Below are 57,671 nucleotides of genomic sequence, written 5' to 3'. Positions count from 1 at the left end.
GAACTGGTCCCTGAGCGCGTCCGGACCCTTGTCGGCCTGCCCGGCGGGGCGGTTGGGCATCGCGTCGTCGGCGGGCCGGCCGGCTGCGTCGTGCCCCTGGCCGATGCGCTCCCCGTGCCCCTTCAGCATCTGCTTGAGCTTGTCCATCATGGACATCGTGGGCCTCCTTGCCGATCTTCCCCCTCCCTGTCCCTCCAGCATCGGCGCACTTCGCCGAGGGTGCATCCGCTGCGGCGCGGGCGGGGTGGCGGCCGGTCATCGCCGCCGGCGGGCCCCAGGGGCCCGATCGGCGGTGTGGGGATGCGGCGGTCGTGGACGCGAGGTGGGATGAGCAGGACACCCCACCACGAGGACGCGGGCATGATGGCCGTGCAGGAGATCGTCGAGCAAGCGTCGTGGAGGCACATATGGCCACTGCACGGGACCTGTTGACCGTCGCGCTGGACGCCGCGCCGGGCCGTCGTGCCGAATCGGGTGACCTGTCGCTCGCGCTCGCGGGCGCCGAGCTGCTGGACCTCATCGATCTGCGGGCCCTCACCCTGGACGGCGTCCTCATCGCGCCGAGCGACCCGCCGGTGACGGACGACCGCCTGCTGCGGGAGGCCGCGGCGGCGCTCACGCGGCAACCGCCCTACGAGTCGGTCGAGGACTGGCTGTGGCGCCGGGGCCAGGGTCTGTCCTCGCTCTATCTCGCCGCGTTCGAGGAGGAAGGGCTGCTCGCCCGGCAGCGCCGCCGCTGGCTGCCCGCCTGGACCGGCGACGCCGCGCCGGTCGACTCCCCGGCCCGCCGGCAGGCGGCGGACCGCTGGGCCGCCGGGGAGCCCGTGCTCGCCACGCTAGCGGCGACCATCGGCATCCGTGAGGCGCCGGCGGAGGAGGCTCCGGAGGTCACCGAGGGCCCGACGGGGACCGTACTGGCCGCCGTCGACGACGCGGTGACGGAACTGACCGCCGTACGGCAGCGGCGGGCCATCGAGAAGGCGGCCTTCGACAACATCTGGCGAGGCCCGTGACCGGGGGCCCGGCGCGGCGTCCCCGGTGTTCCTGCCGGGCCTCGCCATCACCTGTCAGCCTGGTGACGTGAAGCGGAGCCATGTCCCGGGCTGCTGGCAACAGGCCGGGGTGCCCGTCGCCGGGTGACACACCCCTCCGCTCTTCTCTTCCGCCGCCGGGAGACCCAGCCGCCAGGTGTGCGCGAACCACCGGGCGCTGCGACCCGCGCATTGTCACGTCACTGTCTTGACCGGTGATGTGCGGCGGTGCAGCATCACTGTCAGCAGACGAAGAGGAGAGCGGGATGACCCAGGAACAACAGCGCCCTTCGCCGGCCGTGGACGCCGCAGACGCCGCAGACGCTGCTGAGGCCGTGCGCCGTGCCCGGTTCGGCACCCTGCCGGAGCGCGTCCGCCCCCAGGACATGGTGGCGGAGAGGCCGGCCACGCTTCCGGACCCGGCGCGGGACGCGTACAACCCCGACGAGTGGCTCGTCCGCACCTGTCTGTGAAAGGAGCCCCGCCCGGGCCCCCGGCACCCGGCATGCCCGGGGCGTACGGCGACCGATCGCCGTACGCCCCAAGCCTCACGGTGTCCTACCGGTCGATGCCTCCCGGGCTCAGCCCTCGTCCCCCTCGACGGTGACCTTCTCCGGCCGCGGCGGAGCGAACCCGTTGACTCCGGCGGGCGTCTGCGCCGGAGAGCCGTTCGCGGACACCCCGTCGCCGTTCATCGACGACAGCAGCCGGCGTGCGAGGCCCAGGCCGGTGCCGCCCATCGTCAGGGCCTTGGCGAACACGTCGGACATGCCGTCGGCGCCGTTGAGCAGCACCATGTTGTCGACATTGCCGAAGGCGGACGCACCCGCCTGGACGATCTCCGGCCACTTCTCGGCGAGCTGCTGCGCGACCACGGCCTCCTGGTTCTCGGCGAGGGCCGCGGCCCGTGCCTTGATGGCCTCCGCCTCCGCCAGACCCTGGGCACGGGTCGCCTCGGCCTCGGCGAGACCCTTCGCCTGGGCCGCGGCCGCCTCCGCCTCACCGGTGGCGCGGGTCGCCTGGGCCGCGGCGGCGCCACGCGTCTTGGTCGCCTCCGCCTCGGCGCCCGCGGCCGTCTTCACCCGGGTCGCCTCGGCCGCCGCCGCCAGCTCGGTCTCCTTCGCCTTGGCCTGCGCGGCCGAGATCCGCGCGTCCCGCTCGGCCTCGGCCAGCGTGCGCTTCTCGTACGCCTTCGCGTCCGCCGGCTTGCGGACGTCCGCCTGGAGCTGCTGTTCGCGCCGGTGCGCCTCCAGCTCCGCGACCCGGGTCTCCTGCACCACGACCTCCTGGCGCGCCGCCGCCTCGGCGAGCGGACCGGCCTGACGGGCCTTCGCGGCCGCCTTGTCGCGCTCGGCCTGGTAGCCGGCCTGCAGGATCTCGCTGTCCCGGGTGGCCTCCGCCATCCGCGCGAACGACTGCTGCTCCGCCTCGGTGGCGAGACGATTCGCCTCCGCCTGCGCGATACGCGCGTCCCGCTGCACCGCCGCCGCGTGCGGCATGGCGAGGTTCTGGATGTAGCCCGTCGGGTCCTCGATCTCGTGGATCTGCAGCGAGTCCACGATCAGGCCCAGTTTCTCCATCTCCGTGCCGCACGCGGCGCGGGTCTGGCCGGTGAGCTTCTCCCGGTCGCGGATCATGTCCTCGACCGTCAGTCCGCCGACGATCGAGCGCAGATGACCGGCGAACACGTTGTGCACGCGCTCCGACATCAGCCTCTGCTGGTCGAGGAAGCGGCGGGCCGCGTTGGCGATCGACACGAAGTCGTCGCCCACCTTGAAGATGACCACGCCCCGCACCTTCAGCGGAATGCCCTGCTGGGTCACGCAGTCCACGTGCAGTTCGGTCTCGTTGAGGTCGAGCGAGAGCTTGCGCACCGCCTGCACACCCGGCAGCACCAGCGTGCCGCGCCCCGTGACGATGCGGAAGCCCATGCCTTCCTCAAGACCCTCGGTCCGATGCTTCGAACCGGAGATGATCAGTGCTTCGTTGGGCTCCGCGACGCGCCACATGAGCTTGAAGACCACAACGATGAAAACCAGCGCGAGGACGGCGGCCCCCGCGACGACGCCGATGACCATCGGCAAACGCCCCCTTTGCATGGTGCCGGGTCGGCACCGAACGAAGGGAGTGTGCGCCCGCGCAAGGCCCGGGTGAAGACGCTGACGGATCCTTGTTGCAATCTTGACGCGCGCGCCTCACCTGCGTGGTGACGAGCTCAACTGTCGTACACCGACTCGACGTACACGGTCCGCGGCGGCAGGTGCTCCACCACCATCACCACCGTGCCCCGCTCCATCCGGCTCCTCCCGTCCGCCGGATACGCGAGGAAGTGCTCGGCGCCGCCGCGCACACGAACGATCACTTCGCCGACCAGCCCGGGTCCGACGGTGCCGGTGACACGTCCCATCAAGCCCACCATCGACGCATCGTCCATGGTCACAGCCTACGGCCCGAAACCGCCTACGCGGCCCGCGCATCGGCGGCCGACGGGTGCGCGGGCCACTGCTCGTACCACCTCTGGTCCGCCTCCAACTGGGCCGCCAGCGACACCAGAAGCGGTTCGCTGTGTGCCGGCCCCAGCAACTGGGCGCCCACCGGGAGCCCGTCACCCACGAAACCCGCGGGCACATTGACCCCGGGCCAGCCCAGCACGTTCCACGGCCAGGCGTAGGGGCAGGCGGCGATCATCGCGCGATCGGTGTTCCAGCCGTTCATGTGCACGAGCGTCCCGATGCGCGGCGGGGGAGCGGCCGTCGTCGGGGCGAGAACGACGTCGTACGACGCGAAGAGCGCACCCACCCGCCGGTGCAGCAGGGCCTCCGCCCGGCGCGCCACGCGCAGCGGCGCCCCGCCGAGGAGCCGGCCGAGCCGCGCGGCGTCACGGGTGCGCCGGTCGAGCAGGTCGGGGAAGGGCGCCTCGCGCACCCACTCGGCCAGTCCCGCGGTCGCGCGCGGCAGGAAGGCCAGCCCGATCTGTCCGTAGCGCGGGTCCGCCTCCTCCACCGTGTGCCCGAGCGCGGCCAGCCGCTCCGCGAGTGCGAGGACACGCGCCCGGACCCGGGGGTCGAGCCGGGCGGGCACCGCGGTGAACGGCGGCTTCAGCGAGAGCGCGATCCGCAGCCGGCCGGGGTCCCGCCCCACCGCCGCCGAGACGTCGAGTGCGGGCGGGCGGTGCAGATCGCCCGCGTGGTTGCCGCTCGACGCGTCCAGGAGCAGTGCCGCGTCCGCGACCGTCCGGGCGAGCGTGCCGTTGACCGTGATGCCCTGGAAGGACTCCGGGCGCGGCCAGGTCGAGATCCGGCCCCGCTGCGGCTTGATGCCGACCAGATGGGTCCAGCCGGCCGGGATGCGGATGGAACCCGCGCCGTCCGAGCCCAGTGCGGCCGGTACCAGGCCCGCGGCGACCGCCGCCGCGGACCCGCCGGACGAGCCGCCCGGAGTGTGGTCCGGGTGCCAGGGGTTGCGGGTGGCGCCGAAGGCGGGCCCCTCGGTGAACGGCCACTGCCCCAGCTCGCAGGTGTTGGTCTTGCCGACGATCACGGCCCCGGCCGCCCGCAGCCGCCGTACCGCCTCACCGTCCTCGGCCACCCGGGGGAACGCGCCCGGGCAGCCGAACGCGGTGGGCTCGCCCGCCACGTCCATGTCGTCCTTGACGGCCACCGGCACCCCGAGCAGTGGCCCTCGCCCCCCGGCCGCGAGTTCCCGGTCGGCGGCCTCCGCCTCGGCGAGCGCGGCCTCGGCGCGCACCACCCGGAACGCGTTCAGCAAGGGCTGGGCCGCCTCGATCCGGGCCAGGGAGCGCTCTACGAGCGCACGGGAGGTCACCTCCCCGGCGGCGAGCGCGCGGGCGCACTCGGCCGCCCCGGCGATACGTTCCGAAGCCATGGGAACACCTCCGCGGGCACGTCCTGTACCGCACGGTAACCGGTGATCCGCCCGTCGGGTACTCGAAGCCCAACTCCCGCCGAAAGGCGGCTGGTTGTCGCCTCGGTCGCACCCTGGACGGCGGCTCGGGAAGCCGTTCTGGGAAGATGCGGTACGTCATGGCGCAGATACGGAAACAGCCCGTCCCTTCGTCGCCCGCACCCTCCGCCGTGCCGACGAGTGCCGATGTGGCACGTCTGGCCGGTGTCTCGCGCGCGACCGTCTCCTACGTCCTCAACAACACCAGCGCGGTACGCATCAGCGAACCCACGCGCCGCCGTGTCCAGGAGGCCGCCGAGGAACTCGGCTACGTCCCGCACGCAGCCGCCCGCAGCCTGCGCGCCGGGCACAGCCGCATGGTGCTGATGCCCGCCCCGAACGTGCCGGTGGGGCCGCTCTACAGCCAGTTCATGAACGAACTGCAGTGGGCGCTCAGCCGGTTGGACTACACCGTCGTGCAGTACGGCAGCATCGGCCTGAAGGGCGACGCCGCCGCCCGTGCCTGGGCGGAGTTGCGGCCGGTGGCGGTCCTGGTGCCCGGCGGCGGCCTGGGCCCGCAGGGCGTGCACGTTCTCAAACGCTCCGGCGCGCGCGCCGTCCTCACCCTGGGCCCCGAACGGGTCGAGGGCGCCCACGCGCTGCTCCTGGACCACGACGGAGTGGGACACAGCGCCGGAGCGCACCTGCTGGCCCGGGGCCGCCGCAGCGTCGGTGTCGTCGTGCCGCGGGAGCCCGGCCTGGCGTTCTACTCCAGGCCCCGGCTGGACGGCGTGCGGCGCGCCCTGCGCGGCACCGGCGCCACCGTCTCGGAGCTGCCGCTCGCCTACGAGGAGGAGGCCGCCGCCCGGCTCGCGGCGGGCTGGCGCTCACTCGGCCTGGACGCCGTCTTCGCGTACAACGACGAGTACGCGATGCTGCTGATGCGCGCCCTTCAGGACGAGGGCGTGGACATTCCGGGGGAGACGGCCGTGGTCGGCGCCGACGACCTGATGCTCGGCCGGCTGCTGCGGCCGAGGCTGAGCACCGTCCATATCGAACTGCCGTCCGGACGTGAGCTGGCGGAACTGGTCGACCGCGTGGTGCGCGATCCCGACGACGTACCGGAGGTGAGCCAGGTCCTCGGGGCGCGGATCGTGCACCGCGAATCGAGCTGAGCCCCCGCCGGGCGTCGAGCTGGGCCCCTGCGGCGCGTCGAGGCGAGCCCCGCCGCGCATGGAGCGCGCCCCCACCGCGCCCCGACGGCGTCGTGCCGCGCGGGAGGGGCCCGAAGCGCGGTGGAGCGGCTCCGGTGTCACTCGCCGTTCTGCTGGCCCTTCTCCTGCTGCTCGGCGACGGCCTTGCGGACCTCGTCCATGTCCAGCTTGCGGGCCTGGCCGATGACGTCGTCGAGGGCGGACTGCGGCAGGGCGCCCGGCTGCGCGAAGACGGCGACCTGGTCCCGGACGATCATCAGCGTCGGGATCGACTGGATGCCGAAGGCCGCGGCCAGCTCGGGCTGCGCCTCGGTGTCCACCTTGCCGAACACCAGGTCCGGGTTCTCCTCCGCGGCCTTCTCGTAGACCGGGGCGAACTGACGGCACGGCCCGCACCAGGACGCCCAGAAATCGATCAGGATGAAGTCGTTGTCCGTGACCGTCTGGTCGAAGTTCTCCTTGGTGAGCTCCACGGTGCTGCTCATGTTGCTTCCCTCTTCCTGGTGTAGGGGGTGGCCGCTGTCGACAACGGCTCGTCGGGGTCATGTATTCCGCGCGCGTACCCGTGTGGCGGAGCGAGCACACCAACAACCAGACTGGGCCCATGACGGAAACGGAATCCATCGCGTACGACGTCGTGGTGCTCGGAGCGGGCCCCGTGGGCGAGAACGTCGCCGACCGCACCCGCGCCGCCGGACTGTCCACCGCGGTCGTCGAGAGCGAGCTGGTAGGCGGCGAGTGCTCGTACTGGGCGTGCATTCCCAGCAAGGCGCTGCTGCGCCCGGTGATCGCCCGCGCCGACGGCCGCCGGGTCCCCGGACTCGCCCATCTGGCACAGGGCCGGCTCGACGTGCCCGCGGTCCTGGCCCATCGTGACTACGAGGTGTCGGACTGGAAGGACGACGGGCAGGTCGCCTGGCTGGGCGGCATCGGCGCCGACCTCTACCGGGGGCAGGGGCGGCTGGCCGGACCCCGCAGGGTCACGGTGAACGGCCCCGACGGCGAGCGGGTGCTCACCGCCCGGCACGCGGTGGCCGTGTGCACCGGCAGCCGGGCCCTGCTGCCCGACCTGCCGGGGATCGCCGAGGTGCGCCCCTGGACCAGCCGGGAGGCGACGAGCGCGAAGGCCGCGCCCGCACGGCTGGTCGTGGTGGGCGGCGGCGTGGTGGCCAGCGAGATGGCCACGGCCTGGGCGGGCCTGGGGTCGCAGGTCACCGTCCTGGTGCGGGGCAAGGGCCTGCTGCCGCGCATGGAGCCCTTCGCCGGGGAACTGGTCGCCGAGGCCCTCGTGGAGGCGGGCGTGGATGTGCGCACCGGCACGTCGGTCGAGTCGGTGCGGCGCGAGGGCGACACCGTCGTGGTCGTGACGGACGCGGGCGACCGCATCGAGGCGGACGAGATCCTCTTCGCCACCGGCCGGGCGCCCCGCACCGACGACATCGGCCTGGACACCGTCGGTCTGGAGCCCGGCTCCTGGCTGTCGGTCGACGACAGCCTGCGGGTGACGGGCAGCGAATGGCTGTACGCGGTGGGCGACGTCAACCACCGTGCGCTCCTCACCCACCAGGGCAAGTACCAGGCGCGGATCGCGGGCGCGGCGATCGCGGCCCGCGCGGCGGGCGTCCCGCTCCTGGAGACGGATGCCTGGGGCGCCCATGCCGCCACGGCCGACCACGCGGCCGTTCCGCAGGTGGTGTTCACCGACCCGGAGGCGGCGGCCGTGGGCCTGTCCCTGGCGGAGGCGGAGCAGGCGGGCCGCCGGGTCCGCGGCGTGGACGTCGACCTGTCGTCGGCCGCGGGGGCGGGCCTGTACGCCAAGGGCTACCGGGGCCGCGCCCGCATGGTGGTGGACCTGGACAGCGAGACGCTGCTGGGCGTCACGTTCGTCGGCCCCGGCGTCGGGGAACTGATCCACTCCGCCACCATCGCCGTCGCGGGCGAGGTCCCGATCGACCGCCTGTGGCACGCGGTGCCCTCGTTCCCGACCATCAGCGAGGTCTGGCTGCGCCTGCTGGAGGCCTACCGGGGCTGACCCCGGCACACACCGTGCCCGGGGACACAGGGTTCCCCGCGCACTCGTGCGCGGGGCCCGGCGCCCCTCGCCCTCCCGCACCGCACCCACGGGCGGCGCCGCCCTCAGTCCGGCAGCGCGAACCCCAGCTCCACCGCGGCCCGTTCCGGCGTCGGCTGGGTCCACCGGCCGGTCATCGCCTCGTTGGACGAGAGCGAGCGCGGCTCCGCCCGGTCCAGATAGAGTACGCCGTCCAGATGGTCCGTCTCATGCTGGACGATCCGCGCCGGCCAGCCCGCGAACTCCTCGTCCACCGGGGCTCCGTGCTCGTCCAGCGCGCGCAACCGCACCCGGGCGTGCCGGGCCACCACGGCCTGCCAGCCCGGCACGCTCAGGCAGCCCTCGAAGAAGGCGGCCCGTTCGCCGCCGAGCGCCTCGTACGACGGATTGACAAGCACCCGGAAGGGCTGCGGCGTCCGCTCGCGCGCCACCCGGATCTCCTCGGGGACCGGCGCGGGGTCCTCGATGACCGCGATCCGCAACGCCACCCCGACCTGCGGCGCCGCGAGCCCCACTCCCGGCGCCGCGCGCATCGTCTCGCGCAGGGCGGCGACGAAGCGCGCGAGGAGCGCCTGATCCAGCTGGCCGTCGAAGGGCTCGGTGCCACGGCGCAGCACCGGATCACCGGCCGCGACGATCGGCAACGGGCCTCCGGCAGCAAGAAGTTGGTCGACCAGCTCGGCGAGAGGACGGTCGTTCGGGCCGGTGCGGGCGACATCGGATGCCATCTCGCCAGCATGACAGGCCGATCGGGCGGCCCACACGGCGGCGGGGCCGGCCTGTGGCACATGTCACCGGTGCCCGGGCGCGGTTGCCGGCCCGGTCACCGGGCCCCGGGCGTGTGGCCCACGTCACCGAATCGGCCGGGAACTCACCCGTACGGCCTCCGACTACTGGACCGTCACGACAACTCCCCGGCTCGTGGCCGCAGTCCGCCCCCGAACTTCCGGAGCAGCCCGCCGATGACCACCACGTCCCCGACCACGACGGACCACACCCCAGGGGCCGCAGCCAAGCCCTCCGGATGGGCGCCGCTGCGTCCCCTGGTGCTGCGCCTGCACTTCTACGCCGGCGTTCTCGTCGCCCCGTTCCTGCTGGTCACAGCAGTCACCGGCTTTCTGTACGCGGCCTCGTTCCAGGCCGAGAGGATCGTCTACGGGCATGAACTGACCGTCCCGGTCGGGGACACCAGGCTGCCGATCGGCGCACAGGTCGCGGCCGCCCGCGAGGCCCACCCCGAGGGCACACTGTCGGCCGTACGCCCCTCCCCGAAGAAGGACGCCACCACACGGGTGCTGCTGTCCGGCGTCCCCGGCGTCGGCAAGGACCACACCCTGGCCGTGTTCGTCGACCCGTACACCGGCACGGTGCGCGGCGCCCTGGAGCAGTACGGCTCCACCGGCGCCCTTCCGCTGCGGACCTGGATCGACGAGTTCCACCGCGACCTCCACCTCGGTGAGAACGGCCGCCTCTACAGCGAACTCGCCGCCAGCTGGCTGTGGGTGATCGCGGGGGGAGGGATCGTCCTGTGGTTCGCGCGCCGGCGCACCCGGCGCAAGCTGCGCGGCACGAGCGGCCGCCGTCGCACCCTCGGCCTGCACGGAACGGTCGGCGTCTGGACCGCGGCCGGGTTCTTCTTCCTCTCCGCGACCGGGCTGACCTGGTCCACGTACGCCGGTGCCCACATCGACGCGTTGCGCACCTCGCTCCACCAGGCCACTCCCTCGGTCTCGGCCGTCGCGGGCGGCGAACATGCCGGCCATGGTTCCGCGGCCGCCGGCGGCGGCGAACACGGTGTGGGCCTCGACAAGGTCCTCGCGGCCGCCCGGGCCAAGGGCCTGACCGATCCCGTGGAGATCGTGCCGCCCGCCGACGCCTCCTCCGCCTATGTGGTCAAGCAGATCCAGCGCGGCTGGCCCGAGAAGCAGGACTCCGTCGCCGTCGACCCGGCCACCGGCAAGGTCACCGGCGTCCTGCGCTTCGCCGACTATCCGGTCCTCGCCAAACTCACCCGCTGGGGCATCGATCTGCACACCGGCGTCCTCTTCGGGATCGCCAACCAGTTCGCCCTGATGCTCCTGGCCCTGTCCCTGGTGCTGCTGATCGTGTGGGGCTACCGCATGTGGTGGCAGCGCGGGCGGGCGGGCACGTTCGGGCGGCCGGTGCCGCGCGGCGCCTGGCAGCAGGTCCCGCCGCAGATCCTCGTCCCCGGCATGGCGGCCGTCGCGGTCCTCGGCTACTTCGTGCCGCTGCTCGGCATCCCGCTCGCGGCCTTCATCGCCGTGGACGTCGTCCTCGGCGAGATCGACCACCGTCGCGGCAGGCGCGCCTACGGCGGCCGGGTAGCGTAGTCCGATACGCGGACGCCGGAGGGAGCCGAGACGGACATGGCAGGGCGCGAGCAGTCGCGGCGCGGTTCCCGGCGGCGCGGACAGGGCGAGCTGGAGGGCCAGGTGCTCGGCGCGCTGCGCCAGGCCGAGGGCCCGGTGGCCGCGGCCTGGGTGCAGGAGCGTCTCGGTGGTGACCTCGCGTACACCACCGTCGTCACCATCCTGACCCGGCTGCTCGCCAAGGACGCCGTCACCCGCGAACGGCAGGGACGTTCCTTCGTCTGGACGCCCACCGCGGACGCGGCGGGTCTCGCGGCGCTGAAGATGCGCCGGCTGCTCGACGGCGAACCCGACCGCGAGGCCGTCCTCGCCAGCTTCGTCACCGCGCTGCCACCCGACGACGAGCAGCTCCTGCGCGCCCTCCTCGACGCGGCGGACCCGGCGGACGGCGGCACGGAGCGCTGACGTCTCACCGTTCCTGGCCCCGCTGCGCACTGCCGTCGTCTACACGGCGCGGCGGTGGGCCGAGGAGGAGGCGGCCCGGGCGGTCGGCAGCCGCCGGGTGGCCGCGGGCGACCGGCCGGGGCGCGCTGCTGTCCCGCGCCCCGGCGCCGACGCCGGCGGGGCCGGGGCGCCGCTGGGCCGGTGCCGCGCCGGGTGGCGGCCCTGCCCGCGCCCGCGGCCCGCTCGTGGCCGCCGATGGGCACGGCGGTGGGACTCGCGGCGTGGGGCGCCGCCGTCGGCACCGTGCTGTCGGCGATGTCGTCGGCGAACTCGGCCCTGACGATATTCCTGATCCTGCACGCGGCGACGAGCCCGGGAGGGAGCGGGACCATGCAGGACGGCCCGTGCCCGGTGGGACCGGTCACGGGCCGTCAGTCCCCGGCGGACCGGGGATCACACCTCGAAGAAGTCACCCGAGAGCGCCGCGGCGATCCGCAGATGCGGTGCGGCCTCGGCCTCGCGCCCCTGGCGCTGGAGGGTGCGCCCGAGCATCAGCCGGGCGTAGTGCTCCACCGGGTCGCGCTCCACGATGCCGCGCAACTCGTCCTCGGCGCGCCGCAGTTGGGCGGAGTGGTAGTAGGCGCGAGCCAGCAGCAGCCGCGGTCCCGTCTGCTCCGGCACCTCCTCGACCAGAGCCTTGAGCACCTGCGCGGCCGCGGTGTAGTCCTTGGCCTCGAAGAACATCCGGGCCCGCTCCCAGCGCTCCACGGGTGTTCCGTGGTCGTAGTACGTCGTTTCCACTCCGACCTCCTTACGGCGCCGACAACGAGCCATGGTTGTTGAATATTCCACGACTCGGTTGGGGGGGCGGCTACGCGGCCCTCAGCTCGGCGTTCGCGCGCTCGAGGACCAGGGCGAGCACGCGCCCGGCGGTCTCCAGGTCTTCCCGGGGGATGTCCGCGTAGAGCCGGGAGGCGATCTCCCTGCCGCCGCCCTGGATGCCTTCGAGCAGCTCCCGGCCGGGGTCCGTCAGCGACACGCGGCCGTCGGCGGTGGCGTCGAGGAACCGGTCGGCTACGAGCCCGTCGACGGCCGTATCGACCGCCGTCTCGTCGACGATCTTGAGAGCGCCGATCACCTCGGCCGCGAGCCAGGCGCGGTCGAGCCGGCCGCCGTGGTCCGCGAGCGTGCGCAGCGCCGACGACTGGACGAAGGTGGTGCCGGTGCGGGCGAGCACCCGCTCCAGCAGGGCTCGGCTCGCGTAGTGCGTGAGGCCTACGAGCTGACCGTTGGCGACAGGAGTGGGCTGGGTCATGGCTGCTCCTTCTGGTTGCCGATGCCTTCGGCGCCGACGTCCTGTGGGTCGGCGCCGTCGGTGCCGCCGCCTGCGGCGGACGGGTCGAGCGGTGCGTCGAGCGGTGCGTCGAGCAGGGTGCGCAGCGCGTGCGTGAACTCCCGGGTGCGCGTGCTGTCGGGGCCGCCCAGGGGCTGGAGGAACTGTTCGTGCAGCCGCTGGACCACCTGCACGGCCCGCCCTGCGACCTCCCGCCCGTCTGCCGTGAGCGAGAGCCGCACGGCACGGGGATCCGCCGGGTCGCGCTCCCGGTCCACCAGCCCGGCGGTCTCCAGCGTGCGGGCGAGTTTGGACACGTAGAGCGCCTCCAGTCCGGTGTGGTCGGCAAGCTGCCGCTGGCTGGGGCGCCGGCCGGTGCGATGCATGCCGAACAGCGTGGCGACCAGCGCGTACTGGGCATGCGTCAGGCCCAGGGGGGCCATGGCGCGGTCGACGGCCACCCGCCACTTCGTCGAAAGCCGCCAGACGAGGAATCCGGGCGTCGCGCCCTCGTGTGCTGCGCTCATGGCTCCATACTGTACATGGCTATTATGTCCATGGCTACTATTGACGGCGACGGAGCCCGCGGCCCCTCGGGGTGAAGGGCGCTGCCACGTTCGATTCAAGACCGCCTCGACGGGCGAGCGGGTGGCCTGACGCGGGCGCCCGCGCGGGGCTAGGTTGGGCGGCATGAGCAATCTTGATCGCGAGGCGGTGCCCGCCCCGTGCGGCGGCCGCGGGTTCGTGGTGGCGGAACCGGTGCGCGAACTCCTCAGCCCGCGCCGGGTCCCGCTCGGTGAGTCGACGGAGGTCCGACGACTGCTGCCGAACCTGGGCCGCCGCATGGTGGGCGCCTGGTGCTTCGTCGATCACTACGGTTTGGACGACATCGCGGACGAGCCGGGCATGCAGGTTCCCCCGCATCCGCACATGGGCCTGCAGACGGTGAGCTGGCTGCACGAGGGCGAGGTCCTGCACCGCGACTCGACGGGCAGCCTCCAGACCATCCGCCCGCGCCAGTTGGGCCTGATGACCTCGGGACGGGCGATCAGCCACTCCGAGGAGAGCCCACGGACCCATGCGCGCTTCCTGCACGGCGCCCAGCTGTGGGTGGCCCTGCCCGACACCCACCGGCACACCGACCCGCGCTTCGAGTACCACCCCGAACTGCCCCTGGTCGCGGCCCCGGGCCTCAGGGCCACCCTGATCCTGGGCGAGATCGACGGCGCACGGTCCCCCGGCACGGCGTTCACACCGATCGTCGGCGCCGATCTGGCCCTGGCGCGCGGCGCGGAGGTACGACTGCCCTTGGAGGCGGACTTCGAGTACGCGGTGCTGTCGATGTCCGGCGAGGCCCATGTCGACGGAGTCCCGGTGCTGCCGGGCTCGATGCTCTACCTCGGCTGCGGCCGCACCGAACTCCCGCTGCGCGCGGAGTCGGACGCGGGTCTGATGCTCCTGGGCGGCGAGCCGTTCGAGGAGGAGCTGATCATGTGGTGGAACTTCATCGGCCGCACCCAGGAGGACATCGCGCAGGCCCGTACCGACTGGATGGCGGGCTCTCGCTTCGGTGAGGTGAAGGGGTACGACGGTGCCCCACTACGGGCGCCCGAACTGCCACCGGTGCCGCTCAGGCCGCGGGGCAGGGTGCGCTGACCTGGACCTCTCCAGGGACCCGGTGGCCCGGCGCGCCTACGACGTGCCGACCTCGTGGTGGCCGGCGGGGAAGCGGCGGACGGGGGCTTCCTGTCCCGGCCGCGCACCTTGGGCGCAGCGCGCCGCACATGGACCAAGGGCCCGACCACGGTTCGTGAGGATGAAGGACCGGTGGAAGCCGCCGCCGGGCATGAGGTGGGGTGCCCGGCCCGCCATCGCCGGTGCCTTCCTGCAGGTGCCGCCGCCTTGCCCTGTCGGGACCAGGGGCGCGTGATGCAGCAGGGCCGAACGCTTGGCACCGTTTCAGCCATCAATTTCCCTGGGCGGGGCCGAGGCTTCGCTCCCGGCGTGCCCGGCCACCTTCATGGATCCGGCCAAACGCGCGTACCCGCCAAGCGCGACCGTCGATTCGGCGGGCCAGGACACGCGTGACCACGGGGAACCGGGCTGGGTGAAATCGCGCCACCAGGGAGCTGCGACTTTTACCTCACCGATTTATGGTTCGCCGTGTCTTTCCGCCACACCGACCGGAGGGACACGACGGGGACATGGGGGAAACAGTGATCCGCTTCTCGGCGACCGCCGACGACATCGCCAGGGTGCGCTTCTCGCTCTCTGCGCTGGGGGAGACCGTCTGCAGCATCCGCATGCTGGCCTCACCGGAACGAAGGAAACGGCACCAGCCATGGGCCGACGACGTCCGCGCAAGGCTGAGGACCGTCGATCTGCTGCCTCTACGCGCGGTGATTCCGCCCACCGGATACGTTCCGGACTTCCTCACCCCGCCGCCGGACGGCTCCCGGTGCCGGAGCATCACCGAAGAGCTGGAGATGGTGCGCTCGACGCCGAGCGAGCACTTCGTCGCCGAGGTGTCCTGGATGGCCGCCGACCCGGGCACGCCCGCGGCCTGGCGGCAGGAGGCGGCGCCCTTGCACCGGCAGATGCTGGCCCGGCCGGGGCAGGCCATCGCCCGGATCACCGAACAGCTCCACACCTACTGGAGCCTCGCGCTGGAGCCGCACTGGCGGCGGCTGCATTCCGGGCTGCAGTCGGACATCCGCTCCCGTATGCAGGTGGTCGAGAGTTCCGGGGCGGCCCCCGTGTTCTCCTCCCTCCACCCGCGCATCGCCTGGAGTGACCAGAAACTCACCGTGCGCAGCGCCTACGACTACCAGGAGAGCCTGGGCGGCCAGGGCATCGTGCTGGTACCGAGCGTGTTCTGCTGGCCGGAGGTGCTCAGCATGGTGCCGCCGCAGCAGTCGATGATCGTGTACCCGAGGCCGGGCGTCGCGGAGCTGTGGAGTCGCCAGACCCCGGACCAGCCGAGCCCGCTGGCGGCGCTTCTCGGCGGCGTCCGCGCCGCGGTGCTCGAGGCTCTGCTGGTGCCGGCCTCCACCGGCGACCTCGCCGCGGCGATCGATGTCACTCCCGGCGCGATCAGCCAGCACATCGCCGTGCTGCGCGACTGCGACCTGGTGATGAGCAGGCGCCACGGCCGCCGCGTCATCCACTCGCTCACCGAGACGGGCGAGGCGCTCCTACGGGGCGCCGTGGCTCCCTGGGGCGGACGCCGCGCGGTCTGACCGGCGCTCGGCGCGACCTGCCCGACACAGCGCCGAGGGGCGTGCCCCGTGCCGGTTTTAGCGTGGGCTAAAAGCGTTGGGGCGCCTTTCACGTGTGTGTTTGGCTGACGGTGCGACGTTGACAGAACACGCACTCGATGCCCCTGGCCGTCCGTAGACGGGGGACGGACGGCCAGGGGCCCGGCCGGCGGGCACGCGACCGCCGGGAACGTGCCTCCCCCACGACTGCCACGCCTTCATCCACGTCACCCGCCCGGACCGATGCGAAGGGAACATCCTGATGCCCGCAACCATGTCGGAGGACAAGCGCGTCTACGGCGTCTTCGTGGCCGGCGACGGCTCTCTCGGCCTGTCCCTGCCGGAGTTCGTCCCCCGGGACGACGTCGAGCGGCCCGATCTGCTGTGAGCGTACCGATGGAGTCCAGGCGTCAGCCGGCACCGCACGGCACCCACGGGCCCCCGGTCGTGCCGGCGCACCCGGCGGCGGACCGAGCGGCGCGCGCGGCTGGGTGCGAACGAGCGGGCGCGGCTGGGTGCGAACGAGCGGGCGCGGCTGGGTGCGAACGAGCGGGCGCGGCTGGGTGCGAACGAGCGGGCGCTGGGGGCGAGGCGCGCGCACCGCTGGAGAACCTCGACGGGCAGATTGCCACGATCGTGCTGCGGCGGGCCGAACTCGCCTGGCACTACCAGGCATTGCGGCGCACGGCCTGGCCGCCGCAGCCGGAGCCGGCATGGGAGAGCCAGGTGCCGCGCCGGTACGCCGCACTGCTCGGCACCAAGGACGTCGACATCGGTCGGGCCGTGCCGGCGTTGTCCCAGGCGGCCCGGGGCGTGGGGAGGAATGACAGGAACGGAGGGACGACAGGGAAAGAGAAGCCGTCCGTACGGACAACGGAAAGCGCCCGCGGAGACCCGCCGCGATGAGCGGCTGAAGTCTCCTGACGGGCGCCCGTGCCGCGGTGTGCCGCAGTGGTCAGAACCCCATGAATTGGGGGCGCTCGGCCAGCTTGTGGAAATGATCGGCCGGATTGTCGATCAGCTTTCTCCGGTCCAGATCGATGAGACCGGCGACGCTGGACAGCTCAGCCACGAGTACGCCGTCGGTCCGGAGAATTTGCTGCTCGACATGGAAAATCTTTCCGTCACCCCACACCCACTTGCAGGTAACGTCGACTTCATCACCGCCGCGCAGTTCGCGATGGAACCGCATCGTGTTCTCCAGCACGGCCGGGCCAATTCGGGTGGAGATCAACTTGTCCTGTGAAATACCCGCGGCGCGCAGGCTCTCCCAGCGTGCGTGCTCGCAATACTGCAGGTAGACGGCCTGGTTCAGGTGCCCCTGCGTGTCGAGCTCGTACCCGCGTACGACGATTCGTACCTGAAACGGCTCTGTCATACTCGACGGCCCTCCCTTGTTGACTTCTCCCATTTCATACCCCACTCGCGATCTCTGGGCAACCCTGCCCCGGTGATCGGGCACGCTGTCGAAATCGCCCGGATGAATGAAGTATTCCGCTCATGAGAATCGTCAGCCCCCGGTGCAACTTTTGTTGCGTGACCCGGATCACAGGGATTTTTTGGTTGACTCCGAGGGGTGCGGCAGTGATAGCTTCGGTATCGCACCTCACTGAGAGTTAATTCATGGATTTATTAATCCTCTCGAATAGCCGCCGTGGCGCCTAATGGAAAGCGATTCTGATGGCGGACTTAATCGGCATCCTGACAGGGGTGTCCCGTCAATTTCCCGACGAGTCGGCGATCTCCCACAACGGGCATGAACTGAGTTACGCGGAGCTGCTGCGCCGGGTGCGTAGGACAGCGGCGCGGCTCGGCCCGTCGCCCGGGGTCGTCGGAGTGCTGACCGACCGGTCGCCGGCGACCGTCACGGCCCTGCTGGCCGTGCTCGCCGCCGGCGGCACCTACTGCCCCGTCGACCCGGCGTTCCCCGCTGCCCGGCAGCGGGCCCTGCTGGAGGCCGCCGGGTGCACGACCGTGATCGCGGCCCGGCCCGGGGCCACGGTGCCCGAGGGAACCGAGGGCGTCCGGCGCGTTCTGGCCGCCGACCCGGGCCCGGGGTCCGACGACGGTCCCCCCGCCGACACCGAACCGGCGGATTCCGAGCGGCCGGCGTACACGCTCTTCACCTCCGGCTCCACCGGCGCGCCCAAGCCGGTCCTCACCCCGCGGCGCGCCATCGACTCCGCGGTCGCCTCGCTGCGCGGCCTCTTCGGCCTCGCGCCCACCGACCGCGTCCTTCAGTTCGCGTCACTCAACTGGGACACCTGCTTCGAGGAGATCCTCCCCGCCCTCACCGCCGGCGCGACGCTGGTCTTCCACGACGAGGCCTACACCGGCTCCCTTTCCCGGCTGCTCAAGGCGGTCGCCGCCGAGCGCGTCACCCTGCTGGACCTGCCCACCGCCTTCTGGCACGAACTCGTGCTGCACCTCGCGGAGGAGGGGACGGCACTGCCCGGCTCCGTCCGGACCGTCGTCATCGGCGGGGAGGCCGCCAGTCCGGCCCGCCTCGCGGACTGGCGTGCCCTGGGCACCGGGCACATCCGGCTGATCAACACCTACGGCTGCACCGAGACCACCCTCATCACCCACGCCGTCGACCTGCACGGCCCCCTGGCGCCGGGCGACGGCGCCTGGTGGGGCGAGAGCGGCCGGGTGCCCATCGGCGCCCCGCTGCCGCATGTGCGCGACGGCATCGGCGACGACGGCGAACTCCTCATCTCGGGGCCCTCGGTGGCCCTCGGCTACCGGAACCTGCCGGAGGTCACCGCCGAGCGCTTCGTCACCCGCGACGGCCCGGACGGGCCCGAGCGCTGGTTCCGCACGGGCGACCGCGTCGGCCGACGGCCCGACGGCCTGCTCGTCCACGAGGGGCGGCTCGACGCCGAGATCAAGGTACGCGGTATCCGGGTGGACCCCGGAGAGGTCGAGGCGCACCTGACCGCCCACCCGTCGGTCGGCGCCGCGGCCGTCGTGGGTACGCAGACCGCGGGCCGCACCACCATGGCCGCCTATCTCGTCGCCCAGCACGACAGCGCGGCCGGCACCCTCGCCCGGGACGTCCTCGCGTATCTGCGCGAGACCGTGCCCGGCCATCTCGTCCCGCACCGGGTCACCGTCGTTCCCGAACTCGCCTACACCGCCAGCGGCAAGGTCGACCGCGCCACGACCCACCGCCGGCACGCCCCCGCGGCCACGCCGCCGCACTCCGGGGACTGAACCACGCACGGCACCGTACGCCGGCCGGGGCGGCCGCCCCCGTGCGACGCACGGCTCGGCGCCGGCCCGCATCACGGCATCAACGGCACTTACGCATCAACGGCATTCACAGAAGAGGACAGTTGATGAGCGCTGACGACATAGTCGAGATCTTCCAACGCGTGCTGGAGACGGACAGTGTCTCCGCGGACTCCGACTTCTTCCTGCTGGGCGGGGACTCCCTGCTCGGGACGCGCGTCCTGAGCGCCGTCGCCCGGGCGCACGGCGTGGAGCTGTCGTTCGAGGACCTCCTCGACGCGCCCACTCCGGGCGCGCTGGCCAAGAAGATCGCGGGCGCGGCCCGATGAGGGCCCTCGTCGTCGGCGCGGGCCTGGCCGGCCTCACCGCGGCCACGGATCTCGCCGCACGCGGTGTCGACGTCCGGGTGCTGGAGGCGCGCGACCGCGTGGGTGGTCGGATGCACGGCATCGAGGTGGCGGAGGGCAACTGGGCCGACGCGGGCGCCGCCTACCTGGGTGAGCGGCACACGGAACTGCTGGCGCTGATGGCCGAGACGGACCTGAAGGCCGTGCCGACCACCATGGACGGCGCCAGCCGGTTCGCCCTCACCACCGGCGATACGCGCACCCCGGACGCGCAGAGCGTGCCGGGCCGCTTCCCACCGCTGAGCGGGGTCGCGCTGGGCGAGTTGTTCGACCTGCTCGACGAGGTGACGCGGGCGGTGCGCGTCGACGCACCCTGGCTGACCCCGGACGCGGAGCGACTGGACACGACCACGGCCGCAGAGTGGGCCGAGGACAACCTCCGCCACCCCGACGCCCGGCTGTTCTTCCCGCTGTTCCTCGGCGAGATGATGGCGGCCGCCCCCGCCGACGTCTCCGTCCTGCACATGGCGTTCTATCTGCGCTCCGGAGGCGGCCTGCGCTACCTCAACGCCTTCGCCGGAGGCGCCCAGGAGTCGCGGATCGACGGCGGCGCCCACCGGTTGTGCGAGGCGCTGGCCGCCCGGCTCGGCGACCGGGTCCGGCTCGCCGAACCGGTGCTGGGGGTGGAGCAGGACGACGACGGCTTCACGGTACGCTCCGCGAGCGACGCGCACCGCGCCGATGTGGTGATCATCGCCGTACCGCCGGTCCTCGCCGACCGGATCGACTTCCGGCCGGGCCTGCCCGCGCCGCGCTCCAGCGACCGCACGGCACCCGGCTGCGCGGTGAAGGTCCACCTCGTCCACCCCTCGCCCCTGTGGCGGGACATGGGCCTGTCCGGGTGGTCGGTCAGCTCGGACGGACCGCTGCTGTCCACGGTCGACGACTCGCCCGCCGGCGGCGTCGGCGTCCTCACCGGCTTCGTCACCGGTGAGGAGGCCAAGCGGTACGCGGCGCTGCCCCTGGCCGAGCAGCGCGCCGCCGCCGTCGCCCAGGCCGCCCGCCTCTTCCCCGGGCTGCCCGAGCCCATCGGCTTCCACGTCACCAACTGGCTGGACGAGCCCTACAGCCGTGGTTGCTACGCCGCCCTGTTCGGTCCCGGCGACTGGATCGCCCAGGGGCCCCGTCTGACCCGCCCGCACGGTCGCGTCCACTGGGCCGGCACGGAGACGAGCACCGAGTTCTTCGGGCTCATGGAAGGCGCCATCCGCTCCGGCCACCGGGCTGCCGCCGAGGCCGCCGCCGACCACCCAACCTCAGGGAGTGCACTGTGACCGACCTCAGCCCCGTCGCCCCCCTGTCCATACGACAGCAGTTCATGACCGACCCCACCCTGGGCGCCGGCAACTTCCTCCAGAAGGCCCTCGAGGCCAACCCCCACCACACCGTCCCCTTCGCCTACAGCCATTCCACGGACCATCGGGGCCAGGTCGTCCTGCGCGGCCACAGCCTCACCGACCTCGCCGCCCTGCGCGACCGGTACGCCCGCTGGTACTGGGCCAACGGCGTCAAGCCGGGCGATCCCGTGGCGGTGTTCGTCGCCGAGGGCCTCGAACCGCTGCTTCACTACCTGGCGTTGACCGCCCTCGGCGCGATCCCGGCAATGATCAACGACGCCATGCCGGAGCGCACCGCCATCCGCTACATGGACCACGTCGGCACGGTCGGCCTGGTCGCCGACGACCCCACCCGGCTGGTCTCGGCCTACCGCGCCGACGGCAACCGGCGCCGGCCGCGCTTCATCGTGCCGGCCGCCGAGATCCGCGCCTACGATCCGCAGGACGGCGCGCTGCCGGACGTGTACCCGTACCAGCACGCCGCGGACGAGGTGGTCGCGCTGATCCACTCCTCCGGCACGACCGGCACCCCGAAGTCGACGATGCTCGCCCACCGGCAGTTCTGGGAGGGCAAGGAGCCGCGCATGGAGCGGTTCCCGGCCGGGCCCCAGGACCGGCTGATGTCCCTCATGCCCCACACCCACGCCGGCGGGCTCAGCTACTTCCTGACCGCCACGCTTCTCGGGCTGCCCACCGTCGTCATGGGCGACTGGCGAAGGGCGGTCGTGGAACCGGTCATGGAGGCCTTCCAGCCGACCATGGTCGCCTCGTTCCCGCGCACCTTCGTCGAGTTGGCGACGGGTGAGCTGCCGGTGAAGGGCGCGGCCAAGGTGCACAGCTGGTTCAACACCGGCGACGGTGCCCACTACGGCCACATCAGGCGGCTGGTGCAGCTCGGGGAGCGCCCCGCGGGCCTGATCAAGCCGTGGCTGCTGCCCCGCGACCACAGCTCCGAAGAGCCCCTGCCCGGCTCGCAGTTCATCGACGGACTGGGCTCGTCCGAGATGGGCATGGCCCTGTTCGGGCAGGTCACCACGCCGGAGTCGGAGCGCAACGACCGCTGCGTCGGCAAGCCCACCGAGGTCGTCACCGCGGCCGCGGTCCTGGACACCGAGGGACACGAGGTGCCCGTCGGCACGGTCGGCCTGCTGGCCGTCAAGACCCCCTCGCTCACCCCCGGTTACTGGAACGACCCCGCACTGACCCGCAGCTTCCAGCTCGACGGCTACTGGCTGACCGGCGATGTCGCCCGCAAGGACGAGGACGGCAACTTCTACCACCTCGACCGGACCGTGGATGTCATCGACACCGAGGAGGGCCCGGTCTACAGCCTGCCCATCGAGGAGGTGCTGCTCGCCGACTGCGGCGACGTGATCCAGGACTGCGCCGTCGTCGGAGTGCCCGCGGCGGACGGCCTGGGACACCGCCCGATCGCCGTGGTGCGGCTCCAGCCGGGGGTGGCGGAGCCCTCCGCCGACGAACTGCGCGAGCAGGCCGGAAAGCAGCTCGCCGCGGCCGGACTGCCGCCGCTCGCCGCCGTGATCATCGCGCGCGACCTCGCCGACTTCCCCACCGGGGTCACCGGCAAGGCCCTCAAGCGTGAGCTGCGAACCCGCTGGGCCACCTTCCTCACCGGCCCGGGCAGCGCGGTGGCCCAAGGCTGAGGTCCCCGTCCCCGGTCCGGCCCCGATCCGTCCCAAGACGTCACATCGAGCGAAGGATGAACTTCCGCATGCTGGAGAGCGATGGAACGACCCTGTGCGTGATCGGGGCCGGGCCGCGAGGCCTGTCCGTCGTGGAGCGCGTCTGCGCCAACGCCGCGGCCACCGGACAGCGGGCGGTGGTGCACTTCGTCGATCCGTATCTGCGTCTGGGCAGCCGCGTCTGGCGGGTGAGCCAGCCCTCGGTGCTGCTGATGAACACCGTCGCCTCACAGGTGACGATGTTCACCGACGAGAGCGTGACCTGCGAGGGCCCCATCTCCCGGGGCCCGAGCCTGTACGAGTGGGCGAAGCTGCTCGAGCGGCTGGAGCCGTTCGTGCCCTACCCGCCGCACGTGTACGAGGAGGCCAGACGCCTCGGCCCGGACTCCTACCCGACCCGGGCCCTGTACGGGCGCTATCTCGGCTGGGTGTTCGACCGGCTGGTGCGCACGGTCCCCGAGCACATCGCGATCGAACCGCACGGCGCGCGTGCCCTCACGATCCGCGACGAGCCCGGCGGAACGCAGACCGTCGCGCTGGACAACGGCACCCGGCTGACCGGCCTGGACGCCGTCGTTTTGGCCCTGGGCCACGTCGACATGCCGCTGACCGAGCAGGAGCGGGAACTGGACGCCTTCGCCGCGGAGCACGGCCTCGGCTACATCCCGCCCGGCAATCCGGCCGAGGCCGCGCTGGACGGGATCGCCCCGGGGGAGCGGGTCGCCCTGCGGGGTATGGGGCTGAACTTCTTCGACCACATGGCCCTCCTCACCACCGGGCGCGGCGGCTCCTTCGTCCGCGAGCACGGCACGCTGCGCTACCAGCGCTCCGGCGGCGAGCCCGTACTGGTCGCCGGCTCCCGGCGGGGTGTGCCGTACCACGCCCGTGGCGAGAACCAGAAGGGAGCCACCGGGAGGCACCATCCGCTGTTCCTGACCGAGCAGGTCATCGGCCGGCTGCGGGCGCGGCGCGGTGCGGGCGAGCCGGTCGGGTTCAGCCGGGATGTGTGGCCGTTGGTCGACCTGGAGGTCCGGGCCGTCTATTACCACGCGCTGATCGCACAGACGCGTGGCCGGTACGACGCGGACGTCTTCCTCGGTGAGTACGGTGCGGCCGTAGGCACCGACACGGGCGGCGGCGGGGCCGGGCCGGCGAAGGCCGAGCGGCTGCTGCTGCGGCGGTTCGGCGTCGCCGACGCCCAGCGCTGGGACTGGGACCGCATCGCCCGTCCCTACGGTGACCGGGAGTTCGCGGACGTGTCCGAGTTCCGCGACTGGCTCCTCGGCTACCTGCGCCGGGATGTCGAGGAGGCGCGCCAGGGCAATGTCCGGGGTCCCCTGAAGGCCGCCCTGGACGTGATGCGCGACCTGCGCAACGAGGTGCGGCTCGTCGTCGACCACTCCGGCATCACCGGCGACTCCTACCGCGACGACATGGAGTCCTGGTACACGCCGCTGAACGCGTACGTCTCCATCGGGCCGCCGCTCGGCCGCATCGAGGAGATGGCCGCGCTCATCGAGGCCGGCGTCCTGCACGTCGTCGGCCCCGGCATGACGGTGAGCACCTCACCCGAGGGCAAGGCGTTCCTCGTGCGCTCGCCCCGTGTTCCCGGCTCCGAGCAGGAGGTGTCGACGCTCATCGAGGCACGCCTGCCGCAGGTCGACGTGCGCACGACGAGGGATCCGCTGCTGCGGGACCTCATGGCGCAGGGCGCCGCGCGTGCCTACACGATCCCCGGCCCCGCGCGGCGGAGCCACCGCACCGGCGGGCTGACGGTCACGCAGAAGCCGTACCGACTGGTGGAGGCATCGGGGGCGGTACACCCGCGCCGCTTCGCGTTCGGCGTCCCCACCGAGTCCATCCACTGGGCCACCGCGGCCGGCATCAGACCCGGCTCCGACTCGGTCATCCTCGGCGACGCCGACGCCATCGCCCGGGCCTGCCTGGCAGCGGACGCAGGGCCCCAGCGGATCGCCGAGCCCCTCGCCACCGTCGAAGGAGACTGACGATGGACCCAGCCCACCGCACCGACTCCCGGCACGCTCTCGAAGAGCGCCCCGCGTACGAGGAGACCCCCCGGCACACGGCCGGCCCCCGACCGGAAGAACACCCGCCCGGCGAAGACGCACCCGGTCCCGACGCCGGTGTGCTGTCCCCGGTCTGGGCGGGCTGCGGGGAGGCGTTGTCGGACGAGGCGTGGGTCGCGGCCATGCTCGAGGTGGAGGTGGCGCTCGCGCGGGCTCAGGCCCGGCTCGGGGTGGTGCCCGAGTGGGCCGTGGTTCCGATCGAGGCCGCCGTACGGTCCCGGCCCGTCGATGTCGTCCGGCTCGCCCGCCGTGCCCGGGGCTCGGCCAATCCGGTCGTCGAACTCGTCCGGACCCTCATGGACGCCGTCGCCCAACGGGACCCGGGGGCCGCCGAGTTCGTGCACCGGGGCGGCACCAGCCAGGACATCCTGGACTCCGCCGCCATGCTGCTCGCCGCCCGGGCCCTGACCCGGATCGACGCCGACCTGGGCCGGACGGCCGACGCGCTGGCGCGGCTGGCCGCCGAGCATGCCGCCACGCCCCTGGCCGGCCGTACGCTCACCCAGCACGCCGTCCCGGTCACCTTCGGGCTCAAGGCCGCAGGCTGGCTCACCCTGGTACTGGACGCGAGTGACCGGGTCCGCCAGGTGCGCGCCGCGCTGCCCGCCCAACTCGGCGGCGCAGCCGGGACACTCGCCGCCTACTCGGAGTACGCGCGCCTGGCCGACGTCGACCCGGCAGGTCACGCGGCCGCACTGACCACAGCGTTCGCCGCGGAGCTGGGCCTGCGCGCACCGGAGGCGCCCTGGCACACCGCCCGTACTCCGCTCGCCGACCTGGGGTGGGCCGTGGTCGCCGTCACCGGCGGCCTGGGCAAGTTCGCCACCGATGTCCTGGGGATGACCCGCACCGAGGTGGACGAGGCAGCGGAACCGGGACCCGAAGGCAGCGGCGCGTCCTCCGCGATGCCGCAGAAGCGCAACCCCGTACTCGCCACGATGATCGTGTCCGCGGCCCGGCAGGCACCCGCTCACGCCCTCGTTCTCGGGCAGAGCCTGCTCGCCGAGGACGAACGCTCCCCGGGCGGCTGGCAGTCGGAGTGGCAGCCCCTGCGTGAGGCGCTGCGGCTGGCCACGGGCGCCGCCCGCACGGCGGCCGAACTCGCCGAGGGGCTCACCGTCTTTCCCGACCGCATGCTCCGCAACCTGCACCTGACCGGCGGCGCCGTCGTCTCCGAGCGGCTGAACGCCGTCCTCGCGCCACTGCTCGGCAAGGCCGCCGCGAAACGGCTGCTGGCCGACGTCGCGCGCGAAGCCGTCGCCACCCGCCGCTCCTTCGAGGAGGTACTGGCGGCGGCGCCCGACCTGCCCGCCGAACTCCGCGACGGCACCAAGCTGTCCGACCTGCTCGACCCCGCCAACTACCTGGGGGCGGCCGAGGAACTGGTGGAGCGCGTGCTCCACCGCCACCGAGCCCGGTCCACGTCGAACGCTGAGGATTGAGATGGAAGCCCTGACGGAAACGGCGCCGGGCATACTGGCGGCCCAGCAGCCGTACGAGTACGAGCGCACGATCCCCGTGGAGCCCGACTGGCGGCGCCTGCCGGGCTGGCGCGACATCACCCCGGAGCAGTGGCGCGACGCCCAGTGGCAGCGTGCCCACTGTGTGAAGACTCCCCGGCAACTGCGGGCCGTGATGGGCTCGTTACTCCAGGACCGCTTCTACGAGGACCTGGAGGAGGACCGCAGGCGCTTCGCGACGATGTCCATGCTGCTCACGCCGCAGATGCTCAACACCATGGCGCCGTACGCACCGGCCGAACCGGTGGCGTTCACCGAGACCCTCCTCGCCGACCCGGTCCGCCGCTACATGCTGCCGGTGGCGAGCGACCGCGACCCGGAGTGGCCCAGTCACCCCTACGCCGAGCGGGACTCGCTGCACGAGGCCGAGATGTGGGTGGTGGAGGGCCTGACCCACCGCTATCCGACCAAGGTCCTCGCCGAGCTGGTCTCCACCTGCCCCCAGTACTGCGGCCACTGCACCCGCATGGACCTGGTGGGCGGCTCCACCCCGCAGGTGGAAAAGCTCAAGCTCACCCTGAAGCCGGTCGACCGGCAGGACCAGATGATCGACTACCTCAAGCGCACGCCGGGGGTGCGCGACGTCGTCGTCTCGGGTGGAGACGTTGCCAACGTCCCCTGGCCGCGCCTGGAGTCCTTCCTGATGCGGCTGCTGGACCTGGAGAGCGTCCGGGACATCCGGCTGGCCACGAAGGCCCTGGCCGGCCTGCCCCAGCACTGGCTTCAGCGGCAGGTGCTCGAGGGCCTGGAGCGGGTCGCCCGCACGGCCGCCCGGCGGTCGGTCAACCTCGCCCTGCACACCCACGTCAACCATGTCCAGTCGGTCACCCCGCTGGTGGCCGAGGCGGCGCGGGCGGCCCTGGACGTCGGCGTCCGGGACATTCGCAACCAGGGCGTACTGATGCGCGGCGTCAACACCACTCCCAGGGCGCTGCTCGACCTGTGCATGGTGCTGCAGGGCGAAGCGCACATCCTGCCGTACTACTTCTACATGTGCGACATGATCCCCAACGCCGAGCACTGGCGGGTCGCGGTCTGGGAGGCGCAGGAGCTGCAGCACCGGATCATGGGCTACCTGCCGGGCTACGCCACCCCGCGGATCGTCTGCGACGTGCCGTACGTCGGCAAGCGCTGGGTACACCAACTCGCCGACTACGACCGGGAGATGGGTATCTCGTACTGGACCAAGAACTACCGCACCGGGATCGAGCTGGACGACCCGGACGCGCTCACACGCCGCTACCCGTTCTACGACCCGATCTCCACCCTGCCCGAAGCGGGCCGGCGCCGGTGGCGCGAGAACGCAGACACGAAGGAAGGCTGACGATGACCATCCAGGAGAACATCCGGGACCTCAACCGCCGCGCGGTGCTGCGCAGCGCCGAGATCGTCGCGGAGGTCCGGGACGACCAGTGGGACGCGCCCACGCCCTGCGCGGGCTGGACGCTGCGCCGGCTGATGGCCCATATGACGGCGCAGCATCTGGGGTTCGCCGCGGCCGCCGCGGGGGAGACCTCCGACACGTCGGTGTGGGAGGAGATGCCGCTGGAGGACCCGGGGCGCGCCTACGCCGACGCCGTCGGCAGGGTCCTGGACGCGTTCGCCGCCGACGGCGTGCTGGAGCGGGACTTCTGGCTGCCGGAGATCCACCCGAAGATGCGGTTTGCCGCTGCCCGCGCCATCAGCTTCCACTTCCTCGACTATGTGGTGCACGGCTGGGACGTGGCGGCGTCCCTCGGGATCCCGGCGGCGTACGACGCGGACCTCGTCGACGCCGCGGCCGAGGTGGCCCGCACGGAGGTGCCCGAGGGGCCCGCGCGGGAGCGCCCCGGCGCGGCGTTCCGGCCGCCGCTCGCCCTGACCGGGCGGGAGAGCGCCGAGGACCGTCTGCTCGCGGTCCTCGGCCGTGACCCGGAGTGGTCGCCGAAGTGACGTGCTCAGCCCGTTTGCCGGACCGGCCTGCCCAGCATGTGGCTCTGGCCCCGGAACTCCGCGATGACCGTCCCGTCCGACCGGCGCACGGTGACGTCGTACACACCGCTGCGGCCGAACCGGCTCCGCTCGACCGCCTCGGCGATCAGCTCGTCGCCGGGCTCGGCCGGGCGCAGGAAGGTGACCTGAGCGCCCTGCGCGACGGTCGCCGGTCCGTGGGTGTTGCAGGCGAAGGCGAAGGCCGCGTCGGCCAGCAGGAACAGAAAGCCCCCGTGGGCCGTCCCGTGGCCGTTGACCATCGTCTCGGCGACCCGCATCCACACGGTCGCCCGGCCCGGACCGGCGTCCTTCAGGGCGATGCCCAGCATCGCGCACGTCCGGTCCGTGGCGTACAGGTCCTCCGCCCGCTGCCGCGCGGCGAGTTCCGCGTCGTCCGCCCCGGCCGCTTCCATCCCGTCCGCTTCCGTCCCCGTCATCGAAATCCCCTTATCCGCTGGCTTCGAGGAGCAGCATGACATCGTCCGCACCATGGCTGCAGGAATTGAGCGAAATCCCGCCGTCCGAGCGCAGGGCGCTGCTCGAGTCGCTCGTCGTGGCGGAGTTCAAGCGTGAACTCATGATGGACGAGGCGGACGTACTGCCCCATGACCAGAGCTATTTCGAGCTCGGTCTGACCTCGCTGGGCGCCACGGACGTCAGGCAGCGCCTGGAAAAGGAAATCGGCCGCCCGCTCGACTCCGCTCATCTCTTCAACCACCCGACGGTGGGGCACCTGGTCGACTTTCTGGTCGCCGAGGTCATCCCCGAGTTCTTCCCCTCGGCCACGGCCGCCGAGCCGGCCCCCCAGGCAGCCGCCGAGCAGGCGGGGCCGTCCACGAAGGACCTGGTCGACGACATGCTCAAGGAGCTGTACCGGTGACCGACACCCGCACTGACACCCTGGTCAAAGAGCTGCTTCTGGAGAAGTACGAGCCCATCGCCGTCGTCGGCATGGGCATCCGTTTCCCGGGCGACAACGAAACCCTCGACCATTTCTCCGAGTTCCTCCGCGACGGGCGCTCGGGGACCGGACCCGTGCCACCCGACCGATGGGATCTTGCAGCCCTCCAGGCCGCTGAGGAATCGGCCGGAAAACGACCTCTCGCGGTCGGTGGGGGATTCGTCTCCGGATTCGACGAATTCGACCCGAAGTTCTTCAATATTTCCCCCAAGGAAGCCGAGTTCATCGATCCGCAGCACCGCTGGGCGCTGGAATCGGCATGGCGTGCGCTGGAGTCCGCGCACATCGACCCCGACACACTGCGCGGTGGCAACGGCGGGGTGTATCTGGGTGTCGGCCAGATGGACTTCGCGATCGAAGTCGAGGCGCTGGACACCGCGGATCTCGACCCGCACGTCGCCGCCGGCACGGCGCACAGCGCCGCGGCCGGACGCCTGTCGTACTTCCTGGGGTGGCGCGGCCCCTGCATGAGCGTCGACACGGCCTGCTCGTCGTCGCTGGTGGCCCTGCACCTGGCGGTGCAGGGGCTGCGCCGCCGCGAGTGCGACATCGCCCTGGCCGGCGGTGTGAACGTCAACCACCATCCGCGCAACCACGTCGTCTACTCGCGCGCCAACATGCTGTCGCCCGACGGCCGGTGCAAGACCTTCGACGACTCGGCCGACGGCTACGCCCGCAGCGAGGGCTCCGGCATGCTCGTCCTCAAGCGCCTGACGGACGCGCGCCGCGACGGTGACACCATCCTGGCGCTGGTACGCGGCTCCGCCGTCCGGCAGGACGGCGAGAGCGGCGGCCTGACCGTCCCGAACGGCACGGCGCAGATCGCGCTGATGAGGGCCGCGCTGGAGAGCGCAGCGCTCGAACCGGGCGACATCCAGTACGTGGAGGCACACGGCACCGGCACCTCCCTCGGCGACCCCATCGAACTGGGCTCCATCAACAGTGTGTTCGCCGGCTCGCGGGAAGGGGGCTCCCCGCTCGTCGTCGGCTCGGTGAAGACGAACATCGGCCACATGGAGGCCGCGGCGGGCGTCGGCGGTGTCGCCAAGGTCGTGTGCCAGTTGCGGGAGGGGGCGATCTACCCGCACATCAACCTGGAGACGCCGTCCCGTCACATCCCCTGGGACCGCTACCGGGTGACCGTGCCGACCGGCACACCGCGCCCCTGGGAGGCGGACGGCCCCCGCCGGGCCCTGGTCAACTCCTTCGGCTTCGCGGGCACGATCGCGTCGGTCGTCCTGGAACAGGCGCCGCCCACGCCCGAGCGACCCACCGCACCGGCCGGCGGCCCCGACGTCTTCACCCTCTCCGCCAAGGACCGCCCCGCGCTGCGGGCGCAGGCCGAGAGCCACCGTGCGTTCCTCGCCGCCCACCCGGACCTCGCGGTCACGGACCTGTGCCACAGCGCCAACGTCGGCCGCACCCACCTCGGCGCCCGGCTCGCGGCCCCGGTCTCCTCCCGCGACGACCTGGACGCGCTGCTCGCCGGCTACCTGGAGCGCGGCGACGAGGAATCCACCGCGGACAGCGGATTCCGGGACGCGCCCGTGGCGTTCCTGTTCACCGGCCAGGGCTCGCAGTACGTCGGCATGGGGCGCGCCCTGTACGACCGCTACCCGGTCTTCCGCCGCCACCTCGACGAGTGCGACCGCCTCTTCGCCGACCGGCTCGGCCGCTCGGTCAAGGAGATCATGTTCGGTCAGGCGCCGGACAGCGCGGAGACGATCGACCAGACCCTCTACACCCAGCCCGCGCTGTTCAGCCTGGAGTACGCGACCGCCAGGCTGTGGATGTCCTGGGGCGTGCGGCCCTCGGTGCTCCTCGGCCACAGCGTCGGCGAGATCACCGCGGCCGCGCTCGCGGGCCTGTTCACGCTTCAGGACGCGGTCCGGCTGGTCGCCGCACGCGCCCGGCTGATGCAGTCCGTCCGGGCCCCCGGCGGCATGACCGCCGTGCTCGCCGCGGCGGAGGAGGTGGCGCCCCTGCTGGAGGACTACGCCGACGTCAGCTTCGGAGCGGTCAACTCCCCGCGGCAGTGCGTCGTCTCCGGCGGCAGGGACTCCCTCGCCGAGATCACCGAGAGGCTGGCGGAGCGGGGCGTGCGCACCAAGGCCCTGCCGGTCTCGCACGCCTTCCACTCCCCGCTCATGGGCGAGGTCTTCGACGCCTTCCGGGAGGCGATCGCCGACATCGCCTTCCACGAGCCGCGGCTGAGCTTCGTCTCCAACCTCACGGGCCAGGTCGCCACCCTCGACGAGGCCGGCACCCCGGACTACTGGGTACGGCACATCGCCGAACCCGTCGACTTCGCCGCCGGAATGGCCTGCGTACAGGCCCGCGGGCGGCACGTCTTCATCGAGGTCGGGCCCTCCGCCGCACTCACCGGCATGGGCCGGCAGACCGGCGACCCGTCCGCGCACCTCTGGCTGACCAGCACCGCCCGCTCCGACACCGACACGGGCGCGATCCGCACCGCCCTCGCCCGGGCCTACCAGGCGGGGCTGGACATCTCCTGGACCGGCTACCACCAGGAGCGCCGCGGCCGCCTCGTACCGCTGCCGGGCTATGTGTTCGCCAAGAAGCGCTACCGTCTGCCCGGAGCACGCCCCCGTGCGGCCCTGACCGCCCCGGGCACGGGCCCCGTGCACCACCCGCTGCTGGGCCGGGAGGTGTCCACCCCCGCCCAGCGCATGGCCGGCGAGCGCGAGTTCGTCACGCACCTGGACCCGGGCGCCCCGGCCTATCTGGCCGACCACATCGTCATGGACCAGGTCGTCTTCCCGGGCGCGGGCTATGTCGAGATCGTCCTCGCCCTGCAGGACGCGGTCCACGGCGAGACCGCCCGGCCCGTACGGGACGTACGCATTCTCGAGCCGCTGTTCCTCAAGCAGGACGAGCCGGTCGAGGTCCGCACCCGGCTGCGCCCCGAGCCCGGCCGGGACCCCGCCGACGGCCCGGCCGCGGTCGAGATCGTCAGCCGCGTCGACGGCCGGGACGGTGTCATCGAACGCGTCCACGCCACCGCGATCCTGGCCCCCGTACCCGACGGCCGGCCCGGCACCGCGCCGGACGCCGTGATCCAGCGGCTGCGCGCCGCGGCGGAGCAGCCCGGCACCCGCCAGGTACGGCACGAGGGCGAGGACCTGTACGAGCGCTACGCGGACCTGGGCCTGCCCTACGGGCCCGAGTTCCGGCGCGTCCTCGGGGTCGACCGCTACCCGGACGGCTTCGCGGTCGGCGAGCTGCGCGGCCTGGACACCCCGTCCCCCGAGCAGCTGCGGGCCTCGCTGCTGGACTGCGCGATGCAGACCCTCGGCGCGGCCGTGGACCTCGACGGCACCTATCTGCCCGTCGGCTTCGACCGCGTCGAACTCCTCAAGCGGCCCAAGGCCGACCTGCGCATCCTCATCCAGGTGACACCGGACCGGACGGCGGGCGAACTCACCGCCGACATCGCGGCCCTGGAGGGCGGCCGCCCGGTCTTCGCCGTGGAGGGGGTGCGACTGAAGCGGGTCGCCGGCGCGCCCGCCGACCCCGTCGAGCGGATGCTCCTGCGGCCCCGCTGGCTCAAGCGCTCGCTGCCCCCGGCCGCCGATGCCGCGCCGGGCCGCGAGGTCCTGGCCGTCCACCACGACCGGGCCGCGCTCTCGGCGGTGACGGAGCGGCTGGCGGAGGCGGGCGTGACCCTGCTGCACGCCCCGGACGCGGCCACCGCGGTCCGGATGCTCGACCAGCACCCCGCGGTCACCGACCTGTGCTGGTTCTGGACCCCTGAGCCCGGTGCCGGCGGCGAGCAACGGCTGCGTGCCGAGACCGAGCACAACTACCGCGACCTGCTCACCCTGACCGACGCCGCCGAACGTCTCGGCGCCGGCCGTGACCTGCGCGTGACGCTCGTGACCGAGGGGGCGCAGTGGCTGCCGGGCGACCGCACCGGCTCCCCGGAGTCGGACATCCTGGCCGCCGCGTCGCTGTGGGGCTTCGGGGCGGTACTCCTCAACGAGTACCCGGCGCTGCGCACCACCCTGCTCGACCTCTCCGGCCCGGACCCGCAGTCGCTGGTCGACGAACTGCTGGCCGGCGACGGCGTCGGCGGCGACTTCCAGATCGCGTACCGGGGCGGCATCCGCCACGTCAAGCGCCTGCTGCCCGCGGCCGCCGCGGCGGACGCGGACGGCAACTTCGAGCTGTCCGTCACCGAGTACGGGCAGTTCTCCGCGGTCCGTCCGGTGCCGGTCGAGGACCGGGAGCCGGCCGGCGACGAGGTCACCGTCCAGGTCCACGCCGCGGGCCTGAACTTCAAGGACGTCCTCAACGCCCTCGGGATGCTGCGCCAGTACGCCCTCGACAACGGACTGCCGCACGAGCCGCTGCCCCTCGGCTTCGAGGCCGCCGGCACGGTCGTCGCGGCAGGGCCCGACGCGGAGTTCCGGCCCGGCGACGAGGTCGTGATCAGCCGGATCGGCTGTATGCGGCGCCGGGTCACGGTGCCGTCCACCGTCGTGGTGCGCAAGCCCGCGAGCCTCACCTTCACCGAGGCGGCCGGGCTGCCCGCCGCGTACGTCACCGCGTACCACGCCCTGCACCACCTGGCGAAGATCAAGGCCGGGGACCGGGTGCTGATCCACGCCGCCGCGGGCGGTGTCGGACAGGCGGCCGTACAGCTCGCACGGCTCGCGGGCGCGGAGGTGTACGCCACCGCGAGCCCCCGCAAGTGGCCGCTGCTGCGCTCCCAGGGCGTGCGCCACATCATGAACTCGCGCACCCTCGACTTCGCCGACGAGATACTCGAGGCCACCGGCGGCGAGGGCGTCGACATCGTCCTCAACAGCCTCAACAAGGACTACATCCCGGCCGGTCTGCGCACTCTCGCGCACGGCGGCAGGTTCGTCGAACTCGGCAAGATCGGAATCTGGTCCGCCGCGGAGATGCGCGCCGAACGGCCCGACGTCGACTACCACAACTTCGATCTCAGCGAGCTGCCGCCGCAGGAACTCGACCTGCTGAACAAGGACATCCTGGGCACGGTGGCCGACCACGTCGAGGCCGGCCGGCTCGGCGCGCTGCCGACGGTCGGGTACGCGCTCGACGAGGTCGAAGAGGCGTTCGGGGTGCTCAGCCGGGGCGCCAACCTCGGCAAGGTCGTCATCGCCTTCCGCGACGAGCACGAGCGGCAGACCGAGCCGGCCCGCATCAGCGACGGGGAGACCTACCTGATCACCGGCGGTCTCGGCGCGCTCGGCCTCGCCACCGCCCGCAAGCTGGTGCAGCAGGGTGCCCGCCGGCTGGCGCTCGTCAGCCGCAGGCAGCTGACCGCGCTGGAACTGGCCGACTTCTCCGCCGAACTCGGCGACGGCGTCGAGGTCAGCGTCCACCGGGGCGACATCGCCGACTCCGCCGACGTCGAGCGGATCATCGGCGCGCTCACCGACGGGCCCGCCCCGCTCGGCGGCGTCGTGCACGCCGCGGGCGTCCTCGCCGACGCACCGCTGGCGGGCCAGACCTGGGACAGCATGGAGACCGTCCTGCGGGCCAAGGTGTACGGGACATGGCTGCTGCACCGGGCGGTCGCGTCCGTGCCCTCGGTGCGCTTCTTCGTCGGCTACTCCTCGATCGCCTCGGTCCTCGGCGCGGCCGGGCAGGCCAACTACGCGGCGGGCAACGCCTACCTGGACGTCCTCATGCAGTGGCGGTCCGCCGCCGGACTACCGGGCCTGAGTGTCAACTGGGGTCCCTGGGCGCAGATCGGCATGGCCGCCTCGCTCACCGCCCAGCAGATCAAGGGCATCGAGGAGCGGGGACTGAAGTTCGTGAAGCCCGGCACCGCGCTGCGCGCCCTGTTCACGGCGCTCGACCGCCCGCACGCCCAGACGGTCGTCGGCACGTTCGACTGGGACGCGTACAGCGCCGCCCAGCCGTTCACCAACGCGCTGTTCAAGGACCTGCTGTCGGGCGACAGGGGGAGGACGCGCGCGCCCGAGGTCGACCTGGACACCGTACTGTCCCGGCCGAAGCCGGAGCGCGAGGCCGCGCTGCGGGAGCTGCTGCGCGCCAAGGTCGCGGAGGTGCTGCGGTACGAAAGCGCGGAGGACGTCGATCCCGACACCCCGTTCGTGAGCCTCGGCCTGGACTCCCTCGCCTCGGTCGAGTTGAAGAACGCTCTGGAGGCGGTGTTCCGCATCCCGCTGCCCGCCTCCACGCTCTTCGACCACCCGGCCGTACGTCCCCTGGCCGCCTTCGTCGACGGCCGGCTCGTTCCGGACGCGCCGGAGCCGGCGGACGAGCAGGCGCCGAGCGGACCCGGCGACGTACGGGATCTGACCGAGGCCGAGGCGGACGAGGAACTGGCCGCGCTGCGCGAGAGCATGCTGTAGGGCGGTGCTGGGTAACGTGACGAGCTACATCGACTATCTGGAATCGCTGTCCAGGAAGCAGCTCATGGTGATGCTGGCCCGGCAGCACCAGGAGCAGACCCAGGGGATCGCGGTCGTCGGCATGGGCTGCCGGCTCCCCGGCGGCATCGACGAGCCCCGGTCCCTGTGGACCGCCCTGCGCGAGGGGCACGTCCTGGCGACCGAGTCCGCCGGTGTGCCGAGCGACAGTCTCGGCCGCCCGCGCTGGAACCTCGACGCGCCCGACCTGGTGCCGCTGGCCGACCGGCTGCGCCAGGGCGCGTACCTGCGCGACGTGGACCTGTTCGACGCCGCCTACTTCGGCATCCCCGAGCAGGAGGCGCTGCACATGGACCCGCAGCAGCGGCTGCTGCTGGAGGTCACCGTGCAGGCCCTCGCGGACGCGGGCGTCACCCGGGAGCGGCTGCGCCGCTCGCGCGTCGGCGTCTTCGCCGGCGCCGGGCCGGTGGAGTACCCGCACGCCTGGCTGCGCGGCGGGCTTCCGGACGGCGCGCTGTCCCCGCACATGAGCACCGGCAGTTCCCCGAGCGCCTTCTCCGGACGGATCGCCCTGGCGCTGGGGGTGGCCGGGCCGGCGATCAGCGTCGACACGGCCTCCTCGTCGATGCTCACCGCCGTGCACCTGGCCACGCAGGCCCTGCGGCGGCGGGAGTGCGACATCGCGCTGGTGGGCACCGCCAACCTGCTGCTGTCGCCGTTCAGCACGGGCATCCTCGACCGCGCCGGGATGCTGTCCCCCAGCGGCCGCAGCCGGCCCTTCACCCGCCGAGCCGACGGGCATGTGCGCGGCGAGGGATGCGGCGTCGTCGTCCTCGAGCGGTACGCGGACGCCGTCACCGCGGGCCGCCCGGCGTACGCGCTGGTGCGGGGCAGCGCGGTGCACGCGCAGGGCGACCGGCCGAGCATGTCCGTCGCCTCGGCCCGCGGGCAGAAGGCGGTGATCGAACGAGCGCTGCGTGACGCCGGGGTGTCACCCGCCGACGTGCAGTACGTCGAGGCCCAGGCGAACGGCTCCCGCCTCGGCGGTCAGATCGAGGCCGAGTCGATCGCCGAGGCCTACGAGCGGCTCTCCCCGGACGCGCCGCCGCTGTACATCGGGTCGGTCAAGGCGAACATCGGATATCTCGAGACCGCCTCCGGCGGCCCCGGGCTGATGAAGACCGCGCTCGCGCTCGACCACGCCGAACTGCCGCCGCAGCCCGGCGAGGACGACCTCGACCCGGACGTCCCCTGGCAGCGCACCGCGCTGAGGCTCGCCGCCAAACCCCTGCCCTGGCCGGCGGGGGACGTGCGGCGCGCCGGGGTGAGCGGCTTCGGCTTCTGCGGGACCAACGCGCACGTCGTCCTGGAGAGCGCCCCCGAGCGCACCACCGGGGAGCCGGCGCTCCCCGGGCCGTGGCTGCTGCTGCTGTCCGGGCACAACGAACCGGCCCTCGCCGGCACGGCCCGGCGGCTGCACCACCGGCTGCGCGAGAGCACCGACTGGAGTCCGGCCGCGGTGTGCCGCACCCTCGCCGAGGCACGGGACCATCTGGCGGTCCGCTACGCGGCGGTGGTGCACGACCGGGCCGGCCTGCTGCGGGAGCTGGCCGTGGTGGCGGAGGGGGCCCGCGCCGCCGCCCCGCCGCCCCCGGACGGATCGGAGCGCACCCTCCTGCTGGCCCGGCTCGCGCGGCGCCACATTGCCGGAGAGCCGCCCGACCTTCCGGCGCTGTGGCCCGAGGACGGCCCGCGGCCCCCGCTGCTGAGGCTGCCCGGCCCCGCGCTGACCGGCCGGCGCTTCTGGCCCGACCACCACGACTGGACCTGACCGTCGAGAAAGGGGACTGCCCGTATGACTGCCCGTACGCACTATCCGAATCTGCGGACCGCCGTGGACACCGTGGCGTTCCACGCGGCGCGGCAGCCGCAGCAGGTGGCCCTGGTGTGCGAGGGCCGGGATGTCACCTACGAGCGGCTGCACCGCGACAGCAACCGCTCGGCCCGCGCCCTCGCCGCCGCCGGGATCGGCCGCGGCTCGCGCGTCGCCTACCTCGGCAAGGAGTCGGAGCGCTACTACGAGATCTTCTTCGCCTGCGCCAAGACCGGCGCCGTCCTCGTTCCGATCAACTGGCGCCTCACCCCGGGCGAGGTCGACCACATCCTGGGCGACTCCCAGGCGGAACTGGTCTTCGTGGAGCGCGAGTACGCCGACATGGCCGAGCGGTCCCGTGCGCGGCTGCCGTCCGGGCCCGTGGTCGTAGCCCTGGACGGATGCCAGGACAGCGGCCTCGGATTCCAGGAGTGGCGGGCGGCGTACCCGGAGGACGATCTCACGGTCGAGGCAACCCCGGACGACCCGGTGGTCCAGCTCTACACCAGCGGTACGACGGGTCTGCCGAAGGGGGTCGTCCTCGCCCATCGCAGCTTCTTCGCCATCCGCGACCTGCTGGCCGAGCACGGCCTCGACTGGATCGACTGGCACCCGGGGGACGTGAGCCTCATCAGCATCCCCGGCTTCCATGTCGCCGGTATCTGGTGGGCCATGCAGGCCTTCAACGCCGGCGTGAAGAGCGTGGCCATGCGGATGTTCACGGCCCACGACGCGGTACGGCTGATCCGCGAGCTGGGCGTCACCACGACCCTCGCGGTACCCGCGATGCTCCAGATGATGCTGGCCGAACCGGGCGTCGGCCCCGAGGACTTCGACTCCCTGCGCAAGGTCACCTACGGCGGCTCCCCGATCTCCGAGTCGCTGCTGCTGCGGTGCATCGAGACCCTGCGCTGCGATCTGGCGCAGCTGTACGGGCTCACCGAGAGCGGCAACACCGCCTTGTGCCTGCCGCCTGCCGACCATGTGCCCGGCAGCCCCCGTCTGCGTGCGGCCGGCCGGCCCTATCCCGGCATCGAGGTCGCGGTGACCGGCGACGACGGCACCGTGCTGGCGGCGGGCGAGGTCGGGGAGATCCGGCTGCGCACGCCCGCGGTGATGCTGGAGTACTGGGGCCTGAAGGAGGCGACCGACGAGACCCTCGTCGACGGCTGGCTGCGCACCGGCGACGCCGGCTACCTCGACGAGGACGGCTACGTCTACGTCCACGACCGCATCAAGGACACCATCATCGTGGCCGGCGAGAACGTCTACCCGGCCGAGGTGGAGAACGCCCTGTGCGCCCATCCTTCGGTGGCCGAGGCAGCGGTGATCGGCGTACCGGACGAACGCTGGGGTGAGGCCGTGCGCGCCTTCGTCGTCCTGCGTCCCGGGACGACGGTGAAACCGCGGGAACTGAAGCTCTTCCTCCAGGATCGCATCGCGGATTTCAAGTCCCCGAGCGGATACGAATTCATCGATCGCGTCCCCCGGAATCCCAGCGGAAAAATCCTCCGACGCGAACTGCGCCGGGGTTTCTGGGAGGGCCGGGAGCGTCAGGTCAACTGATTCTACGTGGCAAGGGAATTCCGAGTGCTCTTCATGCGTCCGGGCGGGACTGAACCCCGCCCGGACGCTTTGTGACTCGCAGGTTCACTCCCTACCGGCAGCACCCCTGGTGCCGCCACTCGGCCTCGTGCCAGTAGTGGTGGGCGTCATGGCGTGCGGAGGGTGCCGCGGCCCGTACCCGGTGGGGGTGCGCGGTGCGCTCCGTGGCCGCCGCGGGACGGCGGAACGGTTCCAGCAGCTCCGGTACGGTGTGCGTCCTGCCCCCGACCATCACCTGGCGTACGGCCGCGGCGGCCGCGATGTCACGCAGCGGATCGCCCGCCACGCACACCAGATCGGCGAGGAATCCGGGGGCGACGGCGCCCAGCCGGTCGCCGAGGCCCAGACAGCGGGCGGCGTTCCCGGTCGCGGTGGTGAGCGCCTCCCAGGGCGCGAACCCGTACTTGACCAGGGCCCGGAGGTTCTGGTGGATGCTGATGCCGATGTCGTCCAGCGCCGCGTCCGTGCCCGCCACGACCAGCCCGCCGGCCCGGTGCACCCGCAGCAGCATGTCGCAGTCGCCCACCGTCCAGGCGTGGTTGAGCTCGGCATCCGGGCCCGACTCGGCGGTGTCCGCCTTCTGCCGCAGCCGCGCGTACTCCCAGTCCGGGAACAGCACCCGGGTGCGTTCGTCCTCGACCAACGACCGGTCGTCGGCCAGCAGTTCCGTTGCGAACAGCGTGGTGGTGGAGATCCACATACCGCTCGTGGCGAGCAGGTCCACGGAGTCCTGGAAGGTCCGCCCGGCGGCGAAGCTCAACGTGCGCGAGTAGCCGAGCCGGTTCCCGCCGCCGGTGTGCTCCATCCCGTCGAGGCCCGTGCGGGCCGCCGGGTAGAGGTAGTGGGAGGTGACCGGCACACCGGCCGCGTGGCCGCGCCTGACCACCTCGCGTTCGAGGCCGAGCGGTAATCTGATGTACGACTTCAGCAGGTCGTAGCGGAGCGCGAAGGCCCGCTCCAGGTCGCGGTCGAGCTGGGCGCGCGAGAAGACCGGACGCATCACACGGTGCCGCCCGCGGGTGCCCTCGAACCCCTCTCCGGAGCCGAAGTACCGCGGCCCCACGCGGGTGCCCGCCGCCAGCGCCTCCCGGTTCTCCACCATCTGGTACGCGGGATCACCCGGGGTCCGGCTGGTGGTCACGCCGTACGCCAGCCAGGCCCGCCCCTGCCGGTCACCCCACTGGGGGCCGTGCCAGTGCCAGTGGTTGTGGGTGTCGATCAGTCCGGGCAGGACCGTCAGCCCGGACGCGTCGACGACCCGGTCGCCGTGCACGGAGCCACGTCTCGCCACCTCGGTGATCCACCCGTCGTCGACGACGACGTCCATGTCGTGGCGCAGCTCGCCGCGGGTGCCGTCCCACAGCGCCCCGGCCCGTACGACGGTCCGTCCGGCGGGTGCGGGGCGGCGGGTCCAGGTCAGCCGCGTGGGCACGGTGCGCGCGCCGGAGCCGTCGAGCCCCACGGTGCGCAGACGCCCGTTGGACAGGTAGAGCAGGGTGGTGCCGCGGGCGTCGACCGACAGTGAGTCGGTGGTCTCGTTGGTCAGTTGCTCCGGCTCGCCCGAGATCCGCCCGTCGGTGTCCACCGGCACCCGCCAGGCGAGGCTCTCCATGCCCACGATCAGATGCCGGCCGTCCGGCGTCCACAACGGGCCGTCACCGCTGCGGGTGGACAGCGAACGGTCCGGCGCGACGGCCTGGTAGCGCACCTCGTGAGTACCCAGGTCGACGGTGAGGATCTGGTTGTGTCCGTTGCTGTCGCGCCGGGAGTACGGCGCGACCGCGGCCAGGGCGATCAGCCTGCCGTCCGGCGACCAGGCCGGGGGACCGGGCTGGTAGAGCTCCTCGACCACCTTGGTGACCGAGCCGTCGGCGATGGTCAGCACCCAGGTGGCTCCGCCCTCGTCCTGGTAGGCGATGCGGGTCCCGTCGGGCGACCAGCGCGGCGAGAGCTGAGCGTTCGGCAGGTCGGTGAGCCGCTCGCGGGTACCGGTGGCGAGGTCGTGGCGCCAGAGGTTCGCGGTGCCGGCGCGGTCGCTCGCGTAGACCAGGGAACGGCCGTCGGGCGACCAGTGGGGGGAGGCGTTCCAGTAGCCGTCGCTCACGATACGGCGCGGGCGCTCGCCGTCGCGCAGCACCCACAGCGCGTTGAGCGCGCGGAAGGCGATGGCGCGTCCGTCGGGCGACAGCGCCGGGTCGGCGATGCCGAGGACGTCCTGCGGCCCCTCGGAGGCGATGTCCGGGCTGCGGCGCGGGTACGGGGCCGGCCGCGCGAGGCTCACCCCGGCGCTGAACGGGATGTCCGTCCTCGCTCCGTCCAGCGTGCGGCGGCGGATGCGGCCGCCGGCGGTGTACAGAAGCTCGTCGGCGCTGAGCCAGCAGGGCGCCAGCGGGAACACGTCCTCCCCGTCGGTCAACGCCTTGTCGTCCAGCATGAGTTCGGCGCGGGGGCCGGTCACCCGCACATGGGCCAGGCGGTGGCCGTCGGGGCTGAACGACGGTGCGTAAAGGACCGCGTCCGCGGCCCCGGTCAGCAGGGTCTCGACCACGCCCGAGCGGACGTCGACGGCCTCGATCGCCTGGCCGTCGGCGACGTACGCGACGCGGAGTCCGTCGGGTGACCAGGTGGGCATGGCGACATCGCGGTCGCCCTGCGTCAGCGGGCGGGTCTCGCCGGTCCCGGTGTCCAGCACCCAGATGCGCCCGGCGTTGCCGCGGTCGGAGGCGAACGCCACCAGCCGCCCGTCCGGTGAGAACTTCGGCTCCTGGTCGTACCCCGCCCCGTCGGTGAGCCGTCGCAGCCCCGCGCCGTCGGCGCCGATCCGCCACAGGTCGTACGCCCCCTCGCGGAACGACTGGAACACCAGGCTCCGACCGTCCGGCGCCCAGTGCGGCTGTGTGGCGTCCTGCGCGTCCTCGGTGAGCCGGCGCGCCGTGCCGCCGGTCACGGGGAGCAGCCAGATCGCGTTGAGCGCGTCGAGGGCGAGGGTGCGGCCGTCGGGGGAGAGGGAGACGGCGAGATTGGCGCTTTCGCGGGCGATGACATCCGGGGCGGTCGCGCCGAGAGCGAGATCCGCGTTTCCGGCGACCGGCATCAGAACCCCGAGTCCCGCGGCACTTCCGCTGCGCAGCAGCGCGCGCCGTGAAATCCGTCCGGTCGTCTCCTTGCCCCGGTAATTCGGCTGGGAGCTGTTCGATGTCAAGGATTTCCCCCTGTCATGATTCGGCTCCGGAACTCTATCCTCTGAAGCCTCCAGCCAAGGGGCAATTCGCGGACACGGGAAGGGAGTTGGGGCCCCGGTACTCCGGGGAGGACTTCACCATTCCGCCGGGCGGCGCCGCGTTGTGGCTCGGCAGCAGCGGTACGGCACCGAAGGCCGCCGACGGCCACGACCCGCGAAACCGGCCCGCCTTCTTCCAGCGCATCAAGGTGACAGGGTAGCGACCGCGGCGGCGGTGAGGGCCGCGGTCGCGTCTCGCCGTACCAAGGGCATCTCGCGCCGCCGTTCCGGCGTGCTCACAGCACCTTGCGGTGGACCAGGGCCGTGAGCACGAGCATGCCGGGCAGGAGAGGGAGCCAGACCGTCAGCACGCGGAAGCCGATGGCGGTGGCCGTGGCCGCGTCCATCGGCGCGCCGTAGCCGACCAGGGCGAACACCAGCGCCGCGTCCACGGGACCGATCCCGCCGGGGGCGGGCACGGCCCCGGCTGCCGTGCTCGCGGCGAGGAACGCGAACACCACCTGGGCCCAGGACAGTTGGAGACCGAGCGCGGACCCGACCGAGGCGATCACGCCCGCCTGGAGCACCGGGCCGGCCGCCGACCCGCCCCACAGGGCGAGCACACGGCTGGGCCGGGTGTGCAGAATCCGAGCGTCGGTCAAGGCGGTGCGGACGAAACCGAGCACCGGGTGCCGTAGCGGACGTACCACCGCCAGAAGCACGCAGATCGCGGCGGCACCCATGCCCACAGCCCCGGCCCCCACAATCAACGTCCTTCGGCCCGGGACGAGGTGACCGAGCCTCAGCACGCCCGGGAAGAACGCCGGGAAGGCAAGGAGCACCACGGTCTTCGCGATCGGCTTGGCCAGCGAGAACAGGGCGAGCGAGGCGGTGGCCCGTGCGAGGGGGATGCCGTGGCCCTGGAGAAAGCGCAGAGTGACGGCATGGGCGCCGATGCTCGCCGGGAGTACGTGGTTCGCGGCGCCGGCGGCGAACTGCGAGGCCAGCAGCGGTCCCGCCGGAAGCCTCTCCGGCAGGGCGCCCTGGCGGACCCAGGCGGCGTTCACCCAGCCCAGGCAGGTGAAGAAGAGCGCGGCCGGCAGCCATCGGGGGTCGGCGGAGGCCAGCCGGGCGGTGCCGTCGCGCACGGCATCCCAGTCGGCCGCCGCCCATACTCCCAGCAGCAGGAGCGGGAGCAGGCTCAGTACCCGGCGGGCCAGGCGTGCGGCGGAGGGGGAACGCACGAGGGCGGCCGGCGCCCGGAGATCGGCGGGCGGGAGCAGGGACATGGCGCACGTCGTCCTTCCGCGTCACATCCGCCTGGCACACGGCGGACGGACAGGGGGCGAGGCAGGGGACGGCGGAAACCTTCCCGCTCGGTGTGACGGCACGGTGTCCGGCAGCCGAAGGGACCGCACACCGATCGCGGCCGCTGGGCGCCGGGCGCGTGGGGCGGGCGCGGGGCGGGAGGCCTACAGGGACCGATGGACGACGGCAGGGCGGCGGGCGGGCCGGCCGGCCTTGTCCCCCCGCTGCGCGGGTTCCCCGGTGACGGGCTCACGGCGCACCACGACCGCGGCGGCGTCGTCGGCGAAGGTTCCTTCGCAGAACGCGACGAGGTCGTCGCGGAGACGGTCGATCAGCCCCTCGGGGGTCTCCGTGTCCGGCCAGGCCGCGAGTCGCTCGGCGAGGGGATAGAAGCAGCCCGCCCGGTCGCGCGCCTCGGTGACACCGTCGGTGTAGAGCACCAGCGTGTCGCCGGGTTCGAAGGCGAAGGTGTCCACGCCTCCCTCCGGGGCCTGGGGCAGACCCATGCCGAGGGGAGTCGTGTACTGCCGGGGTGCCAGCACGATGACACGCGCGTCGTGCAGCCGGATCGGCGGCGGGTGTCCGCAGTTCAGGACATGGAGTACGGGCGCGTCGTCCGGGATGTCGACCAGGACGGCCGTGATGAAGGACTCCTCCGTGTCGGAGCAGTCCTTGCCCGGCTCGCATCGGCTCCAGATCACGATGGCGTCCAGCTCCCTGCTCAGCGAGCGGAGCGTCGGCTCGCGGTGGGCCGCGCTGCGGAACGCGCCCAGCACGAGGGATGCCTCCTCGATGGCGGGCAACCCCTTGCCGCGGACGTCTCCGAGGAGCAGACGGGTCCCGGTCGCGGTGCGCACGGCCGCGTACAGGTCGCCGCCGATGCGGGCCTGGTCCGTGGCGGCCCGGTAGGCACTGGCGATGCGCAGCGAGCCCATCCGGTCGGGCAGGGGGTGCAGGACGACCTGCTGTGCGGCCTCGGCCACCGACCGCACCTGTCTCAGCTCCGCGGTGTGCCGCTCCCGCAGGCGGCAGAACACCACGGTGAAGGCGCAGATCACGATGAGCGCGAGGAGCTGGCTCTCGTGGTTGGAGGTGAAGATGCTGGTGCGGATCACGGAGATCGCCACCAGCGCCGCCACGGCGAGGGCCCCGATCAGGGCCGTGAGCCGGGAGCCGCCGAAGGAGGCGGTGAGCGCCGGAGCGACCACGAGCAGCGGGCCGAGGTGGATGCTCTGGGGCGCAAGGATGTCGGCGAGCGTGATCGCCAGGATGAGCACGACCGGGACGGCTACGAGTCCCCGGTTCGGCTGGGACGACCAACCGACACCTCCGCGGGGCTGGAGGCGCATATCTCCTGCATACACCCGGGTTGCGGCCCGCGCGTACTCGGTGGGCGGTCAGCGGGGGCGCTCGGGGCGGCGGCCGGGTGGCTGGGCGGTGGCCGGCAGAGGGGGCGGCGGCTTGACGGGCCGGCTTTGGGGGGTGCCGGGGGTGAGCGTCACCGGCTCCCCGTAGTGGCTGATCGGAATGCTTTCGCCGTGTATGAGGGTGTACGTGGCCTGGGACTCGGTGATCGCCACCCGCAGGCACCGCCCGCGGAACCGGACCGCGAAGGCGAGCCGGTTCAGGTCCGCGGGCAGCCGGGGTGTGAAGGACAGGGTTTCCCTGTGGTGGCGCATTCCGCCGAAGCCGGCGACCAGCGCGATCCAGGAGCCCGCCAGCGACGCGATGTGCAGCCCGTCGCGGGAGTTCCTCTCCAGGTCGTCCAGATCCATCAGCGCCGCCTCGCCCAGGTACTCGTAGGCCAGGCGCAACTGGCCGACCTCGGCGGCGATCACGGCCTGGATGCAGGCTGACAGGGACGAGTCACGGACGGTGAGCGGATCGTAGTAGGCGAAGTTCCGGGCCTTGTGTCCCTCGTCGAAGGCGTCGCTGCGCAGATACATCGCCAGTACGAGGTCCGCCTGTTTGACCACCTGCTTCCGGTAGAGCTCGAGGTACGGAAAGTGCAGCAGCAGCGGGTAGTCCTCGGGCCGGGTGCGGGAGAAGTCCCAGACCTGGTGGCGGGTGAAGTCCGCGGCCTGCTCGTGGATGCCCAGCGCGCTGTTGTACGGCACGCTCATCGCGTCGGCCGCGTTGCGCCACGCCGTGGTCTCCTCCTCGGTCACGCCGAGCGCGGCGGCCTGGCGGGGATGACGTTCGACGGCTTCGGCGGCGGCCCGCAGATTGTCCTGGGCCATGAGGTTGGTGTAGGTGTTGTCGTCCGCGAGCGCGCTGTACTCGTCGGGTCCGGTGACACCGTCGATATGGAAGCGGCTGCCGGGGTCGTGGTAACCGAGGGAGTGCCACAACCGGGCGCTCTCCACGAGCAGTTCCACACCGGTGTCCCGCTCGAAGTCCTCGTCGCCGGTGACCGCGACATAGCGCAGGACGGCATGGGCGATGTCGGCATTGATGTGGAACGCGGCGGTACCGGCCGGCCAGTAGCCGGAGCATTCCGCGCCGTCGATGGTGCGCCAGGGGAACGCCGCGCCGTTCAGGCCGAGTTGGCGGGCGCGGGCGCGCGCCGCGGGCAGGGTGTTCTGCCGCCAGCGCAGTGCCGCGGTGACGCTGCGCGGATGGGTGAAGGTGAGCAGGGGCAGCACATAGATCTCGGTGTCCCAGAAGGAGTGCCCGTCGTATCCGGAGCCCGTCAGACCCTTGGCCGGGATGGCCCGCTGCTCGGCCCGGGCGGCCGCCTGGAGCACATGGAAGAGCGCGAAGCGGACGGCCTGCTGGATCTCCGCGTCACCGTCCACTTCCACGTCGGCATGGAGCCAGAAGTCGTCGAGGACGGCCCGCTGTTCGTCGAGGAGGCCCTGCCAGCCGGTGTTGCCCGCCTCGGCGAGGGCGGCCTCCGCCTGGTCCCGCAGGGCCGTCAGCGAACGCAGCCCGGACCAGGCGTAGGAGACCAGCTTCTCCAGCCGGAGTTTCTCGCCGGGCCTGAGTTCGGTGATGACGGTGAGCCGGGCGACGTCCTCCGAGCTCTCGCTGGTGGTCCGGGTGGCGGCCGGGCCCTGCACGACGTGGTCGGCGGCGGCCGCGATCCGCAGACCGCTCCGCTCGGTGCGGTGGATCAGCCGTAGCCGCATCCCCTCGGCATGGTGCTCCTCCGGCCGCAGCGGGGACTTCAGGGCCGCGGCGACCCGCGGGTCGGCGCTGGGCTGCGGCATGGGCTCGTTGGCGACGAGTTCGGACTGGATGACGATGCCCACCTCCTCGTCCAGCGGCTCCACCTCGTAGACGATGGCCGCGATGGCCCGATGGGTGAAGGAGACCAGACGGGTGGAGCGCAGACGGACGGCCTTGCCCACCGGTGAGACCCACTCGCACTCCCGGCGGAGCACTCCGTGGCGCAGATCCAGCACCCGTTCGTGGGAGCGGACATGCCCGTAGCGGAAGTCCGCCTGCTCGTCGTCGACCAGGAGGCGGATGAGCTTGCCGTCGGTGACGTTGATGACCGTCTGGCCGGACTCCGGGTAGCCGTATCCGGCCTCGGCGTAGGGCAAGGGATGCACCTCATGGACGCCGTTGAGGTAGCAGCCGGGCAGCCCGACCGGCTCGCCCTCCTCCAGGTTGCCGCGCCATCCGATATGTCCGTTGGACAGGGCGAAGACCGATTCGCTCTGTGCCAGGACGTCCAGGTCCAGCCCGGTCTCGCGGACGCACCAGGGCTCCGCACCGTACGACGGATGGGTGATCATGGCACCTTCCCGTCTCCGTCCCCGCCACCGTTCACGGCGCTACGGCGCCGCCGGGCGGGTCGATGTCGGGTGCTGCCCGCACAATCCCGTTCTTGCATGTTTCATACCTTCCCGCTCAGGCGTCCCTCCACCCCCTCCCGTCCCGGGAACGGCAGGACGAGTGCACTCCATGACGGCGCGGCTGCTGGGAGTGACCGGAACGGCCGCCCCGAGCGCCCCCGGACCCCGTGCTCCAGCGCGATGCCCCCTGTGCAGCGTTCTTGCCTTGGACGGGCCCGTCACCGAGCTGATCCTGCGCGCGGTCCGCTCGGCGTGCTGAGCGGGCCGGGTACGCCCGCTCCGGCACACCGCTGCCGGAGCGCGGCCCGGTAGGGGCCCATGTGCTCCCGCCCGTCAGGACAGGCCGGGAGCACACGACCGTCGGAACAGGCCGGGAGCACACGACCGTCAGGGTCTGCGCCGGGACTCGCCCGTGAGCCAGGAGACCATCCCGTGTGACCCGTGCGGCGGCCGGGCCGGCCCAACGGCCCCCGGTGATCGCCCCGTCATGCCGCCGGCTTCTGTGTGGGGACGTGCAGCGGGCGGGCCAGTCCGGCAACCGCCTCGTCCAGGCGCTGGAGGTGCCGCAACACCCGGTCGGTGACGCGGTCGTAGCGCGGGGCCCCGAGGGTGCCCGGCTTGAGGATGGACGCGAGGCTGGGGCCGGTCTCGATTTGGGCGTCGGCGTGTTCGTCGGAGACATGTGCGGCGATGGCCTCGATGTTGTGGACGATACGCCGGCCCGCCCCGCGCAGCCGGGGATCCGCCGCGATCGAAGGGTGCTCGGGCAGCAGCTCGGCGGTCGCCGCCAGGGAACGCGCGTGATAGGCGCAGGTCTCCAGCATTGCGACGATATGGCGGGCGGTGTCCCGCCGGGCCCGCAGCGGCGTGATCGGATGCGTCACAGGCTGGGTCGAGGACCTCAGGTCGGACAGCGCCTGGTCCAGATTGCGGGCCCGGTCGAGCAGGTTGACCGGGGGCCCGCCGCTGAGCTGGCCGACCGCGGCCTCGGTGACCTCGGCGAGCCGGGCCAGCGTGGTGGTGAGGAGTTCGTTCGTACGGCGATCGGTGTGGACCGGCAGCACCAGCGCCGCCGCGACGATTCCGCAGACCACCCCAAGTGCCGTCTCCTCGATGCGCAGCAGGAGCACGGAGGCGGTGTAGGTGTGCAGAAGCGTGTAGAGCAGGCCCAGCATGGCGGTGACGAAGAAGGACATCAGCGTGTAGGACAGCGGCGCCGTGTAGAACATCGCGAAGATGAACAGCAGCACAAGCCCGAACGCCGTCCAGGTGTGGTGCCCGACCAGTCCGGCCAGCACGATGCCCGCCACCACCCCGAGGACGGTGCCCACCAGCCGGCGGTAGCCCTTGACCAGGATCTCCCCGGTGGACGCGGTGTTGATGAACACGATCCAGCAGGTGAGCACGGCCCAGTACCACCGCTGGCTGGAGAGGAACTCGCCGCCGACGATGGCCAGCGCCGATCCCACGGCCACCTGCACGGCGGCGCGTGTGGTGGGGCGCTGAAGCCCGGTGGCCTTCGCCTCAGGCCGGCCCGCCTCCTCGCTGCCCTCGATCGCGGCGTCCTCCGCGTCCAGTTCCTCGCGCGAGCGGGCCGTCGCGGGGGTGTCGTCGGACTCGTCCTGGGGCCCGTCGAGGGCGATCCGCAGCCCCAGGACGGCGCGCGCCGCCTCGCCGATCCCGCGGAAGACGTCCTGGACGACGGCCGGGCCGGGCGGCAGGTTGTCCTCCTCGCGGTAGCCGAGGAGGCGGTTGCGCACAAGGGACACCCCCGTTCCGGAGGCCTGTGCGACGGGCCGCAGGACGAGCAGGCGCAGCGCCTCGAGGTCGCGGCGCAGGGCGGCGGTCGTCGCGTCCTGCTCGGGCAGCGGCCGGCCCGAGGGCACGGGGGCTCCGGGCAGGTACAGCGTGAGCGTGTCGGCCCGCTCGGCGCCGCGCGCGGTGAGCAGCAGCAGCCCCAGCCGCTCGGCGGCGATCTCGGCGTCGGCGATACGACGCTGCACAAGCCGGGCCACCGACTCGTGGGAGGTGCCCTCCTCCAGCCGCCCCTGGATCATCATGGCCGTCTCGTGCAGGGCCGCGGTCCTGCGCCGCACCTCGTCGAGAACCTTCTGGAGGTCGTCCGGCCCCGCGTCGAGCAGGGCGAGCTGTGCCGTGATCAGCTGCGCGAAGCGGGCCCGGAACGCCTGGCGCAAGCGGTCCAGGATCCCCGTGGGCGTCTCGGGCACCAGGGCGAAGCGCACCACGGCACTGCACCCGAAGGCGACGACGATCGCGACGTAGAGCCCGGGAAGCGTCCGCAGGGTCGCACCGACGAAGAGGGAGAGGAAGTAGACCTGGAAGCCGATCAGTCCCAGTGCCGTGCCGCGGTCGCCGAACCGGCGGCTGTAGACGGCGCAGAAGATGAGCCCGACGAAGAAGAGGTCCCCGACCACCCGGTGGGAGTTCAGCAGTGCGCTCAGCGACAGCGAGGCCAGCGCCACGGGGAGGCCCAGGGCGAGCGTGACGGCCTGCGGGGCCCGCTCCTTCTCGCGGATGGCGAAGGTCGCGACCATGGCCGCGATGGCCCCCGCCACCAGATGGGAGACGTCGGACCGCAGGAGGGCGAGGACGGCGAGGGTGAGCGCGATGGCGGACGTGGTGCGCAGACCGGCCGTGAGCCGCAGCAGCCCGGGGTCCGCCGCCGCGATGCGTTCCCACGCCTTCACCCGAACCGACCGGCCTGCCACGCGCACTCCGCCGCACTCTCTCCCGTGTCCCGTCATGATCCCTTCCCAGCATCGCATGCCGTGAGGGACGAAGCGGGGGCGGCAGAACGCGGCGGTCCTCCGGTGCCCCGCCTTCCGGGGCACCGGTCGCACCGCCGGGCGGAATCAGACCGCCGGCGCCGGGTAGGTCGGGTACTCCACCCCGGAGACGTACTGGACGACGCGGATGACCTGGCAGGAGTAGCCGAACTCGTTGTCGTACCACAGGTAGAGGATCGCGTTGTCGCCCTCGACCTTGGTGGCGCCGGCGTCGACGATCGAGGCGTGGCGCGAGCCGATGAAGTCGCTGGAGACCGCGTCGGGGGCGGTGATGAAGTCGATCTGGCGCTTCAGCGGCGACGTCAGCGACACCTTGCGGAGGTAGTCGAGGACCTCCTCGCGGGTGGTCTCCCGCGCGAGCTGAAGGTTGAGGATCGCGATCGACACATCGGGCACCGGGACCCGGATCGAGCTGCCGGTGATCCGCGCCTTGAGGTCGGGCAGCGCCTTGGCGACGGCGGAGGCGGCACCGGTCTCGGTGATCACCATGTTGAGCGGCGCCGACCGGCCACGACGGTCGGACTTGTGGTAATTGTCCAGCAGGTTCTGGTCGTTGGTGAACGAGTGGACGGTCTCCACATGGCCGCGCAACACACCGTACTCGTCGTCCATCGCCTTCAGCGGCGGGACGATCGCGTTGGTGGTGCACGAGGCGCAGGACAGGATCCGCTCAACGGGCTTGAGCGTGTCGTGGTTGACGCCATGGACGATGTTGGGGACGTCGCCCTTGCCCGGCGCGGTCAGGACGACCTTGTCGATCCCGGGGCGCAGATGCCTCGACAGGCCCTCGCGGTCGCGCCACTTGCCGGTGTTGTCGATGAGGATGGCGTCCTTGATGCCGTACGCCGTGTAGTCGACCGAGGCCGGGTCGTCGGCGTGGATCACCTTGATCTCGTTGCCGTTCGCGATGATCGCGCTGTTCGCCTCGTCGACGGTGATCGTGCCCTGGAACTGCCCGTGGATGGAGTCACGGCGCAGCAGCGAGGCGCGCTTGACGAGGTCCTCGCCGGCCCGCCCGCCGCTCCCGCGCACGACGATGGCGCGCAGCCGCAGACCGTTGCCGGAGCCGGACTTCTCGATGAGCAGGCGGGCGACCAGGCGTCCGATGCGGCCGAACCCGTAGAGGACGACATCGCGCCCCGCGCCGCGCTCGATCTTGTTGGCGCCGGTCGCGCCGATGACGGCATCGGCGGTGAACTCCTCCACCGACAGACCGCGGTCGTCGCTCCTGTACGTCGCGGCGAGCATGCCGATGTCGATCTGGGACGGGCCGAGGTCGAGACCGGTGAGGGCCTGGAGGAACGGCATGGTCTCGGTGACGGAGAGTTCCTCACCGGCGATCTGCCGGGCGAACCGGTGGGTCTTGAGGATGCTGACCACCGACTTGTTCACCAGGGAGCGGCTGTGCAGCAGGACCGTGACGTCCCGCTCCCGGTGCAGCTTCCCGATGATCGGGATCATCGACTCCGCGGTTTCCTCGCGGTTCTTCCAGTTGGTGAACGAGTCGTCGTTGACAGTCACAGGTTTATCTTTCGAGCTAGGCGGCGCTCATATGCTAAACCCCCGTTCACTTTGATCTCGCGCGGGGTGGGTTGCGGGGGCGTGTAACCGGCCCCGGGGCAGGGCAAAGCCCGGCGGCACACGGCCGCCGGGCTCGGGTCTCGGCAGGTGCCTACATGTTGATCATGTGGCCGGCCAGGCCGTGGACGGCCTCCTTGACCGCCTCGCCGAGCGTGGGGTGCGCATGGACGTTGCGGGCCACCTCGTGGACGGTCAGGTCCCACCGCTGGGCCAGCGTGAGTTCCGGAAGCAGCTCGGTGACCTCGGGGCCGATGAGATGGGCGCCCAGCAGCTCGCCGTGGGTGTCGTCGCTGATGATCTTCACAAAGCCGACGGGCCGGCCCAGGCCGTGGGCCTTGCCGTTGGCGGTGAAGGGGAACTTGGCCACCTTGACGTCGAAGCCCCGCTCGCGCGCCTGGGCCTCCGTCCAGCCAAAGCTGGCTATTTGCGGCTGGCAGTAGGTCGCCCGCGGGATCATGGTGTAGTCCAACTCCATGGTCTCCGCGTCGGCAATGGTCTCGGCAGCCACGATTCCCATGGACTCGGCGGCATGCGCGAGCATCAGCTTGGCGGTGACGTCCCCGATCGCGAAGATATGCGGCACACTGGTCCGGCAGCGCCCGTCGACATCCACCGCGCCGCGCTCGGTCAGGCGCACCCCGGTGTTCTCCAGACCGTAGCCCTGGACGTTCGGGGCGAAACCGATGGCCTGGAGCACCTTGTCCGTCTCCAGCGTGCGGCGCTCGCCGCCCTTGTTGACGGTGACGCGGACCCGCGGACCGGAGTCGTCGATGCTCTCGACGGCGGTACCCGTGAGGACCTCGATGCCGAGCCTGCGGTAGTGCTTGGCCAGTTCCCTGGAGATCTCCTCGTCCTCCAGCGGGACCATCCGGTCCAGGAACTCGACGATGGTCACCTCGACGCCGTAGCTGCGCAGCACATAGGCGAACTCCACGCCGATCGCGCCCGCGCCGGCGATGACGATGCTGCCCGGCAGGGTCTCGCTGAGGATCTGGCTCTCGAAGGTCACCACCCGCTTCGACACAGCGGTGCCGGGCAGCAGGCGGGGACTCGCGCCGGTGGCGAGAACGCAGTGGCCGAACGTCACCGTCTCGGTGTGGCCGTCCGCGAGGGTCACCACCAGGGTGTGGTCGTCGGTGAAGGCGCCGCGCCCGTCGAACTGGGTGATGGCGTTCTTCTTCATCAGATAGTGAACGCCCTTGACCCGGCCGTCGGCGACCTTGCGGCTGCGCTGGTAAGCGGCCCCGTAGTCGACGGACACCTCCCCACCGATCCCGATCCCGTACGCCTTGGCCTCGTTCGCGACGAACTGCACCATCTCGGCGTTGTGCAGCAGGGCCTTGGAGGGGATGCAGCCCACGTTGAGGCACACGCCTCCCCAGTACCGTTCCTCGACCACCGCCGTGGACAGGCCGAGTTGCGCGCTGCGAACCGCGGCGGTGTAGCCGCCGGGCCCCGCTCCCAGAACAAGAACATCGAAATGTTGGCTCACAAGGGATCGATCCTTCTCCCCTGCGCCTCGACGCGCAACCTCACGCCGTTTTCCGCGCTCCCGGGCGCGGGGCGCGGCGGCGACGCCTGACCCGTAGCCCCGCGGCGGCTCCGGGTCAGGGTTCGCGGTGCTCGTGCGCCGCCTGTTCCAGCTCCCGCGCCTCCGCCTCGGCCAGCCGCTGTTCGGCCTCCACGTCGATCGAGCGGGTCAGCAGCCAGTACAGCAGGGCGGCGACCGGCAGCCCGACGAACAGCGAGATGTCCGCTCCGCCGAGCGCGCGGGCGGCGGGCCCGACGAAGAGATCGCCCACGGAGAAGAACGGCACCATGACGGCGAACCCCACCAGATACGCGACGATGCCGTGCAGACCCCAGCGCCCGTATATCCCGCGGGGGTTGAAGATCTCGGCGATGGCGTAGTGGCCGCGGCGCACCACGTAGTAGTCCATGAGGTTCACCGAGGTCCAGGGGATGAACAGATAGAGCACCAGCAGCAGGAAGTTGTTGAAGTTCTGGAGGAAGTGGGATGTCGCGGCGAGCGCGCCGACGACGGAGAGCGCCGCGGTGAGCCCGAGGGTCAACAGCCGTACGGCGAGCGTCGGCCGCACCCTCTTGAACGAGTCGATGCCGCTGATGAGCGTGAGCGATCCGCCGTACATGTTGAGCGCCGTGACGGACACCAGGCCCAGCGCGGCGAACAGCAGCACGATCGCACCGAAGCCGCTGAACACCGTGTCGCCCGCGGCCTTGATCGAGCGGATCGTCTCGAAGTCCTTGCCCGCCCAGGCGGCGAGCAGTGTGCCGAGGGTCATCAGCCACACGCCGCCGAGTGCCGAGCCGAAGTAGGTCCAGTAGAAGGTCTTGCGGACCGTCACGTCCGGCGGGAGGTAGCGCGAGTAGTCCGAGACATAGATGGCCCAGCTGATCTGGTAGCCGGCGACCACACCGAACTGGGCCAGGAACGGCGTCCACCGGAAGCCGCCGAGGTCGAAGGAGCCCGGCGGGTAGTGCAGATTGACCAGGACACCCACGGTGAAGATCCCGAAGACGACCAGGAAGGTGTACGTCAGGATCCGCTCGGCCCGGTGGATGACGTCGTAGCCCACGAGCGCGATCACGAAGGCGACCAGGGTGACGACGACCACCCACGGCTTGACGCCGCCGTGCAGCGTGGTGTGCAGCGCGTCGCCGGCGAGGATGGTGTTGAAGACGTTGAACCCCGCGTACTGCACATAGGCGAAGAGCCACACCAGCAGGGCCCCGACATAGCCGAACTGGGGCCGGGACTGGATCATCTGGGGCAGGCCGAGCTGGGGGCCCTGGGCCGAGTGGAAGGCCATGAAGAAGGTGCCGATGACGGTGCCCGCCACGATCGCGACGAGCGACCACAGGAGGTTGCCGCCCTCGGTGATGCTGATCAGACCCACCGCGAGGGTGGCGATCTGCGCGTTCGACATGAACCACAACGGCCCGAGATGCCACAGCTTGCCGTGCCGTTCGTCCAGCGGGACATAGTCGATCGACCGGATCTCGAGGCCCGACACCCGGGGTTCTGAAGCAGTGGTCACGGCGCCTCCCGCATGCTGATCCAATCCCTGCGGCCACAGTCGCCTCCCGGACCTCGCTGGTCAAGGCCTCCGACCGCGCGGAGCGCCGCAAGTGGTGAAGCGGTCATGTCCTACGACCGTTGTGCATCCCCTGCTCGTTTCTCGGAGGGGGCCGGGGCGAGCGGCGTCATGAGCGCCGGCATGTGCGGGGGCGGTCAGGACCGAGCACCCGTCCTCGCCGCGTCCGCCAGGTTGGGCTGGAGGCGGCGGGCGGCGTCGAGGTGGTCGGCGGTCCACACGATGCGGACCGCCGTGGCCGCGGCCTGTTCCTGCGCGCCGCTCAGATCGCGGCGGATCGACGCGACCAGGCCCGCGTCTGCCGCGGCACTGCGCGGCAGCGGATCCGGGGCGGAGGCGCGCCGGTCCAGGCAGGCGGCCAGTTCCCCGTACCAGCCGGAGACCCGGTCGGCGGCGGCCCGCAGGACGAGGCAGGCGTCGGCGCGGTCCGCCGCGGCGGGGCGTTCGACCTGCCACAGCCCCAGCACCGCGTCCGCGGCGAGGCGCAGTCCGACCACCCCCGTGACCAGGGTCGTCATGGGCGCGAGGGGCACCGGTTTCGGGCCGCGTTCGGAGAGGTAGCTGCGGAAGGCGTCGTCGAGCCTTCGGGCGGCGGCCGCCGCCTGACGCCGCTCCCGCTGCGGGTCCTCCGCCGGTGCGGTGCCGGGTCCGCACCGGCCGACGGCGTACTTCACCGCACTGGACAGATAGCGGGCGCTGTCCGTGTAGGCCGCCGCGAGGGCGCGGTCGATGGCGGCCGCGGCGCCACGAGGCCAGAACAACAGGCCCACCACGACGCTCACCGCACAGCCCAGGGCGATGTCCTGGGTCCGCAGCAGCGCGACATGCCAGTTCGGCTGGTGGCCGAGGTTGAACAGGATGACCAGGGCGATGGTGAAGGCGGCCTGGCCCGCCGCGAACGAGATCGCCGAAGGGGCGATGCCGGTCACCAGCATGGCGAGGGGGAGCAGCACCCACAGCAGGATCCCGTGATGGCCGAAGAGATACAGCAGTCCGGAGCCGATGAGCGAACCCGCGATCGTGCCGCCCAGCGCGCGCAGCGCCTTCTGCCCGGTGCTGAGCGCGTTGGAGCGCAGCACCGACAGGGTGCCGAGGAGCACCCAGAACGAGCGCTGAACGCCCGTCACGTGGGCGAGGGCGACGGCCAGACCGAGGCCCAGCGCGCCGCGCAGACTGTTGTGCAGCCAGACCGACTGCGGCTGGAGGTGGGCGGCGGCCCGCTCGCGGGCCGCCGCCAGCGGTGAGACGGAGGTGCCGGGCTCGCGGCCGAGCAGACGCTCCCGCCAGCCGCGCTGCCCGGCGGCCGCGGCCAGGTCGACGTCGCCCGCGATCTGGAGTGTCGCGAAACCCAGCTCCTGGGCGCGGAACGACAGATCCAGCATGCCGAGGCAGGAGCGGAACTCCTCCTCGGCGCCGGGCGCCGACGGGCGCACGGGCAGCCGCGTGGTGGCGCTGTGCTCCATGGCGTCCATGGCCGTGCGCAGACCGGCCGTGGCGGCGCGCAGCGCGTCGGGGGGGCCGTGCGGATCCTCCAGCAGGCCGGCCGACCGGTCCAGGACCAGGGCGGCGGCCCGCCGCACGGCCTGGACGTCGGGGTCGGGGGCCGGGCCGCTCGGGGGCGGGTGAGCGCTGTCGGCCACGATGTCGCAGAGCCAGGTCAGTTCGTCGACCAGGCAGACCAGGGCCCGGGAGTCGGCGCTCAGCCCGGTGGGCCGGTAGGGGGTGGCGTCGAAGGCACGGCGCAGTTCGGACGCCGCTACGGCGGTCTCGTCCGCGGTGCCCTGGCGGGGGCCGTCGCCCGGCGCTTCGGGGCCGTCGTCGGGCGCTTCGGGGCCGTTGTCCGGCGCTTCGGATCCGTCGTCCGGCGGGTCCGGTGGGGCGCTCGGGGAGTCCGTGCCGGGCGCCTTTCGTGTGTCGCCTGGTGTGTCGGGGGCGGTGCCGGGCGCCTTTCGTGCGTCGCCTGGTGTGTCGGGGGCGGTGCCGGGCGCCTTTCGTGCGTCGCCTGGTGTGTCGGGGGCGGTGCCGGGCGCCCCCCGTGCGTCGCCTCGTGTGTCCGGGGCGGTGCCCGGCGCCTTCCGTGCGTCGCTCGGTGTGTCCGGTGGGCCGGCCCGTGGCGCGTCCCGGCGCAAGTACGCCGCCGCCGTGCGGCAGACACGCGCGGCGGGTGCGCTCAGCGGGTCCGCGGCCGGCCGGGGCCACAGCAGGGAGACCGCGAGCATGGCGGCCGCCGCCGCGAGGCCCGCTCCGGCGAGCCGTTCGGGCAGCTGTGATGCCGGTGCGGGCCAGGTCACCGAGACGATGAAGGCCAGCAGCAACGCGGTCGCGGCGCCCGCGAGCACGGAGCTGACCACGCCGGAGAAGAGGACCAGAAAGCCGACGACGACCATCGCGGTGATCGCGAGCCAGGTGTGGTGGGCCGCCAGCGTGCCGAGGCAGATGAGCACCAGCCAGGCCAGCGCGAGGCCGAGGTGGGCGCGCAGCCGCTGCACCATCGGCCCGGTGAACTCCACCAGCAGCAGCATCGAGTACGAACCGAACGCCGCGAAGGTGGCCATGGCGGGCGAGCCGAGCACCTGGCCGCACACGGCGAACAGGGCGGGCAGCACAAGCGCGGTGCGCACCGCGCGGCGGGTCGCCGCCAAGCCCGGATCACGGGCACAGAGCAATTCCATGGCCTGCCCGATGCGGCCCGGTGTCCGCATGCGCTCACACCCTCCGTCGCTGTGCCGGCCGGCCCGCGTGCCCCGACGACATGCCGAGTATCCGCCGGGCACGGGCACCACGGGGTCCTGATGTGCGCCGAGTCGGGACCGGGACGGCCGGTCGGGTGACGCCGCGGCTCACGCCTGTGCCCGTACGGCCGTACGGCGTCGCCCCGGCCGGCCCGTGCGGGCCGGTCCCGCGGGCGCTGCGCTCAGGCGCCGGGCGGCCGGCCTCCACGAGCAGCAGGACGGTGACCAGACCGGGACGGGTCCGGACCGCGTGGTCCACGGTGCCGTTCGGCCCCTGGTGCGGCTCCCTTCGGCTCCGGACACCAGGGCGGGGGGGGCCCCGGCCCGGGGGGGGGGGGGGGGGGGGGGCCCCCCCCCCCCCCCCCGGGGGGGGCCCCCCCCCCGGGGGGGGGGGGGCCGGGGCCACGGGGCCCCGGGGCGGGCCAGGGGTC

General features: G+C 72.4%; 41 protein-coding genes and 2 pseudogenes (1 of these 43 cut by a window edge). 23 read left to right on the top strand and 20 right to left on the bottom strand.

Annotated elements, in window-relative coordinates; all coding sequences use genetic code 11:
• Positions 1-156, bottom strand: the 5' portion of a protein-coding gene (locus tag ACIP94_RS25900) for an antitoxin (protein WP_402430203.1). Its footprint begins 39 nt before the window's first position; only the first 156 of its 195 coding nucleotides appear in the window; it begins with the start codon at positions 154-156; its stop codon lies beyond the left edge, outside the window.
• Positions 157-407: 251 nt separating this feature from the next.
• On the opposite strand from ACIP94_RS25900, the gene ACIP94_RS25895 reads away from it, so the two are divergent.
• Together ACIP94_RS25895 and ACIP94_RS25890 are read left to right on the top strand one after the other, a co-directional pair.
• Positions 408-1,013, top strand: coding sequence for a GPP34 family phosphoprotein (locus ACIP94_RS25895; RefSeq protein WP_402430200.1), 606 nt, complete (start codon positions 408-410; stop codon positions 1,011-1,013).
• 284 nt (positions 1,014-1,297) lie between these two features.
• A complete protein-coding gene (locus ACIP94_RS25890; protein WP_402430197.1) occupies positions 1,298-1,504 on the top strand; it encodes a hypothetical protein in 207 nt (68 codons plus the stop codon).
• A gap of 108 nt (positions 1,505-1,612) precedes the next feature.
• On the opposite strand, the gene ACIP94_RS25885 is transcribed toward ACIP94_RS25890, so the two are convergent.
• From ACIP94_RS25885 to ACIP94_RS25875, 3 genes are all read right to left on the bottom strand, one after another.
• Positions 1,613-3,109, bottom strand: a complete 1,497-nt coding sequence (locus ACIP94_RS25885; protein ID WP_402430194.1) for a flotillin family protein — start codon at positions 3,107-3,109, stop codon at positions 1,613-1,615.
• A gap of 137 nt (positions 3,110-3,246) precedes the next feature.
• Positions 3,247-3,465 (bottom strand): hypothetical protein, encoded by a 219-nt coding sequence (locus ACIP94_RS25880; RefSeq protein WP_402430191.1) that lies wholly within the window; start codon positions 3,463-3,465, stop codon positions 3,247-3,249.
• Positions 3,466-3,491: 26 nt separating this feature from the next.
• Entirely contained in the window at positions 3,492-4,916 is a 1,425-nt protein-coding gene (locus ACIP94_RS25875) for an amidase (RefSeq protein WP_402430188.1), read from the bottom strand.
• Positions 4,917-5,074: 158 nt separating this feature from the next.
• Here ACIP94_RS25875 and ACIP94_RS25870 point away from each other — a divergent pair, with 158 nt between their 5' ends.
• The gene (locus ACIP94_RS25870; protein ID WP_402430185.1) at positions 5,075-6,109 is read left to right on the top strand and encodes a LacI family DNA-binding transcriptional regulator; all 1,035 of its coding nucleotides are present in this window, start codon (positions 5,075-5,077) and stop codon (positions 6,107-6,109) included.
• A gap of 137 nt (positions 6,110-6,246) precedes the next feature.
• Here ACIP94_RS25870 and trxA read toward each other — a convergent pair.
• Positions 6,247-6,642, bottom strand: a pseudogene (gene trxA, locus ACIP94_RS25865) (thioredoxin); the annotation flags it as partial.
• A 110-nt stretch (positions 6,643-6,752) separates the two neighbouring features.
• Between trxA and ACIP94_RS25860 the strand changes: the two are divergent.
• Positions 6,753-8,180 carry a dihydrolipoyl dehydrogenase family protein gene (locus ACIP94_RS25860; RefSeq protein ID WP_402430182.1) on the top strand — a complete coding sequence of 476 codons (1,428 nt, stop codon included), beginning with the start codon at positions 6,753-6,755 and terminating at the stop codon, positions 8,178-8,180.
• A gap of 104 nt (positions 8,181-8,284) precedes the next feature.
• Here ACIP94_RS25860 and def read toward each other — a convergent pair whose 3' ends face one another.
• Complete coding sequence (def, locus tag ACIP94_RS25855; RefSeq protein WP_402430179.1) at positions 8,285-8,947, bottom strand: peptide deformylase; 663 nt, start codon at positions 8,945-8,947, stop codon at positions 8,285-8,287.
• Between the two features lie 234 nt (positions 8,948-9,181).
• Here def and ACIP94_RS25850 point away from each other — a divergent pair, with 234 nt between their 5' ends.
• From ACIP94_RS25850 to ACIP94_RS25840, 3 genes and pseudogenes are all read left to right on the top strand, one after another.
• The gene (locus ACIP94_RS25850; protein ID WP_402430176.1) at positions 9,182-10,570 is read left to right on the top strand and encodes a PepSY-associated TM helix domain-containing protein; all 1,389 of its coding nucleotides are present in this window, start codon (positions 9,182-9,184) and stop codon (positions 10,568-10,570) included.
• A gap of 36 nt (positions 10,571-10,606) precedes the next feature.
• On the top strand, positions 10,607-11,014 hold the full coding sequence (locus ACIP94_RS25845; protein ID WP_402430173.1) for a BlaI/MecI/CopY family transcriptional regulator: 408 nt from the start codon (positions 10,607-10,609) through the stop codon (positions 11,012-11,014).
• Positions 11,007-11,368 (top strand): annotated as a pseudogene (locus ACIP94_RS25840) (M56 family peptidase); the annotation flags it as partial. The gene ACIP94_RS25845 and the pseudogene ACIP94_RS25840, both read left to right, overlap by 8 nt.
• A 78-nt stretch (positions 11,369-11,446) precedes the next feature.
• Here ACIP94_RS25840 and ACIP94_RS25835 read toward each other — a convergent pair.
• The 3 genes from ACIP94_RS25835 to ACIP94_RS25825 all read right to left on the bottom strand — a co-directional run bounded on the left by ACIP94_RS25835 (position 11,447) and on the right by ACIP94_RS25825 (position 12,853).
• Positions 11,447-11,794 carry a tetratricopeptide repeat protein gene (locus tag ACIP94_RS25835; RefSeq protein WP_402430170.1) on the bottom strand — a complete coding sequence of 116 codons (348 nt, stop codon included), beginning with the start codon at positions 11,792-11,794 and terminating at the stop codon, positions 11,447-11,449.
• Positions 11,795-11,864: 70 nt separating this feature from the next.
• On the bottom strand, positions 11,865-12,308 hold the full coding sequence (locus ACIP94_RS25830; protein WP_402430167.1) for a MarR family winged helix-turn-helix transcriptional regulator: 444 nt from the start codon (positions 12,306-12,308) through the stop codon (positions 11,865-11,867).
• Positions 12,305-12,853, bottom strand: coding sequence for a MarR family winged helix-turn-helix transcriptional regulator (locus ACIP94_RS25825; RefSeq protein WP_402430164.1), 549 nt, complete (start codon positions 12,851-12,853; stop codon positions 12,305-12,307). The genes ACIP94_RS25830 and ACIP94_RS25825 overlap by 4 nt, the downstream gene beginning before the upstream one ends.
• 163 nt (positions 12,854-13,016) lie before the next feature.
• Between ACIP94_RS25825 and ACIP94_RS25820 the strand changes: the two genes are divergently transcribed.
• The 3 genes from ACIP94_RS25820 (at position 13,017) to ACIP94_RS25810 (ending at position 15,971) form a co-directional block, all read left to right on the top strand.
• Positions 13,017-13,982: a pirin family protein gene (locus ACIP94_RS25820; protein ID WP_402430161.1), complete on the top strand. Its 966-nt coding sequence runs from the start codon at positions 13,017-13,019 to the stop codon at positions 13,980-13,982.
• Between the two features lie 548 nt (positions 13,983-14,530).
• The gene (locus ACIP94_RS25815; protein WP_402430158.1) at positions 14,531-15,565 is read left to right on the top strand and encodes a DUF5937 family protein; all 1,035 of its coding nucleotides are present in this window, start codon (positions 14,531-14,533) and stop codon (positions 15,563-15,565) included.
• Between the two features lie 280 nt (positions 15,566-15,845).
• Positions 15,846-15,971, top strand: a complete 126-nt coding sequence (locus tag ACIP94_RS25810; protein WP_402430154.1) for a hypothetical protein — start codon at positions 15,846-15,848, stop codon at positions 15,969-15,971.
• A 567-nt stretch (positions 15,972-16,538) separates the two neighbouring features.
• Here the strand turns inward: ACIP94_RS25810 and ACIP94_RS25805 are convergent.
• Positions 16,539-16,961 (bottom strand): acyl-CoA thioesterase, encoded by a 423-nt coding sequence (locus ACIP94_RS25805; protein WP_402430151.1) that lies wholly within the window; start codon positions 16,959-16,961, stop codon positions 16,539-16,541.
• Positions 16,962-17,263: 302 nt separating this feature from the next.
• Between ACIP94_RS25805 and ACIP94_RS25800 the strand changes: the two genes are divergently transcribed.
• The 8 genes from ACIP94_RS25800 to ACIP94_RS25765 all read left to right on the top strand — a co-directional run bounded on the left by ACIP94_RS25800 (position 17,264) and on the right by ACIP94_RS25765 (position 27,803).
• Positions 17,264-18,799 (top strand): amino acid adenylation domain-containing protein, encoded by a 1,536-nt coding sequence (locus ACIP94_RS25800; protein WP_402430147.1) that lies wholly within the window; start codon positions 17,264-17,266, stop codon positions 18,797-18,799.
• Positions 18,800-18,924: 125 nt separating this feature from the next.
• Positions 18,925-19,146, top strand: coding sequence for an acyl carrier protein (locus ACIP94_RS25795; RefSeq protein WP_402430144.1), 222 nt, complete (start codon positions 18,925-18,927; stop codon positions 19,144-19,146).
• Positions 19,143-20,498 (top strand): flavin monoamine oxidase family protein, encoded by a 1,356-nt coding sequence (locus ACIP94_RS25790; protein WP_402430141.1) that lies wholly within the window; start codon positions 19,143-19,145, stop codon positions 20,496-20,498. Before ACIP94_RS25795 ends, ACIP94_RS25790 begins: the two co-directional genes overlap by 4 nt.
• Positions 20,495-22,225, top strand: coding sequence for a class I adenylate-forming enzyme family protein (locus ACIP94_RS25785; protein ID WP_402430138.1), 1,731 nt, complete (start codon positions 20,495-20,497; stop codon positions 22,223-22,225). The genes ACIP94_RS25790 and ACIP94_RS25785 overlap by 4 nt, the downstream gene beginning before the upstream one ends.
• Before the next feature lie 68 nt (positions 22,226-22,293).
• Positions 22,294-24,270: an FAD/NAD(P)-binding protein gene (locus ACIP94_RS25780; protein ID WP_402430135.1), complete on the top strand. Its 1,977-nt coding sequence runs from the start codon at positions 22,294-22,296 to the stop codon at positions 24,268-24,270.
• Positions 24,271-24,272: 2 nt separating this feature from the next.
• Positions 24,273-25,793, top strand: a complete 1,521-nt coding sequence (locus ACIP94_RS25775; protein ID WP_402430132.1) for an adenylosuccinate lyase family protein — start codon at positions 24,273-24,275, stop codon at positions 25,791-25,793.
• A gap of 1 nt (position 25,794) precedes the next feature.
• Positions 25,795-27,195, top strand: coding sequence for a KamA family radical SAM protein (locus tag ACIP94_RS25770; RefSeq protein ID WP_402430129.1), 1,401 nt, complete (start codon positions 25,795-25,797; stop codon positions 27,193-27,195).
• A 2-nt stretch (positions 27,196-27,197) separates the two neighbouring features.
• A complete protein-coding gene (locus ACIP94_RS25765) occupies positions 27,198-27,803 on the top strand; it encodes a TIGR03086 family metal-binding protein (RefSeq protein WP_402430126.1) in 606 nt (201 codons plus the stop codon).
• Positions 27,804-27,808: 5 nt separating this feature from the next.
• Here ACIP94_RS25765 and paaI read toward each other — a convergent pair whose 3' ends face one another.
• Complete coding sequence (paaI, locus tag ACIP94_RS25760; protein ID WP_402430280.1) at positions 27,809-28,255, bottom strand: hydroxyphenylacetyl-CoA thioesterase PaaI; 447 nt, start codon at positions 28,253-28,255, stop codon at positions 27,809-27,811.
• Positions 28,256-28,314: 59 nt separating this feature from the next.
• On the opposite strand from paaI, the gene ACIP94_RS25755 reads away from it, so the two are divergent.
• The 4 genes from ACIP94_RS25755 to ACIP94_RS25740 are packed head-to-tail and all read left to right on the top strand — an operon-like array spanning position 28,315 to position 38,634.
• Positions 28,315-28,722, top strand: a complete 408-nt coding sequence (locus tag ACIP94_RS25755) for an acyl carrier protein (protein WP_402430123.1) — start codon at positions 28,315-28,317, stop codon at positions 28,720-28,722.
• The gene (locus ACIP94_RS25750) at positions 28,719-35,177 is read left to right on the top strand and encodes an SDR family NAD(P)-dependent oxidoreductase (protein WP_402430120.1); all 6,459 of its coding nucleotides are present in this window, start codon (positions 28,719-28,721) and stop codon (positions 35,175-35,177) included. The genes ACIP94_RS25755 and ACIP94_RS25750 overlap by 4 nt, the downstream gene beginning before the upstream one ends.
• Positions 35,178-35,193: 16 nt before the next feature.
• The gene (locus ACIP94_RS25745) at positions 35,194-37,026 is read left to right on the top strand and encodes a beta-ketoacyl synthase N-terminal-like domain-containing protein (RefSeq protein ID WP_402430117.1); all 1,833 of its coding nucleotides are present in this window, start codon (positions 35,194-35,196) and stop codon (positions 37,024-37,026) included.
• A 24-nt stretch (positions 37,027-37,050) separates the two neighbouring features.
• Entirely contained in the window at positions 37,051-38,634 is a 1,584-nt protein-coding gene (locus ACIP94_RS25740) for a fatty acid--CoA ligase (RefSeq protein WP_402430114.1), read from the top strand.
• A 91-nt stretch (positions 38,635-38,725) separates the two neighbouring features.
• Here the strand turns inward: ACIP94_RS25740 and ACIP94_RS25735 are convergent, their stop codons facing one another.
• Positions 38,726-41,875, bottom strand: a complete 3,150-nt coding sequence (locus tag ACIP94_RS25735; protein ID WP_402430110.1) for an amidohydrolase family protein — start codon at positions 41,873-41,875, stop codon at positions 38,726-38,728.
• Between the two features lie 86 nt (positions 41,876-41,961).
• Here ACIP94_RS25735 and ACIP94_RS25730 point away from each other — a divergent pair, with 86 nt between their 5' ends.
• On the top strand, positions 41,962-42,114 hold the full coding sequence (locus ACIP94_RS25730; RefSeq protein WP_402430107.1) for a hypothetical protein: 153 nt from the start codon (positions 41,962-41,964) through the stop codon (positions 42,112-42,114).
• Positions 42,115-42,189: 75 nt separating this feature from the next.
• Here the strand turns inward: ACIP94_RS25730 and ACIP94_RS25725 are convergent, their stop codons facing one another.
• From ACIP94_RS25725 to ACIP94_RS25690, 8 genes are all read right to left on the bottom strand, one after another.
• Positions 42,190-43,182, bottom strand: coding sequence for a YbhN family protein (locus tag ACIP94_RS25725; protein ID WP_402430104.1), 993 nt, complete (start codon positions 43,180-43,182; stop codon positions 42,190-42,192).
• Between the two features lie 183 nt (positions 43,183-43,365).
• On the bottom strand, positions 43,366-44,550 hold the full coding sequence (locus tag ACIP94_RS25720; protein WP_402430101.1) for a PP2C family protein-serine/threonine phosphatase: 1,185 nt from the start codon (positions 44,548-44,550) through the stop codon (positions 43,366-43,368).
• A gap of 48 nt (positions 44,551-44,598) precedes the next feature.
• The gene (locus ACIP94_RS25715) at positions 44,599-46,944 is read right to left on the bottom strand and encodes a glycoside hydrolase family 65 protein (protein ID WP_402430098.1); all 2,346 of its coding nucleotides are present in this window, start codon (positions 46,942-46,944) and stop codon (positions 44,599-44,601) included.
• 545 nt (positions 46,945-47,489) lie between these two features.
• Positions 47,490-49,739, bottom strand: coding sequence for an FUSC family protein (locus ACIP94_RS25710; protein WP_402430277.1), 2,250 nt, complete (start codon positions 49,737-49,739; stop codon positions 47,490-47,492).
• A gap of 138 nt (positions 49,740-49,877) precedes the next feature.
• On the bottom strand, positions 49,878-51,332 hold the full coding sequence (locus ACIP94_RS25705; protein WP_402430095.1) for a glyceraldehyde-3-phosphate dehydrogenase: 1,455 nt from the start codon (positions 51,330-51,332) through the stop codon (positions 49,878-49,880).
• 151 nt (positions 51,333-51,483) lie between these two features.
• A complete protein-coding gene (lpdA, locus tag ACIP94_RS25700; protein WP_402430092.1) occupies positions 51,484-52,884 on the bottom strand; it encodes a dihydrolipoyl dehydrogenase in 1,401 nt (466 codons plus the stop codon).
• A gap of 115 nt (positions 52,885-52,999) precedes the next feature.
• Positions 53,000-54,451, bottom strand: coding sequence for a purine-cytosine permease family protein (locus tag ACIP94_RS25695; RefSeq protein WP_402430088.1), 1,452 nt, complete (start codon positions 54,449-54,451; stop codon positions 53,000-53,002).
• A gap of 194 nt (positions 54,452-54,645) precedes the next feature.
• Positions 54,646-57,210: an FUSC family protein gene (locus tag ACIP94_RS25690; protein WP_402430084.1), complete on the bottom strand. Its 2,565-nt coding sequence runs from the start codon at positions 57,208-57,210 to the stop codon at positions 54,646-54,648.
• Positions 57,211-57,671 lie beyond the last annotated feature (461 nt).

The sequence above is a fragment of the Streptomyces sp. NPDC093261 genome, from assembly GCF_044753645.1.
Classification (GTDB): Bacteria; Actinomycetota; Actinomycetes; order Streptomycetales; family Streptomycetaceae; genus Streptomyces.
Note: the sequence above shows the minus strand (reverse complement) of the source record. Positions and strands in the feature narration are given on the sequence as shown.

Coding starts and splice junctions, on each gene's coding strand:
- ACIP94_RS25795 (WP_402430144.1), top strand. CDS start 18,925: ATGAGCGCTGACGACATAGTCGAGATCTTCCAACGCGTGCTGGAGACG.
- ACIP94_RS25800 (WP_402430147.1), top strand. CDS start 17,264: ATGGCGGACTTAATCGGCATCCTGACAGGGGTGTCCCGTCAATTTCCC.
- ACIP94_RS25725 (WP_402430104.1), bottom strand. CDS start 43,182: ATGTCCCTGCTCCCGCCCGCCGATCTCCGGGCGCCGGCCGCCCTCGTG.
- ACIP94_RS25820 (WP_402430161.1), top strand. CDS start 13,017: ATGAGCAATCTTGATCGCGAGGCGGTGCCCGCCCCGTGCGGCGGCCGC.
- ACIP94_RS25690 (WP_402430084.1), bottom strand. CDS start 57,210: ATGCGGACACCGGGCCGCATCGGGCAGGCCATGGAATTGCTCTGTGCC.
- ACIP94_RS25815 (WP_402430158.1), top strand. CDS start 14,531: ATGGGGGAAACAGTGATCCGCTTCTCGGCGACCGCCGACGACATCGCC.
- ACIP94_RS25845 (WP_402430173.1), top strand. CDS start 10,607: ATGGCAGGGCGCGAGCAGTCGCGGCGCGGTTCCCGGCGGCGCGGACAG.
- ACIP94_RS25740 (WP_402430114.1), top strand. CDS start 37,051: ATGACTGCCCGTACGCACTATCCGAATCTGCGGACCGCCGTGGACACC.
- ACIP94_RS25810 (WP_402430154.1), top strand. CDS start 15,846: ATGCCCGCAACCATGTCGGAGGACAAGCGCGTCTACGGCGTCTTCGTG.
- ACIP94_RS25875 (WP_402430188.1), bottom strand. CDS start 4,916: ATGGCTTCGGAACGTATCGCCGGGGCGGCCGAGTGCGCCCGCGCGCTC.
- ACIP94_RS25885 (WP_402430194.1), bottom strand. CDS start 3,109: ATGGTCATCGGCGTCGTCGCGGGGGCCGCCGTCCTCGCGCTGGTTTTC.
- ACIP94_RS25765 (WP_402430126.1), top strand. CDS start 27,198: ATGACCATCCAGGAGAACATCCGGGACCTCAACCGCCGCGCGGTGCTG.
- ACIP94_RS25755 (WP_402430123.1), top strand. CDS start 28,315: ATGACATCGTCCGCACCATGGCTGCAGGAATTGAGCGAAATCCCGCCG.
- ACIP94_RS25825 (WP_402430164.1), bottom strand. CDS start 12,853: ATGAGCGCAGCACACGAGGGCGCGACGCCCGGATTCCTCGTCTGGCGG.
- ACIP94_RS25880 (WP_402430191.1), bottom strand. CDS start 3,465: ATGGACGATGCGTCGATGGTGGGCTTGATGGGACGTGTCACCGGCACC.
- ACIP94_RS25890 (WP_402430197.1), top strand. CDS start 1,298: ATGACCCAGGAACAACAGCGCCCTTCGCCGGCCGTGGACGCCGCAGAC.
- ACIP94_RS25870 (WP_402430185.1), top strand. CDS start 5,075: ATGGCGCAGATACGGAAACAGCCCGTCCCTTCGTCGCCCGCACCCTCC.
- ACIP94_RS25770 (WP_402430129.1), top strand. CDS start 25,795: ATGGAAGCCCTGACGGAAACGGCGCCGGGCATACTGGCGGCCCAGCAG.
- ACIP94_RS25830 (WP_402430167.1), bottom strand. CDS start 12,308: ATGACCCAGCCCACTCCTGTCGCCAACGGTCAGCTCGTAGGCCTCACG.
- ACIP94_RS25780 (WP_402430135.1), top strand. CDS start 22,294: ATGCTGGAGAGCGATGGAACGACCCTGTGCGTGATCGGGGCCGGGCCG.
- def (WP_402430179.1), bottom strand. CDS start 8,947: ATGGCATCCGATGTCGCCCGCACCGGCCCGAACGACCGTCCTCTCGCC.
- ACIP94_RS25715 (WP_402430098.1), bottom strand. CDS start 46,944: ATGATCACCCATCCGTCGTACGGTGCGGAGCCCTGGTGCGTCCGCGAG.
- ACIP94_RS25720 (WP_402430101.1), bottom strand. CDS start 44,550: ATGCGCCTCCAGCCCCGCGGAGGTGTCGGTTGGTCGTCCCAGCCGAAC.
- ACIP94_RS25790 (WP_402430141.1), top strand. CDS start 19,143: ATGAGGGCCCTCGTCGTCGGCGCGGGCCTGGCCGGCCTCACCGCGGCC.
- paaI (WP_402430280.1), bottom strand. CDS start 28,255: ATGGAAGCGGCCGGGGCGGACGACGCGGAACTCGCCGCGCGGCAGCGG.
- ACIP94_RS25850 (WP_402430176.1), top strand. CDS start 9,182: ATGACCACCACGTCCCCGACCACGACGGACCACACCCCAGGGGCCGCA.
- ACIP94_RS25860 (WP_402430182.1), top strand. CDS start 6,753: ATGACGGAAACGGAATCCATCGCGTACGACGTCGTGGTGCTCGGAGCG.
- ACIP94_RS25895 (WP_402430200.1), top strand. CDS start 408: ATGGCCACTGCACGGGACCTGTTGACCGTCGCGCTGGACGCCGCGCCG.
- ACIP94_RS25805 (WP_402430151.1), bottom strand. CDS start 16,961: ATGACAGAGCCGTTTCAGGTACGAATCGTCGTACGCGGGTACGAGCTC.
- ACIP94_RS25775 (WP_402430132.1), top strand. CDS start 24,273: ATGGACCCAGCCCACCGCACCGACTCCCGGCACGCTCTCGAAGAGCGC.